Source organism: Luteolibacter flavescens, from assembly GCF_025950085.1.
GTDB classification, from domain to species: domain Bacteria; phylum Verrucomicrobiota; class Verrucomicrobiia; order Verrucomicrobiales; family Akkermansiaceae; genus Haloferula; species Haloferula flavescens.
In genome coordinates this window covers 57,672-113,873 of sequence record NZ_JAPDDS010000010.1, presented here as the reverse complement: position 1 = coordinate 113,873, position 56,202 = coordinate 57,672, and the positions used below count along the sequence as shown (strand labels likewise).

Genomic DNA, 56,202 nt, shown 5'->3' with positions numbered 1-56,202 from the left:
CGGTTGCCCTGCAGCGTACCGCCGACCTCGCGGCACTGACGCAGCGCGAGTTGACGACCACCCGCCTGCTCCAGAGTGCCCTCGCCGAGGCCATGTCATACCCGGTGCTGGAGGAGGGGACGACTTCCATCGCGATCGACGAGATGGCCGAGCACGGGATGGAGATCGTCACGACGGTCGAGCTTCTCCCCGAGATGGAAAACGAAGACGGCCAGCTTTTGCAGGAGATGTACCGCATCGAGGTGGTCGCGCATTGGTACGAGAATGGCGTGCCGCAGGAGCAGTCCGCCGAGACCTGGCGCTACTCGCGCCTCTATCAGCCATGAAGAAGAACCCTTTCCATCATCCGGTTCGTCGTCGCGATGGCTTCACCTTGCTGGAGTTGGTCATCGCCATGGGACTGTTGGCGATGCTGGTCGGCATGATTTTCGGCTCGGCGAATGCGAACCTCCAGCTCGGCAATGCGGTCGTGCAGACCCAAGCCGAGGAGAGTGAAAAGAATGCCTTCTTCGACCTGATGTCGCGCCGTCTCAGCTCGCTGCCGGGGAATACCCGGATGGAGCTGATCTCGAAGGATATCGGCTCCCATTACACGTCCGACCTCACGCTTCAGAATGTCCCGCTCGCCTTCACTTGGGGCGGGGCGGATAAAGTGGCAAAGGCGGTCCAGCTTTCCACAGTCCTCAAGCGGGACGGCTATCTCGACATCGTGATGCGCTACTACGAGGAGGAGATCCTCGAGGACAGCGACAATGCGCAAGGCAATGTGAAGGCGGAGCCCTTCGCCGAGGTTGTACTGCTTCAGGGAGTGCGCACCTTCGAGTGGCGCGTCCTCGACGGCCGCACCATGGATTGGAACTATGACTGGGATCTCATCGGACGTCTGCCCCTGCAGATGGAGCTGACGATCGCCTTCGGCAACCAGGGTGCGGCGATGCGACAGATATTCTGGCTGACCCCGAAGCAAGATCCCGAGGTGATGATGCGCCAGCTACAGCAGCAGGGCGCTGGCGGTGGCATGGGTCTCGGTCAAGGCGGCGGCATTCAAGTGGGTGGCCCCGATGGTGAAGGTCCTGGTGGCGGCGGTGGTGGTCCCGGAGGTGGGGGCGGTCCACGCGGCGGCGGTGGACCTCGCGGCGGTGGTGGAGGATTTGGCGGCGGTGGTGGCGGTAACGGTCAGGGAGGTGGCCGATGAAGACTTTCTCTCAAAACAAGAATGCGCGTGGCTCCGCTCTCGTGGCGGTCATCTGGCTCATCGCGATTCTCGCCATGGCGACCGTGGCGACCCTGCGCGTGGTCTCCTTTGATGTGGAACTCGGCACCTCGCAGATCCATGGCTTCCGCGCGCGGCAGCTTGCCGAGATGGGCATCGCCGTGGCGTCGAATCCCGCGGTGAAGCGCACCGATCCGCTGCTGCGACAGTACTCGGACGAGGCAGGGGAGGGCTTCGAGGCCCGCATCATCTCCGAAGGTGAAAAGTTCAATATCAACGCCATCCTGCTTCGCGGTGACGAGCAGCTTCTCAAGTCGATTTTCAGCGACTGGGGCCTCACGCTCGACGAGAGCCAGATGCTGGTGGACGGCCTGATGGACTGGGTGGACGAGAATGACGATCCGGGCCTGAACGGTGCCGAGTCCGACTGGTATCTCGCGCAGGGCCGCCTCAACCAGCCCTTCAACCGTCCCTTCTACACGCTCGATGAAATGCGCCTCGTCCGCGGCATGGACTACGTCGAGGCGATCAAGCCGGATTGGCGGAATTGGTTCACCATCTGGAGTTCCGGTGCTCTCGATCTGAACGAGGCATCCGCCGAACTCATCGCCGCCGCCGCCGAGGTCTCACCGGAGGATGCAAACGTGATCCCCGAGACCGTCCGCGGGCTGGATAATATCCGCGATACCGACGATGACGCGCCCTTCCAATCCGTGGAGCAAGCGCTTGCGCTTCTTGGCGTGGACAGCAGCCTGCGCCCTGAAATTTCCGCCCGCATGACCGTGAATGACACGACCACCCGCCTGGAGAGCATCGGCAATGTCGCCGGTGCGAGGCGGAAAATAACGGTCATCGTGCGCAACCGAACCGGAAGACCGGCGGTTTTGGAACGAACCGAGGAGGTACTGCCTTGAGCAAACAACAGGAAACTTCACTGCTGGTCCCGGGTCCGCGGGGCTGGGAAATCTGGAAACAATCGACCACCGGGGGCTTTTCCCTGCAATCGGCCGATGGTCCCGCGCGTGCCTCCGAGCTGACCAGCCTGCCCGGCGGGAATCTCGCGATGCTCTTCCCCGTGCGTGGCTTCCATGCGCTGCCCTTCAAGGCATCCAGCACGGACGACTCGCTTTTCGACGATCTCGCCGCGATGCACGCGGAGCGCCTCGGCGTGCGTGCGGATCCCATGGCGGGACAGCTTTCCGACACCTTCGTCGTCACGAAGGAGGAAGAGGCAGCCACGCTGCTCGGCGTGGTGCTGAAGTCTCCCGGTGATGGCGACTTGCCGCCGCGCAGCCCGAAGGAATTCGACCTCTCGCCGCGTGCCTATCTGGTCCGTGGAGAATCGATCGCCGTCTGGATGGAGTTCGGCCGCTGGGTCTTCGCATTCTACTACAATGGCAAGCTGCTCTACTCGCAGGCCATGTCCAGCGGGGGCGCCGAGCCGGATGCGAGTTGCCTGCGTGAAATCCATCTCGCGCTCGGCCAGTTGGCCATCCAGGGGCTGCAGCTCAAGCCGGAGGTCGTGCATGTCTGGTCGCCCGAGGGCGCCACGGGTACGGCAGGTGCCTTGACCGGTGGTTTCAACGTGCCGGTGAAGGTGTCGCCGCGTCCGGATCCGGTCCTGCCGGAGCCACGCAGCAAGCTGCTCCCGGCAGACGTCCGTGCCGCGCGCCGTGCCGCGCAGGTGCAGCAGCAGAAGATGCTTGCTGTCGCCGCCGTGGTCGTCGCCTACCTCGGTCTCGGCGGATGGTTCGGCTACGGCCTGTGGCAGGATCAGAGCCAGATCAAGAAGCTGAACCGCCAGGCCGAGGGCATCGCCTCGGAGGCGGACCGCCTTGCCTATGAAGAGCACCTCGTAAGGTGGTCCGAACTCGATCTCGTGGTCGATGGGAACAAGGCCCCGGTGGAGCTGATGTCCCGTGTCGCGAAGGCGATCCCGCTGAACCAGGGCGTTCGCCTGAAGGTCGCGGAGATCAATGCCAACGAGATCAAGCTCGTGGGCGAAGCCCAGCAGGCCGGTCCCGCCAGCCAGTTCGGCGTGAACCTCGTCCGTAACATGTCCGAATTCAAGTGGGACAACCCTCCGCCCTCCAGCGGATCGAAGGGCTGGACCTTCCAATTCAACGGCGTCCGCCCGGACAGCAACGTTAGCCAGTGATTTACCGACAATATTTCCGCCCGGCGGCATTTCCCTCCCGTTCCCACGATTCATGAGCGATCGCGAAAAGAAATTGGTGCTGTTTTTTGGCCTGGCCGTGTTCGTGCTGGTCAATTTCTTCGGCATCTCCTGGTTCCAGAGCCAAAAGCAAAAGGTGGCGCGTCAACTGACTGATGCGAAGGGCAAGGTAACCCTTGCAGAGGCCACGGCTGCCAGCTTTGACACTGTCTATGGCGAGATGGAGTGGATGGCCAAGATGATCGAAAAGAGCCCTGCTCCGAAGAATGGTCAGCTCGTTGCCACGGAATTGGAGCAATACGCTTCCAACCAGGCCACGACGCACCAACTCGAGATCAAGCGCCGCGCGATCAAGCCGAATGACGAAACCGGCATCCACTTCCACCGCGCTAAGGTGGAGTTCAATGTCTCCGGTCGTGAGGAGTCGCTCTACCGTTGGCTGGACCGGCTGCAGATGCCCGACCAGTTCAAGGCCGTTACTTCCATGCGCCTCTCTCCGGATGCGAAGGACGATACCATGATCGACGCTACAGTGGAGGTAGAGCAGTGGTACGTGCCACTGGTGGATGGTGGCTCCGACGCCTCCGCCGAGCCGGATGAAGAGCCTGAAGCCGAGCCGGCCCCCAATGAAATCCCGGGACTGCCTCCTGTCCCAACCCCGACTCCCGCCCCCGCACCAGAAGCCACGAACCTGCCAGGAACCGAATGAAAACGATCGCATTCCTCACGCTCCTCGTCTCGGGAACCGCCGCCTTTGCCGCGGGCCCGCCGGTAAAGAAGCCGGTGTCGAGCTACATGCACCTTTCCCAGAATTCTCCTTTCACCACGAAGCCGGTCATCGAGCCACCAATACGGGTGGACACGACCTTTGACGATTGGTCGCTCGGTGGGGTCTCGGAAGTCGAAGGTGGCTACATGGTGACCTTGGTCCACAAGAAGAACCAGGGTGAAACCCAGGTCATCCGCCCGCGCGGCACTGTCCACAAGCTTAAGGACGAGATGAAGTGGATCGAGCCGGGCGCGACGGACAACTTCAAGGTGGACCGCGTCACCTACGGCAAGACGAGCTGGAAGGACACCACAGTGCAGGTCTCCATCGGCGGCAAGACCGGGACGATGAAGTTTGACGACAAGCAACTGACGCCGACCGCTTCCGCCGCTCCGGCTCCCGGTCGCCCCGGAATGCCAGGCCAGCCGCAGCAGGGGATCCCCGGTCAGCCACCACAGCCCGGTGCCGTCCATCAGCAGCCCGGCCAGCAAACCCAGCAGGATGGCCAGCGTGGCAGCCAGCGGCGCCCGCGCGTCCTCCCTCCCACTCAGAATAACCCGCAGCCGCAGGGCCAAGGTCGTAATCGCTAAGCTTTTCCCAATGTTGCCCAAACCGCATTTCCTCCTCACCGGCCTGATCGCGTCCGGGACCGCGTTTGCCCAAGTGCCCCAGCCACCACCGGCGGGCGCTCCTGTCCAGCCGGGTGCAGTGCCGCCCGGTGTGCAGCCAAATGACCCTGCCACACTCGCCCAGCGGGTGAAGCAGGAAGGCTATCTGGAGCCGAAGATCAACGGCGAGCGCCTGGCCGAGCTCTACACCGAGCTGACGGGTCGTCGCGTGACGGTGAGCAATGCCGCGATCGCCGCGGAATTCCGCTTCGTGCAACAGGGGCCGATCACCTTCGGAGAAGCGGCTGAGTTGCTGATGAAGGCCGCTCTGCTGGAAGGCTTCGTGTTCATTCCTTCAGGTGAAAATCACGACTTGCTGATCTACGCGCAAACCATGCCGACGCCTCCTGGCGAAGCCTTGCTTACCATCACAGACCCGGCCGATCTTCCGAACGGAGAGCTGGTCGTCACGTACGTGATGGCGCTCAAGCACATCAAGCCGGATGAAGTCGTGCGTGCCTTCACCGCCGTGGTGAAGCAGTTCGGCAACTATGGCTCGGTCGCCGCGGTGCCGAATGCCGCCAGCGTGATCATCACGGAGAAGTCCTCGCTGATCCGCCGCCTGATCGAGCTCCAAGAGGTGATCGACGTGCCGACGAGCAATGTCGGTACCAAGTTCATCAAGGTCCAGTATGCGGACGTGCAGGAGCTTTCCGAGATCCTTAACGAGATCCTCAATACCCAGCAGCAAGGACAGAGCACTGCGGGTGTCCAGCGCGTCCAGAATGCCGCTCCCGTGCCGCAGGTGCCGGGTGGCGCCCCTGCTGGCGCACAGGGCATCGCCGGTGCCGATGGCGGCGGTGCAGGGCAGGATGTACCGATCCAGATCGTCCCCAGCCCGCGCACGAACCAGATCTTCGCGATGGGCCGTCCGGTCGATATCGTTTTCGTGGAAAGCCTCGTCGCAGGCTTCGACACGCCGACCGACACGCGCAACTACCTCCGCCGCAAGCTGAAGTTCCTGGCCGTGGCCGACTTCCTCCCGGTGGCGGAGCAGGCGTTGCAGCGCGCCTTCGGCGGCTCGTCGCAGAGCGGCGGTGCCACGGGTGGCACGGCTGGCGGCGGTGGTCGCTCCGGTGCGAATTTCGGCTCGGGCGGCGGCGGATCCTCCCGCACGAACCAAGCTTCCTCGCGCAGTGGCAGCAGCGGTAGCAGCCGTTCCGGCGGCAGCTTCGGCAGCAACCAGAGCAGCGGTGGCTTCGGTGGTGGTTCCAGCGGCGGCTTCGGCGGCGGTGGCAGCAGCTTCGGCGGCTCCAGCGGCAGCGGTAGCACCCTGGTGAACAATGCGCCCAGCGCCCAGCTCGTGGGACGCACGCTCCTCGTGGCGGACAATATCACGAACTCGCTCGTGGTGCAGGGCCCTCCGGCCAGCCTTGAGGTCGTGAACCAGCTTCTCGACGAGATCGACGTGAAGGCGGATCAGGTCATGATTTCCTGTGTCTTCGGCCAGCTCTCGCTGAATGACCGCATGGAGTATGGCCTCGACTTCCTCCGCGAGGTGGAGGTCCGCGGCGACAATGCGATCGGCGGACGCGGCGGCAGCGGTGCCGGTCCTCTCCTTCCTCTGGACGGCAGCGCCTTCGATCCCGGCAGTCTCGCCGCGACCGCCGGCCTGGGCCTCTACGGCAAGATCGGGCCGTACATGAATCTCTATCTGGACGCGCTTCAGGGGACGACGAAGTTCAATATCGTGGCCCGCCCGACCGTCTTCATGGCGAACAACCAGACCGGCTTGATCCGCAGCGGTCAGCAGATCGCGGTGCCGACGAACAGCTTCAACAGCGGAACCACCGGCCAGAGCACGAACATCGACTACCGCGACGTGGTGCTCGACCTGCAAGTCACGCCGCTGGTGAACTCGCCCGACGAAGTCACCCTCCAGATCGCCGTGCTGAATGACGAGGTCGTCGGCAGCCAGACGATCGAAGGCGTGGGCCAGGTGCCCACGATTTCCACCCGGTTGCTGGAAACCACGGTGACCGTGCCGAACAACGAGACCATCGTGCTCGGCGGCCTGATCACCACCCGGAACAACCAGAGCCGCTCCGGCATCCCGCTGCTCAGCCAGATCCCGTATATCGGCGGCATCTTCGGTTCGACCGAGAACCAGACCGACCGCGAGGAGCTGCTGATCTTCATCCAGCCGACGATCATCAATGACAAGGCCTCCCTCTACGCCGGTCAGGCCGACGTGGATTCACGCTACAAGTTCGACAACGAGAACCGCGAGTTCATCGATGGACCCGGCTTGCTGCCAACCAGGGATGCGCTCGACAAGCCAGCGAACTCTGGCAAGGCGCGCAACGCCGCACCGGCTCCGGTTGCCACGGAAGCTCCTGCTCCCCGCCGCGCGACTTCCCGTCCGAAAGGCTTCGTAAAAGGACGCTGAAATCCGGCATAGAATCGACTTCAGGGGGCCGCGGAGATGCATTCTGCGGCCCCTTTTATTCCGGTACTTGCCAAAATCCGGGAACGGGTCTCAGTTTGTCGCGCTGAACTCCGGAGACGCCCGGAAAACATCAAAAACCTCGCAATTTCGCTCCATGTCTGAGATTACCGAAGCGGACCTCGCCCCCAACGTGAAGGCCCTGTATCTGAAGGCTCGCAGTGCCGTTCAGACCCAAAATTACGGATACGCCATCAAGCTGCTCCAGAGCGTCCTGAAGGACGCTCCGACCTTCCTGGACGGGCGCAAGGCGCTCCGCAACTGTGCTTCTCTCCACACCGGCGGACCGAAGAAGTCCTCCAAGGTCTTCGGTTTCAAGACCGGTGGCGTGGGCACGATGAAGATCGCCGGCCAGGTGAAGAAGGACCCGGTGGCCGCTCTCGTGATGATCGAGGACGAGCTGGAGAAGGACCCCTACAATCTGGACGTGAATGACCAGCTTTTCGAGGCCTTCAGCGCCATGGGCCTGCCTGACCACGCGGCATTCGCACTGGAGACAATCCGCAAGGGTCATCCGGAAGAGCTGAAGCCGATGCACAAGCTCGCCGAATTCTACATCCATCGCGAGGATCCCGCGAAGGCTGCCGAAGTCTATCGCGACATCCTCAAGCACCACCCGACCGACTCCGTCGCGATCAAGGGTGAGAAGGACTGCACTGCCCGCGCCTCGATGCAAAAAGGTGGCTGGAGCGAGAATGCCAACATGGCGGACCTCCAGCGCAACAAGGGCGAAGCCGCCGAGCTCGATGCCGCCGGCAGAAGCGGCCTGACGCGCGACCAGCTCGAGGACCGTCGCGATCGTCTCATCCTCAAGTATAACGAGGACCCGAACCAGCTTCCCGTGGTCAAGGACCTCGCCGGTATTTTCGAGCAACTCGAGGACTGGGCGAATTCCCACACCTTCTACTCGTGGGGCTACAGCCTCAGCAATGGCGACGTCGCCCTGCAGACGAAGTCCGGCCAGATGAAGGACAAGATGGAGGAGCAGCAGCTCAAGGATCTGGAAGCGCGCGCCGCTTCCAATCCCGACGATCCGGAAGTCCAGGCCATGCTCGCCGAGCGCAAGGTCCTCCGCATCGCGGAAGCGCTCGAGGAAGCCAAGAAGCGCGTGGATGTCAACCCGACCGACCCGACGCTGCGCTACCAGCTCGGTCAGGCCTACTACGATGCCGGCGACTACAGCAACGCCATCCCGCACCTCCAGCAGGCCAAGCGCAACCCGCACATCCAGTCGAAGGTGCTCCTGCTCCTCGGCCGGACCTTCAAGGCGAAGGGCATGCTCGACATGTCGCTCCGCCAGCTCACCGATGCCCTCGGCGACCTCATCGCCATGGACAACGTGAAGAAGGAGATCCTCTTCGAGAAGGGTCTCGTGCACGAGGAGATGGGCGACAAGCCCGGCGCTCTCGAAGCCTTCAAGCAGATCTACGAAGTGGACTACGGCTACCGCGATGTCGCCCATCGCGTGGAGTCTTCCTACGGCGGTTGATCCGATTTTCAAGAAAGGCGCGGGGGGGAAACCTCCGCGCCTTTTTCGTGTCCGGATGATACCGGGCCGGTCACTCGGCCTCGTACCGGAAGGGGTCCTGCAACTTCGTGTCGGTGGTGACCGCGGTGTCCGTGAGTGTTCTCAGGAAGGCGACCAGGGCGGCCTTTTGCGCAGTGGTGAGATTCAGTCGCCGGGGCTGGCCGGCTCCGGGAGCACCGGGCGGATTGCGGAGCTGGGGCGAGAGATTCGGGTGGTTCACCACGCCCGTGCTGTAGAAGTCCACGACCTGCTCGAGCGTGGCGAAGCGCCCGTCGTGCATGTAGGGCGCGGTCAGCTCGATATTCCGCAGCGACGGAACCTTGAAGAGGCCCTCGTCCTGCGGAAGCCCGCTCACCCTGCCGACGCCCTTGTCGATGTAGGGATTCTCCAGACCGTTGTTGAAGATGGCATTGCCGGGCACGAAGTTGTCGCTGCCGTGGCAGGCGGTGCAATTGCCCGCGCCATTGAAGATCTGGCGACCCTGGTTCTCCTGCGCGGTGAAGTTCGTGAAGCCGCTGGCGACACCGGCGTCATACTTCGATTGGCCGGAGATGATCGAGCGGACGAACTGTGCGAGCGCCTTCGAGATGCGGTCGCTGTTGACCGTGGCACTGCCGAAGGCATCGATGAATAGCTCGCCGTAGAAGGGCTCCGCGGAAAGCCGCGTGACCAGCAGGTCGAGCGTCATGCCCATCTCGATGCTGTTCTGGATCGGCTGGAGCACCTGCTCCTCCAAGGTGGCCGCCCGCTCGTCCCAGAAGTAGTTTTCTCGCAGGTAATACTTCGCGTTTGTCAGGCCCATCGAGTTGCGGTCGGTCAGCCCGCCGTCGAAGCCGACGCTGAATCGCCGCGGGTCCGAGAAGCCGTGCGCGGCCTGATGGCATGAGGCGCACGAGATGGTTTGGTTTGCCGACAGGCGCTTGTCGTAGAAGAGCACGCGCCCGAGCGTCGCGCCGGCATTGGTGGTGGGATTGCTCACCGGGGTATTGTCCTGCCCGCGTATCGCGGGGGTGAGCAGGTGAGGGGGCAGGGCGGGGGTGGCGTGATTGAGAAAGGTCGCGGGGAGCAGGAGGGCGGAGTCCGAGTCCGAGGCGAACGCGCCTGCTTCGTCCGTATTCAGGCGGAAGAAGCGCTTCGTCCCCTCGATGGGCATCGGGATGCGCAGCGTGCCATTGAAGACGCGGCGGGTGTCGCCATTCGTCCAAGTGCCGAGGGTGTCTGAGGTCTGGACGCGCCACGTGTGGTTGCCGGAGTCGTGCACTTCCAGGACGATTTGGTCGCCTTCATGGAGGATGCGGGTGGTGGCGGACTCGGCAGGGAGTTGGGCGGAGACTTCAGCCGATGCCGGGAGGATGGTGGCCGCGAAAAGGAGGAGCTTTTTCACAGTGTCACCGAAGCTCCGGACCCGCCGCGACGGCGAGGAACTTTACCTTCCCTTCACATCCGGCGGTGGACTTTTACCTCCGCCTAACGGGGAGACCTACCGTCACTTCGACAGGCGCTTCTCCAGGGCGAGGTCGGGAGCGGCACCGCGTTCGAGTGCATTGCGGTAGAATTCCAGCCCCTGCTTCTTCTTGCCCTGCTTGGCGTAGAGGAAGGCGAGGTTGAAATACGGGTCCGCCATCGCGCCGTCGAAGTCGATCGCCGCCTTGAATTCCTTCTCGGCCTCGCTTTCCTCCCCGAGGTCGAAGCAGAGCTTGCCCAGCACCACGCGGCCTTCCGCATGAGTGGGCGCGAGTTCCACGCTGCGGCGCAGCGCCTCGCGGGCCTCGCCATACTCGCCCGTCTGCATGAGCGAGTAGCCGAGCATGCGGTGGGCGTAGGGATTGTTGCTGTCGATGACCGCCGCGTTGCGGAAAACCTTCGCGGCATCCTGTGGCTCGTCGAGGCGCAGGTGGACCACGCCCAGCTTGCACATGGTGCCGGTGTCGCCGGGATTCTGGTCGAGCACCATCTCGAAGAGTTCACGGCTCGACTGGAAGCGACCCGCCACGAAGGCACGGGTGGAGGCGTCGATGTAGGGACGATTGCCACCTTCAAGTTCCGCGATGCTGACATCCACTTCGGACTGAGGACGGCTCCCCGGAGAGAAGAATTCTCCATCGACGCGGCGATCTTTCACGATGTCCAGCTCCTGCGGGGTCAGCTCCATTTCGGTAGCGGCCATAAGCCCCACGGCATCTTTGACCTTCTCGTCGGACTCCGCTATTTTTGCAACGGCATCAAGCAGGATCTCGGTCGCCTGGCGGCGGCGCTCCTGGACGCGGAGTTGCTTTTGAAGGATGGCGCGAAGCATCTCCGCCTCGGCTGGATCGGCATCCTTTGCGGCAAGCGCTGCCGTCTCGGAGCGCAAGCGACGCTCCAGTTCGGCAATGCGATTGTCCTGCGCGGCTTTCTCGCGCTTGAAGGCATTGATATTGTCCTTCGCCAGCGCGAGGTCGCGCATGGCCTCGATCAGTTCGTCCTGGGTGGCATTGTGATCGCGGTTGAGGCGATCAACCCTTTCATTCGACTCGCGCAATTGCCGGGCGAGTTCCATGTTCTGGTCGATGACCTGCTGGATGCGGTCGCCGTCCTCGCTGGCGAGCAGCGCCTTCATCTGGTCGCGCTCGCGGAGCAGGCCGTCGCGCTCGTCGCGCAGCACTTCGAAATCCTTCTTCAAGGAAGCGATGTCGCTTTCGAGTCCGGCGATCTTCTGGTTCGCGCGGGCGAGTTCGTCGTTCTTTCCACGAAGCTCCTCCTGCATCGCACGGAGTTGCTTCTGCTGGCCGGCGATGACGTCGCTCTGGATCTTGCGCTCCTGTTCCAGATTCCGCTCCAGGTCGGCGGCCTTCTGGGCGAGGCGTCCGCGCTCGGCATTCAGCGCCTCGGCCTGCGCACGGGCGTCGCGTGTCTCGCTCTGGCTTTGGGAAAGGGCTTGGGCAAGCGCGGCACGTTCCCGCTCGGTCTGCTGGAGCTTACCATTCAGGTTCCGCATTTCCTCCTGCATCGGCTGCTCGGCGAAGCGGGAGCGCAGCTTGGCGAGTTCGTCATTCGCACGCTTCAGCTCGGCCTGTGCGAGGTCGCGTTGCTTCGCTATGTCGCGGCCACGGGCTGCCTCACGTTCGGCGGAGTCGGTTGACGGATTCTGACTTTGGCTCTGGCCCTTGCTCGCGTTGGCGAGGTCCGACTGGAGTTCCTGCACCCGGCTTTCAAGTTCGGCGATACGGCGGGTCTCCAGCGTCTCGATCTCGCGGATCGGCTGGATCGGGGCGACCGGCAGGCCGCTGTCGAGGGGGCGGGGTGGCTCGCCCTCGATGACGCCGGTTCGCGATCCACCCTCAAGCTCGGCGATGGCCTGATTCTTCACCCGGTTTTCCTCCATCGCCAGCGGGGCGACGCGGTCGATGTCCTCTTGGGTGCGGGAGCGGCGGCCTTTCACCATGTCCGGCTTCCAGAGAGGGTAGTAGGAGGAGACGCTCTCGAAAAGCTGGCGGGCGCGAAGCAGCTTTTCCAGCGCCTCCGCGTGCTTCTTCTCGGCCTGCAGCTTCTCCGAGTCGCGGTAGAGCAACCAGCCTTGGAAATAGACGTCGGAGGGGTCGAAATTCGACGGCGCGTCCTTCGCCGGAGTCATGGGGCCCGGCTGCTCCTGGGCAGTGACGGAGAGACCGGCCATGCACAGGGCGCAGGCCAACAGTCCAGCGCGACCGGGGAAACGGAAAAGGCTCCGACTCATAGGACGCGCAAGCTAGGAAGCCCCGTGCTGCGCAGCAAGGGGGAAATCCGTTTCGTTAGACGGTTTCCGCGCCCTGCAATCCCTTGGTAGTCACATGGTCATCCCCCGGTCGCGCGCCTTGCCCGATGGCATGGCTCTCAGTCCTTTCCAAGCGTCTGCCGCACGGTCTCCGCGAGCGGGGTGGTGGGGCGGCCGAGGAGGGTGCCGAGTTCGCCCGAGTCATCGAAAAGCGCGCCCCTCGACGCCGCGGCATCGCTGTCGGCGAGGAGGCTCGCAAAGGCCTCCGGTAGCCCGGCTCCGATGAGTAGCGTGCGGTAGGCCTCCTCCGTCAGGTCGCGATAGGGGATGTCCTTCCCGCTCTGGCGCGAGACCTCCGCGGCGAGGTCCGCGAGGGTGTAGGCGCTGTCTCCGGCGAGCTCGTAGATGCTGCCGGGTTCGACCGGGCGGGTCAGCACGATGGCGGCGGCCTCGGCGTAGTCGGTGCGGGCTGCGGAGGAAATGCGGCCCTCGTCGGCGCCACCGACCAGCGCTCCGTGCGCGAGTGCGGTCGGGATGGAGGCGGCGTAGTTTTCCGTGTACCAGCCATTCCGCAGGATGGCGAAGGGGAGACCGGAGGCGGTCAGGTAGGCCTCGGTCTGTCGGTGTTCTTCCGCGAGGCCGAGCTGCGAGCGATCGGCGTGGAGCACGCTGGTGTAGGCGAGGAATTTCACCCCGGCTGATTTGGCGGCGTCGATCACGTGGGCGTGCTGGTTTGTCCGGTTGCCGACTTCGTTCGACGAAATCAGGAGGAGCTTTTCGATGCCGGACAGGGCGGTCGCGAGGGAAGCCGGATCCGAATAGTCGGCTTGGCGGACGGTCACTCCACGTGCCGCGATGTCGGCGGCCTTTGCCGGGTCGCGGACGATGGCGACGAGGTTGCTGGCGGGCACGCGAGCGAGAAGATGGTCGATGACGAGGCGGCCGAGCTGGCCGGTGGCTCCGGTGATGGCGATCATGATGGTCGGGATTCGGGGTTGATTCGGGATTGAAATGGCATCGCGGGGATGCTTGGTTCCTATTCGATACCGAGTTCCGGAAACGCTGCAAGAGGGGTGATTTTCGGAACCCGGTTACACCGCGGTAACCATCATGAGCCTTCCATTTCCACCCGTGGCCCCGGGATCGGGCCTTGCCGAAAAGTGCCCGGTCCGCGACGTGCTCGATCGCATCGGTGACCGCTGGAGTCTCCTCGTCCTGCTGGTGCTCGCGCCGAAGACGCTGCGCTTCACGGAGGTGAAACGGGCCATCGGCGACATCTCGCAGCGGATGCTTTCCCAGACCCTGCGGACGCTTGAGAAGGATGGCTACGTCACCCGGACGGTCTATCCGACCGTTCCGCCGAAGGTGGAATACTGCCTCACCGAGTTGGGCGGATCGTTGCTCGCGAGGATCGCCCCGCTGGTCGAGTGGGCGAATGCCAACCATGACCAGGTGAGAGCTGCTCGTGATGCCTATGTTCCGCCGTCATCTGCAACGCCGCTTTAAACGGTCTATCGAAGTAGCTTTCCGGGCACCTCGATGACCCGGTCGCCGGGCGCGACGAACATGCGGTCGTCGTCCTGCCGGTCGATGATGGCTCCGCCGGTGAAGCTGCCGAAGGAGGGGAGCACGAGGACATTCCGTCGCAGAAGGAAGCAGGGCAGTCGGAGGGAGGTGCGCCTGCCATCGGCGATCCGCGCGACGGGGTGCCAGTGGGCGGCGACCACCGGACGGTCGTCGGGCGCGTCGGCCGGATCATGGACGAGGTGGATGCCCGCGTGCTCGGCGAAGGGGAGGACGGTGAGGCAATCTGGCAGCCGCGGGAGCTTGCGGTCGTGGTTTCCAATCACCAGTTCAACCGGGATTCCGATTGTGAATAACCATGTTTCCAGCAAACGTTCGATCTCCTTCGTGAGCCCGGCGGGTGAATGAAATAGGTCGCCATTGATCACCACACGGGTGGCTCGGACTTGTTCACAAAGTATTCGCAATCGGTTGAGATCAGCATCGCTGTCGCCCTCCGGAATGGCGAGTCCTTTTGCTTGAAACGCGGTGGCTTTGCCAAGGTGGATGTCGGCTGCTACGAGGGTGTGATCGGGAAGCAGGACGGCCTTCTCGGGAAGGAGTGCAAGCGTTTGATCGAGGATGCTCAGGATCATTTGTCAGCCGCTTGTTCGAGGTCTTGAAGCATTTGTTCCAATCGTGTGGCGGCATCGCCTGCGGGCATCGTGGCGAAGAACTGCTCAGCCCAGAGCGGGAATGCCATGGGTGTTAGATTTTTTGTTTCAATCAATTGTACTTCCCGCTTTTGAATGTCGATTAGGGAGTCATGAAGTCGGCTGAATTCCAGTTGCTTCTCCAGAATTTCCCGCTGGGACTGGAGAAGGAGCAGGTTCTCGGGATCGTAGCGTTCCAGCACTTCGAAGAGCAGGCGCGAACTTGATTGAAGCTCCCGTTGTCCGCGCTGTTGGCGACCGGGCAATTGCTGCAGAATCAGGCCTGCTACCCTCGCCACCTGATGGAACTGACGGCGGGCCAGCTCGGCGGTATTCAAGCAAGCCAGCACGTCTTCAAGAAGGTTCTCAACCGTTAGATTCAAGCGGATGATATCCTCGCTCAAGTGAAGCCCGCGTTTGGCGGTGAGGCAGAATCCGTAGTCGTTCTGCGACACTGTAATCGTTTGATTCAAACGAAGTCGATAAGCCATGAGCGCCCCCAAGCCTTCGTGAACAAGTCGCCCGGCAAGGGGGTAAACAAACAGATGTTCACCATCGCGTGACCGGGTGTGTTCGACGAGGAGCGTGCGGTCATCGGGCAGTTCGGACCACCGGCGCTGGATCTCCAGGATGGGGGCGACGGCCTTCATTTCCGGCGAGGCCGGGCCCTCCCCGCGGAGGCGGGCGGCCATGGCATGGGCCAGTTCGTTTGAAAGGGGCATCTTGTTTCCGCCCCACATGGCGACTGCTCCCTTGGCGTCGCGCTTGGCGACCCGGACGGTGGCGATGCGCTGGTGGAAACGAACCAGCTCCAGTTTCTTCCCGGCAAAGATGAAAAGCTGACCCTGTTTCAAGCGGCTGATGAATCCTTCCTCGACCGTCCCCAAGGTTTGTCCATTCGCGAAGCGGACGCTGACATGGGAGTCGGCGGAGATGGTGCCGATCGACATCCGGTGCTGCTGGATCAAACGTTTGTCATCGACGATGTAGCGGCCGTTTTCGAGACGGGCCTTCCGGTAGCGCGGGTAGGCGGCGAGGGCGCGACCGCCGCTCGAGATGAAGCCGAGGCACCAGTCCCACTCGGTGTCGGTCAGGTCGCGGAAGGCGTGGGTGGACAGGATCTCCCGGAGCATTTCCCCCGGCTCGAATGGCTCGCCGATGGCGCAGGTGACGAGGTGCTGGACGAGCACGTCGAGCGGCTTGACGAGGGGGCGGCGGGCCTCGATGTGCCGGGCGTGGGCGGCGTCACGGGCGGCGGCAAATTCCACCAGCTCCATCGCGTGGGTCGGCACACCGAGGACGCGGGACACCTTTCCGGGTTGGTGGCCGGACCGGCCGGCGCGCTGGAGCAGGCGGGCGATGCCCTTTGGCGAGCCGACCTGCAGCACCTGGTCGACCGGCGAGAAATCCACGCCGAGGTCGAGGGAGGATGTGCAGACCACGCAGCGCAGGCGGCCCTCGCGGAGACCCTGCTCGACCTTCTCCCGCTCCTCGCGGTCCACCGAGCCATGGTGCATGGCGATGACCTCCGCCCAATCCGGCCGGAGCGAAAGCAGCTCCTGGAACCAGAGCTCGGTCTGCGAGCGGGTATTCGTGAAGAGCAGAGTGGAGTTCGCCTTCTCCACCTCGCGGACGACCTGAGCGGCGAGCCGGGTGCCGAGGTGGCCGGACCACGGGAAGCGGTCGATCTCCCGGGGGATGAGGGTGTCGATAACGATCTCCTTTTTCAGGTCCGCGGAAACGGTGACCGCTCCCTCCGCGGCGGACCCGAGGAGGACGTCGCGAGCTTCATCCAGATTCCCCAGGGTGGCGGAGAGGCCCCAGATGCGGATCTCCGGAAACCATTCGCGCAGGCGGGCGAGGCAGAGCTCGGTCTGGACGCCGCGCTTGTTGCCCAGCATCTCGTGCCACTCGTCCACGATCACGGCGCGCAGCCCGGCGAGCTTTTCCCGGGTGTCGTCGTGGGTAAGCATCAGCGACAGGCTCTCCGGCGTGGTGACGAGGCCGAAGGGGAGCTTCTTCCGGAGGCGGGCCTTCACGGAGGACGAGGTGTCGCCGGTGCGGGCTTCCACCTGGAGCTTCGGCGCGAGGACTTCTAGCGGCTCGCGGAGTGCCCGCAGGGTATCCTGCGCAAGGGCGCGGAGCGGGGTGAGCCAGACGACCGAGCATCCCTCGGGCTGCTCCTTCAGCGCTCCGGCGACCGGGCCCATCCAGACCGCGAGGGTCTTGCCCTGACCGGTCGGGGCGTGGAGCAGGCCGGACTTCCCGGCGGCGTAGGCTTTCCAGGTCTCCTTTTGAAAGGGGAATGGCTTCCAGCCGCGTTGCTTGAAAAAGGGCTGGAGGGGATCGGCGGGCATGGGCGGAAAAAAGGCACGCATCCGTGACGATGCGTGCCAGAGGAATCAGCACCGGGAATTCGTCCCCGCAAGTGACTGTTAGCTGCCCAGTTCATTTATCGAAGCGGCAGCCATGCCTGCCGCAACGATGGCGAGGACCATGCCGATCAACATCAGGCCGATGGAGACGAGGATCACGATGCCGACGAATTTCCAGAATCCGCGCTGGGCCTCCATCGCCTGCTCCAGATCCGTGGCGGACTGGCTGGACATCAGGTTCAGGATGGCGGTGCCGTATTTCCAGAGCTTCACCGAGGGGAAGACATACATCAGCGACATGGCGATGTAGATCAGTCCCATGATCGACTGGATCCAGCCGAACCCCGCGGCACGGGAGTTGCTCATGCCGCCGATGGCTCCTCCGGCCATCATCATGAGGCCGCCGAGCACCATGAAGCCGGCACAGATGAAGCCGATGATGGAGCAGAGCCGCACCCAGGGCTTGGTGCCCGCGAGGGCCTGGATGATGGCGGGGGAGGTTTGACCGGTGGAGGAGGGATACGGATTTCCGTGTGCACCGGTTTGATAGGGGTTGTCCATGGTGCCGCCTATCAACTCCAGCCTGTCTGGAAAGCCAAGCCGAGTTTGTGTTAGTTCCTGCTCTCCCGCACGACCACCGGGATGGGCTCCATCGCCTTGCCCGGGGCGAGGACTCGGTGGGGGAAGGGGATCTCGATGCCCTCGCGGTCGAAGGCTTCCTTGATCCGCAGCGGCAGCTCGTTCTTCACCTTCATGACGTCCGCCTTGATGGTCCAGGCTCCGATCATGAAGTTCAGCGATGACTCGCCGAAGCCATTGAAGACGATCACGGTCTCCGGCTCGTCGAGCACTGCCGGGTGGGCGTCCGCCACCCCGGCGAGCACGCGCATCACGTGGTCGATGGCCTCGGTGTAGGCGACGCCGATGGTGAGGTCCACGCGCCGGATGGGGTAGCGGGTCACGGTGGTGACGGTGTTTTTCACCAGCATCTCATTTGGGATGCGGACCGAGCGGTTGTCGAATGTCCGCAGGGTGAGCGCCATCAGGCCGATCTCCTCGACTGTGCCGCTGACGGCACCGACCTCGATGATGTCGCCTTTTTCAAAAGGCCGCTCGCCGACGATGAAGAGGCCGGAAATGAGATTCGACAGCGAGGTCTGCGAGGCGAAGCCAATGGCCACGCCGGCGATGCCCGCGGCACCGAGTACGGCCGCCAGATTGAAGCCGAACTCCTGGAGCACGGCCACCAGCACCATGACGTAGCCGCTGTAGCGGACGATGCGGGCGAGCAGGTCGCTGCCCTGCTGGCCGAGCCGGTGCCGCAGCACCCGGCTGACGATGCGCGAGACCAGCAGCACGAGCGGCAGTCCGGTCGCGAGGACGATCAGCACCTTGATGATCTTCTGGTAGATCGGATTGCCCCAGAATTCGGAGGTCAGGTCGGCCAGCATCATCAGTCGTTCGGGTGAGTGACTCCGAGGAAGGTGGAGAAGGCCTCCTTTAACATGCTGCGACGCACCCGGCCCTGCCGCGGCGGGGCCAGCTCCACGGCGCGCGTGGCCTCGCCGACCGGCTTGCTGGCGAAGACGACGCCGCTCAGCGAGTCGCTCTTCTCCCCGGTGCGGATTCGCGCGTGATTCGACCACAGCCGACCCTCGTGCTCGAAGACCGAGAGGTGGCCGGTTTCATAAAACAAGCGCTCGAAAGGGTGGGAATGCGTGCCGGTATTCGCGATTTCGATCGTCGAGATGATGGACATCTCCTGCCAATCTTCCGGCACGAATTGCCTCCGCGCCCGGGTCTTCACCGAGTAGCAGAGCGTGCCGGAGATCGGCGTGCCGTGCCAGGTATTCGACGGCTGCTCGCTGGGCCATGCGCTGAGGCGCTCGTACTGGCCCTCGCTGTGCGCGGTCAGCTCGATGAAGGCGGGGATGCCGACGTAGAAGGTCGCCTTTGCGCGCGGCGAGAGATTCAGCGGCGAGCGCGGGCGGATGATGACCGGGCGATCCGGGAAAACAGGGCGGAAGCGCAGCTTCACGTCCTTCGCCCCGCGGTCCCAGCGCTGCCACGGCAGGTCCTCCGGCGGCGTGTCCGCATCGCTCATGAGGCAGTCGCACTCGGACCCGTAGAGCGGGGCCACGCGCCACTCCTCCAGGATGCTGTGCACCACCAGCGTGAGATTGCCAAAGCTGGCGCACAACCACTCGCGATCCTGCAGCGTTCGTTCGTGCCAGCGTTCCGAGGCGGCCATGGCATGACGATGGGAAGCCGTTTGCCCCGCGGCAATGCAGAATCGCGGGTGCTATGCGTCAGGGCGAGGTGCGGACCACCCGCCAGAAGCGCCGCGGCCCGGCGGCGAAGTTCACGGTGCGCAGCGTGGTGCCGCGGTTGGTGCGGGCGGTGACGGTTTCGACAGGCTGCCAGTCGTCGAGCTTCGTGCCGGACTCGATGCGGTAGCTCTGGCCGGGATTGCTCTGCCACTCCAGCGCGGCGGTGGTTCCCGTTAGGGTGAAGTTCACCAGGCTGAAGTCGCCGTCATTGATGTGGATCACGCCGATGGCATCGAGGTCGAAGCCGCCGCTGCCGATGACCGGCGTGGGATCGTAGATCGGGCGACCGCTGCTGTCCTTCGTCTTGCCGTCTCCAATGATGTCGATGATCCGGACGAAGGCCACGCGCTGCTTGTTCAGCAGGGGCGAGTCGGGGAGCGATGCGAGATCGAAGGGCGTGCCATAGCCGCCACGGTACTTTCCGGCGAGGCCGTCGATGTTCGTCGGGTCCATCGTCGTGTCGAATGGGCCGACCTTACTCGGAGTAAGCGAGGCACTCGGGAAGCGGAAGAAATTCACGCCATCGCTGGAGACCTCGACGAAGGCGAGCTCGAGAAAAGTGTCGCTGAAAGAATTTTCGAAAACCGCGAAATCCGCACCTGCACCATCCCGCACGGAGTGGGGGAAATACATCGTGATCTGGCCGCCATTGCCGAGGCAGACGATATCATAGACGTCCGTGGTGGCCTTGCCGGTGGCTTTCTCCGGCGTCCTCCACATGTTGTCCACGTCCACGCCGTAGGTCACCTCGGAGTGGCCGCTGGCCCATGCGACGATGCGCGAGTCATCCTTCGAGACAGCCGGGCTGCCCGGTCCGGCGACTCCGGCGTAGGGACCCGCGTGAAGGGTGGCAGGGATGAGGAAGGCGAGCAGGCGGAGCTTCATAGTTCGCGGCGGATGCCGATGAGCACCTGTCGCCCGGCGGCGGGATACCAGATCCCGCTGTACTTCACCGTGGCGTAGCGCTCGTCGAAGAGATTGTTGATGCGGCAGTAGAGGGAGAGTCCGGGCTTCGGTTCGTAGCGGACGAGGAAATTTGCGACGCCGTAGGACGGGAGCTTCTCGCGGGTGTTCTGGAAGTCATTCCCCTCGAAGGCATCGCCGACGTATTGATACTCCGCCTGCAGGCTGAGCCAGTCCTTTGGGCGGCAGCCAAGCGTGGCGGTGAGTTCGCGGTTTGGCACCAGATAGACCTCCTTGCCCTCGTAGGTGCCGCTGCGGAATTCGGACTGGAGCGCGGTGAAATGCAGTGCCGCATCCCAGATGCCAGCCTGGTAGCCCAGCGTGGTCTCCAGGCCGAGACGTCGGGTGTCGGCCAGGTTCACATTGAGATTTTGCAGGTAGTCGTAGGCGATCTCGCCCTCCAGCCATTGGGCGAAGCCGTTCACGCGCAGGGTCCATGCGCCGGGCGTCCACTCGGCCCCGAGCTCCACGTTGTCGCCGGTCTCCGCACGGAGGCGGTCATTGAAGGGGACGGTGAGCGGATACCCCTGATAGGAGGCGATCTCGTCAGTAGAGGGCAATCGATATAGGCGATCGTAGCGCAGCCACGCGGAAACATCCCGTGCGCCCTCCCAGCGGACCCCGGCCTGGAATGCGGAGTTCGACTCGTCGGTTTCGCGCGCGAAATTCAGCGCCGGATTCGCGGGGAAGCGGTAGCTCCGGGCGTCCGCGCCGACCGACGAATGCTCCCAGCGGGCTGAAGTACTAAGGTGCCAGTACTTCCACGGCTCCCACTCCGCGCCGGCGAAGATGCCCGCGATGTCCCGCTCCAGCGATGCGTCCGTCGTGCGGTTCCGCCGCTGGATCTCGGCGAATTGCGAGAGCTCCAGCGTGTCCCGCCGCAGCGAGATCCCGGCCTCCGCCGACCACGAGTCGCCGGTGATGCCGAAGCGCGGCGAGAGCGTGTAGGTATTGAGAAGATTGTCCGTGTGATAGCCCGGGCCGAAATTCCACGCGAGGTCACGCTGGTAGATCGAAAGCGGCACCTCAATGGTCGGCCCGCCCGCCTTGCCAAAGGTCAGCGTGCCATCCGCGGTCCAGCGCGTCTGCTCGCTGAAATAGAGGTGCGCCTGACCGGACTGGGCGTAGATCGATTGGCGCGGGTCGAGCAGGTAGCGCTGCTTTGTCAGCGGGCCGGGGAAGCCGCCGCGCTCATCCGCCCAGGAGACGCCGAGATCGGCATCGATCCAGTCGGCGAGTTGCTTGTCCCAGCGGAGAGCCGCAGTCTCCAGTTCGCTGAAGGCATTGTCCCGCCAGCCGTCGGTGAAATTCCGCTCGGCATCGAAGGTGATGCCGTGCCCGTCGATCAGGCTGCGGTGGCTGATGCGGGCGAGCGTGTAGCCGTCGCTGCCACCGGCTCCCTCAAGTACGGTGGATTCCGTACTTCCTCCGCGGGTGACAAGATTGATCACGCCGCCCACGGCATTGTCGCCGAAGCGGGCGCTCTGGCTACCGCGCAGGATCTCCACTCGCTCCAGCCGGGCCACGGGTGCCTCCAGCCACGAGACGCCCGCCATGTCCGGTCGATTCACCGGGCGGCCGTCGATGAGGACGAGCACGCGCGACGAGGCATTCTCGCCGAAGCCGCGCAGGTGCACGGTGCTGTCCGAGGCGTTTCCGGACGTATTCGTGAGCCGGATGCCGCCCTGCGTGGCCAGCAGGTCGGCCACGGAGCGAACTCCGGATTTCGCGATCTTCTCCCGGTCGATGACGGTGGCGCTGCCGGCGAAGTGCTCCGGCAGCACCGAGTGCCGGTCCGCCTCCACGACCAGCGGCTGCAGCTCATCCTCCTCCTCTTCCCCCGGCGCGGTGGCCGGGGAAAGCGGAAGGATCATCGCCGCGAGCGCGGGGATGGAGGTGAGTCGCATGGCGCGGGTCCGGTGCGGAGCGGGGTTGCGCCGGTCTTAGCGACGGCGGCGGCGTGCCAGCAGGGCCAGACCGGCGAGCGATGCCAGCGCGGCGGACGGCTCCGGCACGGCCAGGAAGTCATCCATGGCGAAGTAGACCGGAGTATTGATGCCGTAGTCGCCCACGTCGGACGAGTCGAAGGAGAACTTCAGCTCGTCCACGATGCCCAGCGAGGAGAAGTCCACGAACTGCCAGGTGTCCACGATGTAGTCCTGTGCCGAGGATTCGAAGCGGAAGTCAGCGAGGTAGAAATCCACCGTGCCCGTCGAACCGCCATTCAGGTAGCCGTGGATGGTGAGCTTGAAGTAATCCGCATCCGTGCCGCTGGCTCCGCCGAATTTCTTCGCGAAGCCGTCGCCCTGGCTCATCGAGAGATATGAGTAGGTCGTATTCGTGAAATACGCGCCGAGGCCGGTGAGGTTGGTGTCCGTGGCGAAGGAGATCGACGGCCCGGGCTCGCCCACCGTCGAGCTGCCGTAGGCGAGCGTGAAGTTGCCGCTGCCGCTGCGGTCGCCGCCGGTGTAGGAGCTGTATTGGTTCCCCCAGCCGGGCGTCGTCGTATTGCCCTGATTGGAATAGCCGAAGCCCGACCAGGAGCCCCAGGCGGGGACGTAGCCGTTCACAAAGGTGGCACCGCCGGTGGTGAAGCTGCCGCTTCCGTCCGAGCCGTTCCAGTAGCCATTCGTCCCAGCATCCAGGTCATCGAAGGTGATGACGGCGGCTTGGGTGGAAAGGGTGGCTGCCAAGGTGATTCCCACCGCCAGCAGGGGGCGGGGGACCGTCGCGAGCGCCCGCGTGAGGAGCGCCTTCTGTGGTTGATGCATGTCGTATGGTGATCCGTGAACCCGAGATCCGCGGGTTCTTTCAGACGTGTTCCGTCAGGCTGGCGATCTGGCTTTCCCGGGCTGCGGTGCAGCTCGGGATTTACAGTGGCGGTACCGCTCCGGAGTCGCACCGGATTCCCCATCGATTTCCTGCCCGTGCCACGGGCTTCCCGACTGGAGCCACGGCTATCCCGCGGCGGGCGGAGGGTGGCTTTTCGGACGGGGATGCCAAGGGCGAAGTTTTCCGGCGGTCGCCTTATCCTTGTTCCGCCGTTCCCTCGAAGGGGCGCAGCCACTTCACCGAGTCGATCAGCGGCTCGCTGAGCAGCTTGCGCTTGCTGCCGTCCGCAGCGATGAGGTGCAGGTTTTTCCCGTCGCTCCAGGCAATCCGCCCATCGGCGGAGACATCGTAAGCGAGGGCGTGGCGGGCCAGGACGGTCTCGGTGCCGTCCGGCGTGCGCTTCACCAGCTCCCAGTCGGCCGGGGCGAGGGCGCCGTCCGGGGCATTCGCCTGGCCAGCCTTCTGCACGTCGATCATGCGGCCGGCGATCCACATGCGCACGGGCTCCGGTCCCTGCTGCTTCGGCCCTCCGGCGGTGGTGAGCGGCTTCTTGCTGACGATGCTGGAGAATATCTGGAAGAAATCGACCAGCGCCCGGAGGATGCGGAAGGGGAAGAGCAGCGTGTCCTTCAGCGTGACCCACACGGAGGGGCGGGGGCCTTCCGGACCCTCGTATTTACGGCGGATGTAGTAGATATTCCCGGCTTCGTCGGCCTGGGGAGCGAGATAGTCGTGGGTGGGGCTTTCAAGGACGGTCTCAAGTTCGCCGCCCGTGAGATCGATGCGATGAATGCCGAAGGGGCCGAAGCCGCGGATGTAGCCCTGCGGATCCCGCGAGAGCCCGGCGGAATGGTAGAGGATCGCCTCGCGCCCGGGCACCCAGGAGGGCGCGGCATCGATGGAGTCGCCCTCGGTCACCGGCTTGGCATGGCGACCGTCCGGCTCCAGCACCGCGATGTGCGAGACCTCGTCATCGCCGAAGCGGCACGCGATGCGCCCGTCCCCGGAGTGGCGGTCGAATTCCGAGACATGGAAGCGCTCGCGGTGAAAGACCCGCCGCTCGTAGCCCTCCACGAAATCGAAATCCAGCACCGCGCCGACCACACCGGTCCACAGCGCGTAGACCATCGAGTCCGGGCGATCTCCTCCCGCCACGGCCACGACCCGCGGGCGCACCGAGACCGAGCGCGGCACGCCCCGTCCGCCCCACAGCGAGGAGCGGGAGAACATGCCACCGCCTGCCTCCTGGTCGCCGCGCAGCCACGAATTCTTTTCGGCGGACTGCTGCTCGCGGCGCTCGATGTCGGCGGCGAATTGACAGTCGTGACGCTTCGACGTGCCGTCGTTAGCGGCCAGGATCAGGCGGCCATCGGCAAGCAGGGCGATGCGATCATTCATGTTGGAGATGGTCTAACATACCGACATCCGGGGGAAACGTGGAAATTGTGGCCTCTTTGCAAGGCGCGACCGGGCTGTGGGGCGTGGGGCTAGCCGAGGTGTCGGGAGTGTTGAAATGGACTGATAATCAAAAGGTGGAGTGCCGGGGCTTGATTGATCCTCTATCTCCGCTTTCCTCCCCGCATGGATCTGGACGCCCTGAAGGCCGCGCTAGCCGCTTCCCCCGACAATCTCCCCCTGCTGATGCTGGTGGCAAAGGCCCACGAGGATCACTTCGAGCTGGCCGAGGCGCTGGCTCTTTTCGAGCGGGTGGTGAAGCTCCAGCCGGACCATGCAGATGCGCTGCTCGGCATCGCCCGCCTGCTCGATCTCTCCGGGGAGAGTTCGCAGGCGATGGTGCGCCTGGAGGCGCTCTGCGAGATGAAGCCGAAGTATGCGCCGGCCTGGCTGCTGCGGGCACGCATCGCTCTGGATGAAGGCGAGGCCGTCACGGCTCGTGGATTCTATGACGTGGCCGTGGATCTCGATCGCTCGGTGGCGGATGATGAACTGCTGCAGGCCATCCTGAAGGCGGGCGGCGGGCAGAAGCGCACGGCGATGACCTCCGCGGGGCCGGTGGAGATCGACGACGATGACGACTCGCCTTTCTCCGGCATGGACGCGGTGACGGCCCGCGACTTGGATCTGGAATTCCGGGTGCGGGCGGACATCAAGTTCGCCGACGTCGGCGGGATGGAAAAGGTGAAGGAGGACATCCGGATGAAGATCATCCATCCGCTGAAGAATCCCGAGCTCTTCGCCGCCTACGGCAAGAAGCCCGGCGGCGGCGTGCTGCTCTACGGCCCGCCGGGCTGCGGCAAGACCCTGCTGGCGCGTGCGACCGCGGGGGAGATCAATGCCTCCTTCTTCTCCATCGGGCTCCACCACGTGCTCGACATGTACATCGGCGAGAGCGAGCAGAAGCTGCACAAGATCTTCGAACTCGCCCGCAAGGCCGCGCCCTCGGTGCTCTTCTTCGATGAGATCGACGCGCTCGCCGCGGACCGCCGCGACATGCGGCAGTCGGCAGGGCGGGGGATCATCAATCAATTCCTGGAAGAGCTGGACGGCTCGCGCGCGTCGAATGACGGCGTGCTGATCCTCGGCGCGACGAATGCGCCGTGGCATGTGGACGGTGCCTTCATGCGCCCCGGCCGCTTTGACCGGCTCGTCTTCGTACCGCCGCCGGATGAGACGGCGCGGCGCGAGATCGCGGGTATCCACGGTCGCGGCAAGCCGCTGGTGGACTTCGATCCCGCGGCGATCGCGAAGAAAACGGACGGCTTTTCCGGTGCGGACTTGCGCGCCGTCTTTGACCTCGCGACGGAGGCCGCGCTTTCCGAAGCGATGCGCAAGGGTGCCGTGGTCCCTGTGTCCGGGAAGATGCTGCTGAATGCCAGCAAGGAGGTGAAGCCCTCGACCCGCAAGTGGTTCGAGAGCGCGAAGAACTACGCCCTCTATGCAAACCAGAGCGGCTTTTACGATGACGTGCTCGTTTATCTGGGCCTGAAGAAATGAGCGATCTCCTCCTGCGCGCCCGCCTGCTGCGGGATAGCCGGCGCTACCCCGAGGCCATCGCGGCCCTACACCAGCATCTGGCACTGGATCCGGATAGCTTCCTCGCGCACTACGAGCTGGCGGTGACGCGGCTTATTGAGGGCGAGAGCTATCGCAAGGCGCTGGAAGATGTGGACCGCGCCGTCGCGCTGTCACCGGAGAATCCCTCCGCGCACGCGATCCGCTCGGCCATCCTGCTGTCGCTGGATCGTGACAGCGACGCGCTGGCGGCTGCGGACAAGGCGATCGGCATGGACCCAGAGTTCGCCTTTGCCTGGGTGTGCCGTGGCAAGGCGCTGCTGGCGAAGCGCCAGCTCCCCGAGTCGGAGGCGGCGGCACGACGTGCGCTGGAACTTGACGCGGATTTCTCCGATGCGTCGAACCTGCTCTCCACGGTGCTGCGTCTCCAGAAGCGCTTCGGTGAGGCCGAGGTGGAGATCGACCGCCACCTCGAGCGCGACCCGGAAAATGCCTGGACCTTCGCCACGGCCGGTTGGACAGCGCTGAACCGTAGCCAGCGGGAGAAGGCGGAGAATCTCTTCCGCGAAGCCCTGCGGCTGGACCCCGGCATGGAGCATGCACGGCTGGGGCTGCGCGAGGCCTACAAGGCGCGCTCGCCCTTCTATCGACTCTTCCTGAAGTGGGTCTTTTTCCTGAACCGTCACTCGGAGAAGAACCGGTGGCTCATCATCATCGGCATCATCGTCGCCTTCCGCTTTGGTCGGGAGCTGCTGAGTATGATCCATCCGCTGGCAGCAGTGCCGCTGGTCGTCGCGTACCTGCTCCTTACCTTCGGCAGCTGGCTCGCGAGCGGGCTCGGGCATTTCCTCCTGCTGAAGGATTCCCTCGCGAGGCTTTCGCTGAATCGCCAGGAGAAGCTGGACGGACTCGCGGTCGGCGGGCTGTTCTTCGGCGGCCTGTTGTTGCTCGTGCTGGGGCTTACCGTGCTACCCGCCGGTATCGCCTTCGTCGGCGGGGCCATGATTGGTGCGTCCATCCCGGGCTCGCTGATTTTTGACAATCCCTCGGTGAAGGGGCGCATCGTCTTCGGCCTGACCACCCTCACGATCCTCGGCTGCGGTGCCTTGATTTGCCTCCATGATTTCCGTCGCGCCGTGCACGAGCCGCTGATGAATGACGCCACGGGCAAGATGCTGACCGTCGCCCTAGTCGCCCTCGCCGCCACCACGTGGATCGGCGGCATCCCGGCGCTAAGGAGGGGGAAGGTGAGGTGATGTAACGGAGCACGAGGATCGGCAAAGCCGGGAGCGCGTGCCACCGGCTCGCTTGGCAGGTAGGCGAAGCAACCCTGCATGCACCCATCACCGGATGCCCCCCTGGGAGCGCCGGTCATTAGACCGGCCCGAGTGGTCCCTGACTGCTGATGGAGATCCCTGCACCCCCGCGAGCGGCCGCTTTTTGGAAAGGCAGGTGGCACGACAACGAAACAAACGAAATTGACGAAAGAAAGGCAGGCCGGAGTGGGAGAGTGGCTGATCCGGTAACTCGACCATCTGTCTGAGCTATGATCTTCAGATAGACAAAATACGGCATAGGGAGCCGGGTGTAAAACAAGAGCAATCCCACCCTTCGCAGGCATATCTCAAATTTCGTCCTTTTCGCCTATTTCGTTGTCACCACTTCTACTTTCCCAAAGTCGCAGCCTACCCCGGGTCACCTAGTCTCCATCCGCGAGCAGGGACCACTCGGGCCGGTCTGATGACCGGCGCTCCTAGGCGTGAGTTCCCGGTGAGGAGCGGCTTTCACCCGTGCTTCGCTCGACCGTCCTGTATGTTCAGAAATGCCACCCCAAAACCCCTGATCCGCCGCGGGTGGCTTCCGAGAATGGGCCCTTACAAAGCTCGTCGGAGGAAGTCACCCGCGGCGGATCGCCGGAAGCACCCCTTTGTGCTTCCTTCGCCAACGCTCCGGGAGAATGCGGGCGGGGGTGGCCTCCCCCGCCCGCAGCGGATGCCTTCAGGCCGGGACCGTCCAGGACCTCAGAGTCCGTCGCTTAGCTTATGGCCGTCGGCTTCCGCTCCCGGTTCAATGCTCGAACCACTGAATGGGTCTTTGAACCCGCATCGCAAGATTGAGCCATGAACCACCATACCATTACTACCCATGTCGGCATCGACGTGTCAAAGGCACGCCTCGACGTCCACATCCCCGGACAGCCCCACCTGCAGGTCGCCAATTCCACCGGCGGGCTGGAGGATCTCTTCGCCGCTATCGCCGGCGTGGCGTCGCCCCATCTCGTCTGCGAATCCACCGCAGGCTATCAGAAGCTCCTCGCCGGCGCGTGTCTCCGGCGCGGCGTGCCGGTCTCGGTCGTCCAGCCGGCGCGGGTGCGCTATTTCGCCCTCGCCGCGGGCATGCTTGCCAAGACCGACCGCATCGATGCCCGGCTCCTGTCCACCTACGGAGCCACTCTCACGCCTCCGGTAATGGTGGAACCCGATTCCGAGGCCGTCGCCCTGCGCCAGATGATGGAAGCCCGCCGGGTGATGGTCGACCTCGTCACCGACACCAACAACCGCCTCGAGCACGCCGAAGGATTCCTGCGCCAGATGTTGCTCAAGCTGCTGCGCTCGACCCAACGCCTGCTCGACCAGGCCGACGCCCGCATTGCCAGCCATGTGGCCTCATCCGCCCGGCTGGCAGGCAAGGCGGCGCGGCTGTGCGAACTGAAGGGTGTGGGGCCGGTGGTCGCCCACACCCTGCTTGCTTTCCTTCCCGAGCTGGGGACGCTGCCGGACAAGACGGTGGGCTGCCTCGCGGGCGTGGTCCCGCATCCCAAGGACAGCGGCAACAGTTGCGGCAGGCGACGGATCCGCGGCGGGCGCAAGGAAGTGCGCCATGTCCTCTACATGGGTGCGCTTTCGGCGGCGCGATCCAACCCCGTGCTGAAGGCATTCTACGACCGGCTCGTCGCGGCGGGCAAACCCGCGAAAGTGGCGATCGTGGCGGTGATGCGGAGAATGATCAGCGTGCTGAACAAACTGCTGGCGAACCCTGATTTCGTCCTTGCCTGAAAACACCACTGCTAAGCGAGCCGGTGGCACGCGCTCCCAAGGGGAACGAAAAACGCCCGCCTCCGGATGAGCGGAGACGGGCGTGGGTGAGAGGGAGGGCGCGGGTGCCGCGGTTGTCAGCGGGAGACCTTTTGTGTGCCCGGCCTAGCTAGCAGGCTTATTCACCGAGGCCGAAGCGGACGAAGCGCTTCACCACGAGGGTGTCGCCGACTTCCTTGCCCTTGGCTTCCACCAGCTTCTTGATGCTGGTTTCGGGGTCCTTCACGAAGGCCTGCTCGAGGAGCACGGCTTCGGAGAAGAACTTGCCGATCTTGCCTTCGACGATCTTCTCGATCATCGCTTCCGGCTTCCCTTCGGCGGCGAGCTGGGCGCGATAGACGTTCTTCTCCGCTTCCACGATGTCGGCGGTGATCTCGTCGCGGGACAGGCCCTTCGGTGCGGCGGCGGCGATGTGGAGGGTGATGTCCTTCACGAGGTCGCGGAATTCTTCCTTGGAAGCGGTGTCGCCGTTGGTGGCGGACACTTCGAGGAGCACGCCGACCTTGCCGCCCATGTGGATGTACTGGGCGATGGCACCGCCGTCCTGCAGGTCGAAGCGCTCGAACTTGCGGAGGCGCATGTTTTCGCCGAGCTCAAGGGTCTTGGCCTTCACGAAGTCTTCGACGGAGATGTCGCCGATCTGCACTGCGAGGGCTTCCTCGAGGGTCTTCGCGCTGGAGGCGGCGAGAGTGTCAGCGATCTGGCCGACGAAGGCGACGTAGTTGTCGTTGCGGGACACGAAGTCGGTCTCGCAGTTCACTTCGATCAGGATGCCGCTCTTGCCGTCGTCCGACAGGCGGGCAGCGATGATGCCTTCGGAGGCTTCGCGGTCGGCCTTGGCGGCGGCCTTCATCATCCCGCGCTCGCGGAGATAGGTCACGGCGGCGTCGATGTCGCCGTTGGTTTCGGTGAGGGCCTTCTTACACTCCATCATTCCGACGTTGGTCTTCTTGCGGAGTTCGTTGACGAGAGATGCGGTGATCATGGGAAAAAAGGAAACGTGATGGGAATCTTGAATGAAAAAGCGGATCGGCGTTTGAAGGCCCGATCCGCGGAAGGGAACCGGCTGCGGCACTGGTCCGCAGCCGGGAAAGAGTGACGGATCAGCCCTTCTTGGCGACGACGATGGCGTCAACCAGGTTCTGGAGGATGATGCGGATCGAGCGGACGGCGTCGTCGTTGCCGGGGACCGGGTAGTTCACCACGGACGGGTCGGCATTCGTGTCAACGATCGCGACGATCGGGATCTCCAGGCGGCGTGCCTCGGCGACGGCGATGGACTCGCGGGCGGAGTCAACGATGACGATGGCGTCCGGCTTGCCTTCCAGACCGCGGATGCCGCGGAGGTTGCGCAGGAGCTTCTCGCGCTCGCGACCGAGGGCGGAGAGTTCCTTCTTGGACATCGACTTGAACTCCGGCTGCTTCTCGATGTTTTCGAGCCACTTGAGGCGTTCGATCGACTTCTTGACCGTGGTCATGTTCGTGAGCATGCCGCCGAGCCAGCGGTGGTTCACGTAGTATTGGCCGGTGGCCTCGGCGGCTTCGCGGACGGCGTCCTGAGCCTGGCGCTTGCAGCCGACGAAGAGGATCTTCTTGCCCTTGCCGGCAAGGCCCGAGAGGAAATCGGAGGCCTTGTCCAGGCACTTCACGGTTTGCTCCAGGTTGATGATGTAAATGCCGCCCTTGTCCTTCATGAGGTAGGGCTTCATTTTCGGGTTCCACTTCTTGGTCTGGTGGCCGTAGTGGACGCCTGCGTCCACCATCTCGCTGATGAGTTCGTTGATCATTGTGACTGTGTTGTCCCGCCTTGATTCAGGCCGGGCGATTTTTGGAAGACCCACCGCGTGTTCGGTCCCTTCGGTCTCCCGTTGATTGGGCGGCGGCGCTGGAAGGGGCGGACGAGATAGGGAGGCGCGGGCACCTTGGCAAGGGAAAAGCCGGGGATTTTCCCGGTGGATGGCCCTTGGATTTCAAGCACGCACGGCGGAAATGCCTATGCGAGCGGAAGGGGGCGGAGCGGATGGATCGCGGAAGCCCCCGTTTGCCTTTTCGGCGATTTCCGGGAGTTTCTTGTCCTGAAAGGCGGGTGCCATCCGTCGTTCCTGTGAAATCACGAAACTCCCGAACCTGTAACCACCTGATACCATGAGCATTTACGTCGATGGATTCGTCCTCCCGCTGCCAAAGGACAAGGTAGAGGCCTACAAGAAACTCTCCGAGACCGCCGCGGTGGTCTGGATGGAGCATGGCGCGCTGGACTACCGCGAGTGCCTGGGCGACGACCTGGACACGGAGCATTGCACGTCCTTCAAGGCGCTGGCGGGCTGCGGCCCGGATGAAACGGTCGTTTTTGCATGGATCACGTATCCTTCCCGCGAGCAGCGCGACACGATCAATGAGGCGGTGATGAAAGACCCGCGTCTCGGCTGCATGGAGGACCCGTCGGCGATGCCCTTCGACTGCAAGCGCATGGCCTACGGCGGCTTCACCACGCTGGTGCACGCATCGAAGCAGGCATAATAACCCACCCATCCAACCCGGCACTCCCATGAATCACGACACGAACAACGGACATCTGCTGCTTTTCCGCGGCACGAACTGGCACCAGAATCTCGCCCCGGAGGAGATCCAGCGCATCATGGCGGACTGGACCGCGTGGTTCGACGGCCTCCAGCAGAAGGGCATGATCATTGCGGCCAGCCCGCTGGAGCGCGACGGCCACGTCGTCACCGGCGACGCGCACACGGACGGGCCTTTCACCGAGTCGAAGGAGTCCATCGGCGGCTTCTTCATGGTGAGGACGGCGACGATGGATGAGGCGCTGGCGATCGCCCGCCTGTGCCCGGCGCTGCCGTATGGCATGAAGGTGGAGGTGCGTCCCGTGGCCCCGGCCTGCCCGGCGGCGCGGATGGTGGAGGAGGCGAGAGCCCACGCGATGGCCTGATGGATATGAACGGGGAAGCCGCACCCTCCTCGCCGGAGATCCCCCGGCTGGCGGAGCATCTTTTCCGCCAGGAGGCGGGGAAGATGATCTCCGCGCTCACCGGGATCTTCGGCATCCACCGGCTGCAGCTCGCGGAGGATGTGGTGCAGGAGTCGCTGATCCGCGCCCTGCAGACGTGGCCCTACTATGGGGTGCCGGCGAACCCCGCGGCGTGGCTGATGCAGACGGCGAAGAACCGCGCGCTGGACCTGCTCCGGCGGGAGAAGTCCTTCCACGAAAAACAGGACGAGATCGCCGCCACGCTGGAGCGCATGCCCGAGGATGGCCCGCAATTCGACGATGAGATCCGCGATCACCGGCTGCGGCTGATCTTCACCTGCTGCCACCCGCAGATCCCGCATGACGACCGCACCTTGCTCGCGCTGAAGACGCTGTGCGGCTTTGGCATCCCGGAGATCGCCAGCGCCTTCCTCGCCAGCGAGGCGGCGGTGGCGAAGCGCCTCACGCGCGCGAAGCAGAAGATCCAGGACCAGCAGATCCCGTATGAGATCCCGGCAGGCAACGAGCTGGCGGAGCGGATGGATGCGGTGCTGCAGGTGATCTACCTGCTTTTTAACGAGGGCTACAAGGCGTCCAGCGGCGATGCGCTGGTGCGGGCGGATCTCTGCGAGGAGGCCATCCGCCTCGCGGGCCACTTGGCCGAGCACCCGCGCACGGATGCCCCGCGGGTGCATGCGCTGGCGGCGCTGATGCTCTTCAATGCCTCGCGGCTGCCAGCTCGGGAGAGTCCGGAGGGCGAGCTGCTCACGCTGGAGCGGCAGGACCGCACGCGGTGGGACCGGCAGAAGATTGCCCGTGGAATGCTGCACCTCGCGCATGCGACGCGTGGCGACTCCCTTTCAGAATACCATCTCCAGGCGGGGATCGCCGCTTGCCATGCGACCGCCCCGGACGACGCGTCCACGGATTGGCCGCGCATCCTCGCTCACTACGATCACTGGGTGGCCCAGAGCCGATCGCCGCTGGTGGCATTGAACCGCGCGGTGGCGCTGGCGAAGGTGCAGGGACCGGAGGCCGCGCTGGAGGCGATCGCCGCCATCCCGGACCGCCGCCTGCTGGAGAGCTATCACCTGTATCACGCGGTGCTGGGGGATCTGGCGCTGCGGCTGGGCCGGGAGCACGAGGCGGCTGACCATTTCCGCCAGGCGATCCGTCAGACGCCGGTGGAGACCGAGCGGGCTTTCCTCACGGAGAAGCTGAATGGCTGCGTGGGGGCGGGGGAGTCCGTGACCCGATAAGCGGCGGGCTCGCTGCAATTCACGCTTTTCCCCGCCAGCGGTCCGTCTCACGGTCCCGGCGTGCCCGCCGTCACGAATATCTCCTGCTACCGCTTCGCTCGCATGGACGGGCTCAAGGCCCTGCGCGAGCGCCTGATCGCCTTTTGCAAGGAGCGCTCGCTGAAAGGCACCATCCTGCTCGCGCCGGAAGGCATCAATTTCTTCATCGCAGGGGAGAGGGAATCGGTGGACGAGCTTGTCGCGGAATTGCGCGCGTTGCCGGGACTGGCAGACCTCGCGCCGAAATACAGCTTCAGCGACGACCAGCCCTTCTCGCGGATGCTGGTGCGGCTGAAGAAGGAGATCATCGCCTTCGGTGTCGAGAGCATCGACCCCTCGGCCTACACCTCGCCGCGGGTGGAGGCGAAGCAACTCAAGCAATGGCTGGACGAGGGCAAGCCGGTGATCCTCTACGACACGCGGAACGACTACGAGGTGAAGCTCGGCACCTTCCGCAACGCGATCCCCGCGGGCATCGACCACTTCCGGAATTTCCCCGAGGCGGTGGCAAAGCTCCCGCCGGAAATGAAGGACGCGCCGGTGGTCACATTCTGCACCGGCGGTATCCGCTGCGAGAAGGCCGCGCCCTTCATGGAGCAGGCGGGCTTCCGCGAGGTGTATCAACTCGAGGGCGGCATCCTGAAGTACTTCGAGGAAGTCGGCGGCGATCACTATGATGGCGAGTGCTTCGTCTTCGACCAGCGCGTGGGGGTGGACCCGGCGCTGAGCGAGACTGGCTCTGCGGTGTGCTTCGCCTGCCAGACGCCGCTCACGGCGGAGGAGCAGGAGGACCCGCGCCATGTGCCGAATGTCTCGTGCCCGCATTGCTACAAGTCCGGCGCGGACCAGATGGCGGAGCGCATCGTAGCCCGGCAGGAGGCGCTCGCACGCGTGACGAGCCCGCTGCCGGGGAGCCTGCCGTATGAGAACCGCCGCCCGCTGCGGATACCCGGCGAGCAGGACGGGAAGACGATCCTGGAGGCGCTGGAGAGCCTGTTTTCCTACGCGGACTTTGACTGGAGAGGGCTGCTGGGAAATGGCGGCGTGCTCGATCCGCAGGGTCGCCCGGCATCGCCGGACCAGACGGTGCGCGCGGGTGAGGAGTGGATCCGCGTCTTCCCCGGTACCATCGAGCCGGACGTGAATGCCGGCATCACGGTGCTGCACGAGGACGAGGCGGTCATTGTCCTGCTCAAGCCCGCGCCGCTGCCGATGCACTCGTGCGGGCGCTTCCACCGCAATACGCTGACCCACTTCCTCCACGAGGCGTGGCACCCGGAAAAGCCGCGCCCGGCGCATCGCCTGGATGCAAACACGAGCGGCGTGGTGGTGTGCGCGAGGACCCGCCATTTCGCGAAGCTGCTCCAGCCGCAGTTTTCGCGCGGCGAGGTGGAAAAGGTCTATCTGGCCCGCGTCCACGGGCATCCGGCGGAGGATGCATTCACGGTGGATGCCGCGATTTCCGATGAAGCCTGCGAACTGGGCGCGCGCGAGATCACCGGGGAGGGGCGGGATTCGAAGACGGACTTCCGCGTGGTGAGCCGCGATGCGGACGGCACCGCGCTGCTGGAGGTGCGGCCGCTGACAGGTCGCACGAATCAGATCCGCATCCACCTGTGGCATGCCGGGCATCCCATCGTGGGCGACCCGGTCTATCTGCCGCAGGGGCAGCGTGGCGACACGCAGACGCTTGCGGTGGGCGATCCGCCGATGGCGCTGCACGCATGGCAGATCGCCTTCACGCATCCGCTCACCGGGGTGCTCTCGCGATTCGAGGCACCGGCACCGGAATGGGCGGGTGCCGGCGTGACTCTGTAAAAATGCTGTAAAAGCAGCACTAGGGGCTTGTGTTCCGTGAGTCTAAATGCTGTTTTTTCAGCATGCGTGGCGGGAGATCATTGATGTCCGGTGGATCGGTGGCGGGATGTCTGTTTGTGGCCGGGTGTGCTTGCTGGGTCCTCAGCGACTTTAGCAGGCCGGTGATGCTGGTGAATGCCGAGCCCGTGCTCATGGAGCGGACGGCTGGTCTGCGCGCGGTGCCGGTCCAGGATCTGGCCTTCGAGGTCGCGGATCAGGGAGATGGCTTCACGGTGACGATCTCCTCGGCAAGATGGACCATCGAAGGCTGCGGCCGGAGCAGTCGCGATGGCGAGATCGTGCTCCACTCGATCTGCGGCGCGAAGAACCCGCAGGGAGGCAGGATGGTGATCCACGAGAGCGGTGCGCGCGCCGGCCATCGCCTGCTGGTGCAGGACTCGCTCGGGGAGCAACACCTCATCCCGTGATCCGGCCGGGCAGTTCGCCGAGGCTCGCAAGGATCAGGTCCGCCCCGCAGTTTTCCAATGATCTGCCGCGAAGCCGCAGTGATGAGACATCGCCGGTGAAGAGCGCGGCCCGGAAGCCGCAGCGCTTCGCTGGGTCGATGTCGTTGCGCACGTCATTGCCGACGTAGAGCGCTTCATGAGGCTGGATGCCTTTCTCTAACAGACGATCCCGCATCACCTCGAAAAGCCAGGTGTCCGGCTTCGCGCGTCGCTCCGTGTAGGAGAGGACGGTGAGCCCGGGATCGAAGCCAAGCTCCGTCACGGATGCGCCGAGGCAGCCCTCCAGCAGGGGGATCGTGTAGAACTGCGCATTCGATATAACGCCCAGCACGAGGCCCATTGCGGAGAGTCGTCGCAAGGTTTCCGCCGCACCGGGCATCCCGCTCACCGGGTTCGCCGCCTGCTCGTGGTCCATGGCCAGTCGTTCGATCTCTTGTGGTGATAGCTGCGGATGCAGTGCGGCGTGGATCTCGCGGATGTCCACCTCTGGAAAGGGATGCGGCGATGCGGCATGTGCTTCCTCAATCAGTGCCCGCAACTTCGGATCAGGATGAATTTCTCCCGCCGCCGATTTCAGCAAGGTGCCGTAGATGTCGAAGATGACCGCGCGCAGCTTTGGCTTCATGAGAGCAGGAAGTGGAAGGACTCGGGCGACAGGTATTCCGCCAGCACCCTGTGCCTCGGCACTTCATCGGGCACCGCGGCTGGCGCGGCGAGCAATTCGCGGTAGAGCTCCTGCAAGCGTAGGCCGTAGCAGTCGGCGGAGTAGGGGAGCAGGTCGGCGGGCGTGGCGGTGGGCACGGTGAGTTCCAACGTGCACCGCAGCCACTCGCGGGCGGGCTCGATGCCAGAGTAGGTCTTCACGAGGACATGGTCGATGCCATCGCCGGACGTGACGCGGCGGATCACATGGCGTTGCAGGTCCTCCGGCAGATTGCCGAAGTCGAGATGACCGTCGTGAAGCATCGCCGTGTAGGAATGCTCCACATCCTCGTCTGACATGAAATGGCCGTAGCTGTCTAACAGACCCATCAAGGCGTGACTCAGGCGATCGCGCAAGGTCCCGGCACCGATCCATTCGAGGGGGATGAGCAGCTTCTCGTAGAGCCTTCCCGCCGTGATCCCGGCTTTACGGAAGTCGCCCGTCACGGCAGACAGGTCGCGGCCTAACAGCGGCTTGCCGATCATGGCGGGCTCCAGAAATCCGAGCCCGAATCCCTCCGCGACGGAGGTGGTGATGCAGTGCGTGGCGTGCCCCAGCCAGCTCCCGAAGGTGGAGTCCGCTCCCGGCGCGGGCGACTCGCGGTCCACGACATCTAGCATCACGGGAAGCCGCGATTCATCGGCGAAGGTGCGCCATTCTTCATGCACTGCCGTCCATCGTCCGGCATCCGGTGCGCGGCTCACGGCGTAGCGGGTGCCCGGCGGCGACAGCGCGGCGAGCAGGAAGAGTTCGCCGAGATTTTTCCGCCGGATGCCGCGCACGGGATAGAGCACCAGTGCTCTGTCCGGCTTTGCTGATGGCGGGGTCATCGCGGCGGGTGCTGTGACGGGATTCGCCAGCAGCACGGACCTCTCTTTGGGCAGCCCGGCGGCGTGGAAGCGCTCGCGGTCGCGCGAGTTCAGGAATGCGAGCCGGATGCGTGGCGAGTGCGGGTAGAGCAGCGGTGCATCCGCGACGAGCGGGTAGTTCATCGGGCGGCCATCTTCGGCCAGATCGTGGAGTTGCAGCACCATCGCTTCACCTGTCCGGGCGAGCCGAGCGACGACGTCGGCGATCACCGTGTTGCGGCCCAGAGAGTGATTGTGGAAATGCCACACCACGGGCCCCGGCCCGAGTTCGTCGATGACGGCTGCCTGCATCTGACAGACGATTTCCCCGGCATCGGGGCCACCTCCTTCGGTGCAGTAGCCGAGCCCGTCGATCACCCTGACCGGCAGTCCCGCGCCGCTTTCATCCGGCTCGCCGCTCAGGATCACATGCGGGATGCCGAGCTGGCCGAGGCAAGCCGAGGCCGTATGGATGACCCGCGTCACCCCGCCATGGCGCAGGTGATAGTGGACGATGGCGACCGCGAACCGCGCGCTCATCGGTCGAGCGGACCGAGGGGTTTCACGAAGTGGAAGCCCCAGATCTCGAAGCCGAGGCGGTGGTAAAGCCGGTGCGACGCGTGATTCGACGTGTAGCTGTCCAGCACCGCCAGATTGCAGTCCTTCTCCCGGGCCAGCGCTTCCAGATGTTGCACGAGCAGCGTGCCCACGCCGGCGGAGCGGATCTCGGGATCGACCACGATATTGTCCACCTCCAGGTAGCGCCCGCACCAGACCTTCGTGGCGATCCATGCGCTCGCGAGACCGGCCAGCTTGCCATCGAGGAATGCCCCGTAGGCGTGGTAGTGCGGGTGCTCGGCGAGGATGGTCATGAAGCGCTGCTCCAGCACCTCGACCGGCACGCTGGGATTCAGCACGGCCAGCAGGCGCACGGCCTCGGGGTAGTCTCCGGCGACGAGTTCGCGAATCTCCGGCGGGTTCACGCGGACTTCCTAGCGCGCTCCGCCGCGGCTGGGAAGCGTTCGCGATACTCCGGCAGCGAAATCATCGGCGGGCGTTCCCCTGGCGCGGCCACGGGCTGGGGATGGCGGGCGAAAAAAGCGTCGAGGATCTCGCCGGACATCCGCCCGAGCTGGGCCAGCGAGCGGTTCCGGTGGATGCGTTCGTCGAGGTCCGTCTGTCCGATCACCCCGGCACCGTGGAGCCGCTGGCAGTCTAACAAGTGGGCGATCTCGATGCCGTAGGTGGTGGGCATCGCGAACTGCTCCAGCACTTCCCGCCGCGCCGCGTATTCCCCGGCCAGCGGCTGGTGCAGCCCGGCCAGCTCCGGGTGGAATCGCTGCAGGAGCGGACGCACCAGGATCTCCGTGACACGCCCTCCACCGCGGGGATCGACACCCTCCGCGGCGAGCAGGGGACGCTCGTAGTAGCCCTTCACGTAGCCGAGTTCCGCATGGCGGATCAGCGGGCCCACCGTGCCATACACGAAGCGCGGATGGATGTTCCCGATGTCCCCGTCCACGAAGCACAGGATATCCCCGGTGAGCTGATAGACCGCTTTCCAGAGATTCTCGCCCTTGCCCATGCGGGACCCGTGGAAGGGCAGGATGTCCGAGGCGAGCACCACCTCCGCACCGGCCTCTTTCGCCAGCGTCCGGGTGCGATCGGTCGATCCCGAGTCAATCACGACCAGCTCGTCCAGCAGCCGGTGCTCGTCAAAGAGTGCCGTCTTCAAGACCGACACCACCCGCGCGATCGTGCCCTCCTCATTGAGCGTCGGGATGCACAGCGACACCCGCAACCCCGCGGCCTCCTTCGCCGCAACGAGGGCGGCCAGATCAGCGAAGTCACGGTGATGGAAAGCGCGGGGCATGCTCAGGGAGCTTTGGGCAGGATGACTTCTATTTCCAGCTTTCCCCACTGTCCTGAGGAAAGTCTGATCCATTCGGAATACAGGTAGGGCTTGCCGGTGCCCCGCGGTGAACCGGGTAGATCACGCTTGTATGTTGGCATGAAAGACGCCGGGCGATCCTTCCATAAAACTTTTTCTATGCTCCTGCTGTTTTCAAGGGCGAGGTTCAGTTGGGGATCTTTCGCAGCAGGGGATGGAGCTGCTGCAGTCGAGAGAATCCAGGAGCGGATCTTTGAAAGCTCGCCTGAAAAATCCCGCCTGACTTCATTTTGGCGGACGAGATCTCTGGTCAGCCATCCTGCTCCGGCCACTACGATGATTGCGATAAGGATCCTCGTCCACTTGGTCCAGAATTGGAATTTTCGAAGCCTGAGTGCAGATATCGAAAGGATCGACTCGGCGATGAGATAAACGCATGGAGAGACGACGAAGGCGAGAAACGGTAAGCTGGCGAGGTCCACCCACTTGTTCCCTGCTTCGAAGGGATGTCCATGCCAGCAAGCCCACGTGATCTTCGCGATAGTCGCCGTGGCGAGCAGGATCAGAAGTAATGAGGCCACACGAAGGGCGATCTGCGAGCCTTTGAGGACGAACAATCCGACGAAGAACGAGAGTATCCCACCCAACCGGTCACCGTAGCCTTGAATGCCAGCGAACAGGTCGAACACCGCTCCTCCAGCCATAAGCAGCCCAAGCAACCTCACCGGACTCGAGTAGAGAGCCGCGCGCGTTTCCTCTTCGATTTCCGAGCGTTGTTCCGATGCGTCCTTTTTTGCCCGTTCGACGTCGGAGAGCAGTTGGCGGGTTTGCCGCGGGGCAAGTGGAACCCGCTTCCTGTAGCGTCCCCCCGTCGAATCTTCAGCGTCGGGTTTCATCCGACCCTGTCTGCGAAGTCACGGTGGTGGAAAGCGCGGGGCATGATCAGGGAGCTTTGGGCAGGATGACTTCCATTTCCAGCTTTCCCCATTCCCCGGATGGCAGTCTGAGCCATTCGGAGTGATCGACATGTTTTCCTGTCGGCATGGTTGCTCCTCCCGGTTGGTGATAGATCACCGTCGTGCTGTTAGGTGAGCTTTTCCAAGAAACGCTTCGGATACGCGGGATCTCGCCGAATCTTTGTTCCGGTGACATCACGAAGGCCGATGAACCTGTCCTGCCGAAGTAGGTGGTGACATGCGCCTTGGCCGCTGAAATCTCCTTCTCCAGCGCATTTCGAACTTCACTCCGGAGAATCATGCTCTTCGCGAAGAGCCCCAATTGTATCATCAGCGATATTCCGACGATACAGGAGCACCACTTGACCGCCTTGGTCCAGAAGGTGACTTTCCTGAGGCGGAGCGCGCAGATCGCCACCATCGATTTCGCCGCGAAATACATGGTAGGAGATACTACCATGGTCCAGAATTTGAGATCGTGGTAGCTCTTCCATTCGTTGCCGACCTCGAGGGGCTCGTTGAATACGATGCTCCAGATGACATGCAGCGTTCCAATCACGGACGCAGGAACGGCAAAGAAAGCTGCAATTCGGAGAGCGGTTTGAGATCCCCTCAAAACAGCCATTCCCAGGAAGAGGAGAAGCACTCCTCCCAGGTCAAAACTGTTGCCTGATATCGCTCCGGCGATCTGGAGGCCGAGGCTGGCGATTAACATCCACCCCAATAGCTTCGTGGGAAAGGAGTTCGTTGCCGCGAACTTCTCCTCTTCAAAGCGATCAAGGTCCTTTTGATAGTTTTGCTTCTGCTCCTCCGACAACGGGGAGGGCATCGGTGAACGAGGTCTCCGGGGCAATGCGACTGGAGCTGGAGACTCGGCGCTCATCCCGCTAAATCATATCCCGCGTCACCCGGTATCTCGCCGCGCAGCGCGGGCACTGGACGGTGATGACGTCGGCGTCTTCGAAAAGGTCGTCCTTCCGGTCCCGCCACGAGCCGAGCACGGGGAGGATTTGGCCGAGCGTGCAGCCGCAGTGGAAGCGGATGGGCCGCGTTTCCAGCAGGCTCGTCTCTTCGGTCTCCTCGATCCGTGCGATCTGGTCGGCGTCGAGCTGGGCGAGCCATTCCTCGTCGCACTCCGGCTGGGCGGTCACGAGGGTGAAGACCTCGTCATCGTGGCGGAACATGCGGGCAGGGCGCTGCTCGGACTGCTCGTAGTAGCGCTCCACCCAGTGGCAGGGATCGCGGTCGTCCACTTCCAGCGTCGAGAGCCGCGGCTCCGGGAGGTGGCGGGAGATGGTCTGGGAGTAGAAGAAATTCCGGTCCGGCTCGCGCACGTCCTCCGTGAAGAGGCGACCGACCACCGCTGCCTCGGTCGAGCCGGCGGTGACGAAGATATTTGCCCGCGGCGCACGCAGGTTCACGGTCCAGGCGACCGTCTCCGCCCAAGGGCGCGCCACGGCGTGCAGGGTGACGCCGACGAGGAAGTCCTTCAGCATCTGGTCCAGCTCCCCGGGGTAGCGGATGCCATGCTGCATGAGGTGCAGGTAGTAGTCCGTGTAGATGGGGGTGAATTGCGCACGCAGGATCAATGCGTTGCGATGACGGACGAAGATGGATTCGACCCTGACGAACTCTTCCACGCTGACCTGCTCAGGCTCTGACACGTCGGCAGGGTAGGGGCAGGGCTGGCCGGAGTCCAAACCTGAAATTCCGGGTCTTGCCAGAACTCCCGAGAAATGGAATTGAGATAGGGCGCAGCTTGGCACAAGCTTAGCAGCGTCAACGCGTGTCCGGATTCCCCCCAGCCCAGATCATCCCGCCTCAGGTGCTGCTAGGTGCCTACGCCCAGGGTGTCTTTCCGATGGCGGATGCGGGGGAGTTGACGTGGTTCTCGCCGCTCATGCGCGGGATCATCCCGCTGGACGAGCGCTTCCACGTGCCGCACGGGATGAGGCGGGCGATGAAAAAGCGCCCCTTCGAGGTGAGGTGGGATACGGACTTCCGCGGCACCATGCAGGGCTGCGCGGAGCGGGAGCGGACGTGGATCGATGCCACCATCCTGGAGAGCTACTGCCTGCTCCACCGGCTGGGCTACGCGCACTCGGTGGAGACGCACGATGAGGAGGGTCTCCAAGGCGGCCTCTACGGCGTGGCGCTCGGGCGGGTGTTTTTCGGTGAGAGCATGTTCTCGCGGAAGACGGATGCCTCGAAGTTCGCGCTCGTCGGGCTGGTGGAGGAATTGCGCGCCCGCGGGTTCATCCTGCTGGATACCCAGTGGCTCACCGAGCATTTGAAACGCTTCGGCGGCATGGAAATCCCGCGCGACGAGTATCAGCGGCGGCTGCGGGTGGCGCTGGGCCCCATGGAGGACGGGTTTCACCCGCCGGTGCTGGGGCCGGATGCCTGATTTTCATCCGCTTGCGGCGGTCAGATGGGCCTGTGGATGCGGTTTCCTGATGAAATTTGGAAGGGCTGCGAAGGTGTGAAACCACCGCCGGGTTCCGGGGTTTCCACGCTTGGGTTGAATTTTCCCGCGCAGGCGGGTAATTCCTCGACCTCCCGCAAACTCCACCGGAAATTAACGTCATGTCGCAAGCGATCATCGATCCTGAGGAAGTCCGCCGGTTCGCCGCGGAGCTCAAGCGCTTCAACAACGACGTGAAGGAGCGGACCTCGTCGCTGATGTCCCGTTTCTCCGCGCTGGGCGATACGTGGCAGGACCAAGAGCAGGAGAAATTCTCCGCGGAATTCCTCCAGATGATGAAGACGATGAAGCGCTTCATCGAGCTCTCCGACCAGCACGGCCCCTACCTGCTTCGGAAGGCGGAGCGCATCCAGCAGTACCTCGACCAACGCTGAGCCATGGATAGCCAGGCACGGGTGGGATCGATCGAAGCCCTGGAGGGATTCCGGGCCGCGCTGATCCGCTATACCGAGCGGGCGCGCCGCGCGCTGGACGATGTGTCCGGCGAGGTGAAACGCACCCGCGGCTGGCTGGAGGTCGAGCAGCGGCAGAAGTGGGAGCAGGAATTCCGCCGTCGCACCCGGCTGCTGGAGCAGGCGGAGCAGGAGCTTTACAGCGCCCGCATTTCCTCGCTGCAGAATGACAAATCCGCCCAGCAGATGGCCGTCAGCAAGGCCCGCCGTGCGCTAGCCGAGGCAGAGGAAAAGCTTGCCGTGCTGAAGCGCTGGCGGCAGGCCTACGACGCGCGCATCGAGGTGCTGGCGAAGCAACTCGAGAGCCTGCACGAGACGCTCTCCCGCCAGATGCCGAAGGGTGTTGTGTCGCTGACGAATTCCATCCGCCTCCTGCAGGACTACGCCGAGGTCCACGCGCCACGACCGGTGACAGGCGCTGGCGAATCTTCATCTCCCACTCCCGAGACCCCCGATCCATCATGAGCCTGGGTGCCAGCAAGTCCCTCCTCAACGAATCGAACCGCGAGCTCTTCATGCGCTGGGAGGAGACCCGTGCCTCGTGGCGCGACGCGAAGGCGCTAGATTTCGAAAAGGAGTACCTCGCCGGGCTGCCGCAGGCCGTGGCCACCGCCACCCGGGTAATCGAGGAACTCGATGCCATGCTTTCCAAACTCCATGCCGACTGTGACTGATCCCCTGCATCCCGAGCGCATCCGCGAGCTACTGCTGCGGCTGCAAGCCTCCGTCTCGTCCATCTCCGGACGCGAGGCCGCGCTCACCCGCACCCATGCCGCGGGCGTGCTGGCTGCGAAGCGACACTCGACCGCGCGCCGTGAGGCCGGCGAGGCGGCCCATGGCGCGCGCCAACGCGACCTGCAGGCGCAGTCCGAGGCGGAGCATGACAACATGGTGCGGAAGTACGACGCACGCCGTAGCTGGATGAACCGCGCCGCGCAGGCCGCCCAGAGCGGACTCTCCCGCCGGGTGCGTGCCGAGAAGGACCGCCAGGTGGGCATGCGGCAGGCGCAGACGATGCGCAGCAAGGAGGAGGCGAAGGAGCTGTGGGAACGCTCCCGCCAGGACCACCGCGAATTCGCCCAGGGCATCGCCGCCGATTTCGAGGAGACCGCCGCCGCCGCGCGCGGTGCGGTGAAGGTGGTGCGGAGTTTCCAGCCGCTGTTCAGCCTGATGCTGCGCAAGGGCAAGTTTGTCAAAGGCGAGGCCGCGGATACCTCGAAGGACCGCGAGACCCTCAGGAAGGAAAGCCAGCAGCGGCTCGCGGAGGCGACGGAACAGCTCGGCTCGCTGCGGCGGAATCCGCTCGCCGGTTTCTTCCGCTTCGTTCCGCTGACCGCGCTGCTGGTCGTCATCGGCGGTGCTTTCGGTTATATGATCTACAGCGCGCCGGATCGCGCGGCGAAGCTCGCGGAGCTGAAGCCGATGCTGCTGGTCGCCCTGCTCGCACCGATAGGTCTTCACTTGCTCTCCGCGTTGCTGCTCCTGCCGTCGGTACGCCGCATGTCGATCACGCTCCAGTCATCGCGGAATCTCGGTGCCGCCGCCGCTGCGGTGTCCGAGGCGAAGGTGACTGCGCTCGGCGAGAGCCTGAAGCGCGAGGTGGCCCAGCAGAGTGAGGGCCTCAGCGAGACGCTGCGCGGCAGCGAGGAGATCGGCCAGGAGGTCATGCAAAGCGGACGCCGCAAGATCGAGGCGCAGGTCGCCCGCTTGCCCGCCAAGGCCGAGGCGCTGCACCAGCGGAATCTCGGCTACGTGACCGCATGGACCGAGCACACCGCCGCGGAACTCGATGCGGAATACGCCGCCGAGGTGGCCGCCCGCGATGCCGAGTATGCTGCCGGAGTCGCCGCGGCGGATGCCGCCAGGCAGCAGGGGCTGGATGCGCTGCTCGTCGAGTGGGTGGAGCAGGTGAAGCCCGTCCACTCCGAGTTGCTGGGACTCGCAGCGCAGGCCGAGGCCCGTTTTCCCGGCTGGGATGAATCGTGGATCGGCACGTGGGCCCCGCCGGAGACGGCCGAGCGCGCGCTGCCCTTTGGCAAGCTCCACGTGCTGATGAAGCAGCTCGCGGGCGGCATGCCGGAGAGCGCTATCTTCACGCTCGATGGCCCCGCCGAATTCGACATCCCGCTCGCGCTCGGCTTCCCCGACCGCGGCTCGGTCATGCTGGAAGGCGATGCCACGGCGGCAGCGGCGACGATCAATGAAATCGTGCTGCGCGTGCTGACCACCCATCCTGCGGGACGCGCGATCTTCACTCTCATCGACCCGGTCGGACTCGGGAAGGACTTCGCGGGGCTGATGCATCTCGGCGACTACGAGGAGACGCTCATCCACGGCCGCATCTGGACGCAGACGACGCAGATCGAGGAGCGCCTCGCGGAGATCAACGAGCACATCGAGAAGGTCATCCAGATGTACCTCCGCAACGAGTATGCCACGCTCGACGAATACAACGAGCAGGCGGGCACGGTGGCGGAGAAGCAGCGCTTCGTGGTGGTCTCGGGTTTCCCCGCGGCCTTCAGCGACACCGCATCGAAGCGCCTGCTGAGCATCGCCACCAGCGGCGCACGCTGCGGCGTGTATCTGCTGGTGCATCGTGATCCGCGCCAGCAGGTCGATCCCGCCCTCGCCGATGCGCTGGAGAAGGCCTGCCTGCGCCTCGTCCCGCACAATGATCACTACCGCCTCGTCAGCATGCCAGCCGGGGCTGACCAGACCGTGCTCTCTGCGCCACCGAAGGGCGATCTGGAGACGGCGCTCGTGCACCGGCTCGGCCAGGCGAGTGTGGACTCGAATCGCGTCGAGGTGCCCTTTTCCCACATCTCCCCGCCGGAGAGCGAGTGGTGGACCAGCAGCACGGGCGACGAGTTGCGGGTGCCAATCGGCCGCAGCGGCGCGAAGAAATTCCAGATGCTCGCGCTTGGAAAGGGCACCCGTCAGCACGCGCTCATCGCGGGCAAGACGGGTTCGGGCAAGTCCACGCTCTTCCACGTGATGATCACGAATCTCGCGCTGCATTGCAGTCCGGACGAGGTGGAATTCTACCTCGTGGACTTCAAGAAGGGCGTCGAGTTCAAGTGCTACGGATCGCGCCGCCTGCCGCACGCGCGTGTGGTGGCCATCGAGAGCGATCGTGAATTCGGCCTCAGCGTCCTCCAGCGCGTGGATGATGAGCTGCGCCGCCGCGGTGAGCTTTTCCGGAAGGCCGGGGTGCAGGACGTGGCGGGCTATCGCAAGGCCAGCGGGCAGCCTTTGCCGCGGACACTGCTGATGATCGATGAGTTCCAGGAGATCTTCACCGAGGATGACTCCGTGGCCCAGTCGGCGTCGCTTTTGTTAGACCGCATCGTCCGTCAGGGCCGAGCCTTCGGCATCCACGTGATTCTCGGCTCGCAGACGCTCGGCGGTGCCTACACGCTGGCCCGCGCTACCATCGGCCAGATGGTCGTCCGCATCGCGCTTCAGTGCAACGAGGCCGACGCGTATCTCATCATGGACGATGACAACCCTGCGCCGCGCCTGCTGACCCGGCCGGGCGAGGGGATCTACAATGACAACGCCGGTGCCCTGGCGGCGAACAGTCCATTCCAGACCGTGTGGCTCGCCGAGGACGACCGCAATGCGATGCTCGACCGTGTGACCGCGCTCGCGGCGGAGCGGGGGAGAAAGCCCGCCGCCCCGGTGGTCTTCGAGGGAAATGCTCCCGCGGATCTCGATGCGAATCTCGAACTCGCCGGTCTTCTGGCCGAGCGCCCGCAATCGCGCCCTGCCGAGATCAAGGCATGGCTCGGAGAGCCGAATGCGATCAAGGGTCCGACCGAGGCGGTCTTCGGTCGCCGCAGTGGCAGCCACATGCTCTTGGTCGGCCAGTCGGACGAGCGGGTGGCCACCTTGCTCGAGGTGGCGTCGTTCTCCCTCGCCGCAGGCCTGCCTGCGGATGGCGGGCGATTCGTGATCCTCGATGGCAGCAATGCCTCGAAGCGTCTCGCCGCCAGCCTGCCCCAGGACGTGAAGGTCGTCGGCCCGGCAGGAGTCGCGGATGCAATCGGGGAACTCGCCGCCGAACTCGCGAAACGCAGCGCGGGTGAGAGCGATGGCCCGGAGATCTTCGTCGTCATCCACGGCATGCAGAAGTTCAAGAAGCTGCGCCAAGAGGATGACTTCCTCTTCTCGATGGACGACGGCCCGTCCGGTCCGAATCCCTCGAAGGTCCTCGCCGACATCGCGAGCGAAGGCGGCCCCCTGGGCATCCACATCATCGCCGGCGTCGATACCTGGAACAATGTCAGCCGCTGGCTGCCGCGGAAGGTGATGGCGGAATTCGAAATGCGGGTGCTCTTCCAGATGAGCGCGAACGATTCGGCGAACCTCATCGATTCCCCCGCGGCCGGAAGCCTCGGCCTGCATCGCGCGCTGCTCTACAATGAAGCGCACGGCACCACCGAAACCTTCCGCCCCTACGCGGATCCGGAAGGTGATTGGTGGGCGAAGGCCGCGGAGCAGTTGAAGGCGGGCGCGCTCGAAGCGACGGGCTGATGAAGTCTTGTTAGAACGGCAGGCTCATGCCGGCCGATGCAGCGCCCCGGCGGACTCCATTCGTCGGGGCGCTGCTTTTTGTGATGAGGTTTAGAGAGCATCCTAGCTAATTTCCTAGGTGCAATTAACGTTTCTTATTCCGTGTGCGCCGTTAGTCGTTCGGGTGACTCATGAACCTGCGGCCACTTTTCCCTGCCTCCGTTGCGTGCGGGGCGGCATCGGCTGCGGGGCGTTTTCCTGAAAGAAACCCTCTGATCCGATGAACCGATTGCCCCTTATCCTCCTGTCCCTGATCTCGACGAGCCGCGGCGAAATCGCAGTGGTCGATCCACGGGTCCTGTCGTTGCAGAATCCGGAAGCAATTGACGAACTGCCGCGCCTTTCATGGCGCATCCAATCGGAGGAGACGGATACGATGCAGTCGGCCTACCGCATTCTGGTGGCGTCGTCATCCGACCTGTTGGCGAAGGACCAGGGCGACCTGTGGGACACGGGCAAGGTGGCCTCGGCGGACACGCTGCACCTGAGCTATGCGGGCAAGGCGATGGCGTCAGGTGCGAGCGCGCACTGGAAGGTGATGGCGTGGGACGGCTCCGACAAGCCCTCGGCATGGAGCGAGCCGGCGCGATGGGGCACGGGTCTTTTGGCGCAGAGTGATTGGAAGGGGGAGTGGATCGGCCTCGATGACGTGGCTCCGGCGGACCTGCCGTGGCGCGAGACACCGCCGCCGGTCGAGGCGTTCGCGGAGGCGAGCTGGATCCGCGCTGGGAAGACGGATGCCGCGGGCAAGTCGTGGTTCCGCGGGAAGTTCCAGCTTCCGAAGGACCGCGTCGTCCGGCAAGCCACGGTCTTCTTCACCGCCGACGACGATTTCACGCTCGCGGTGAATGGCAGCGCGACGCTTTCCGGAAAGTCATGGCGAAGCGTCGGCGTGAAGCCGGTGGCTGCGGTCCTTCTTCCCGGCGAAAACATCCTGACCGCCGAGGTGAACAACGGGGAGTCCGCCACGGGGCTGATCGGCGCGATCGTCGTGGAGTTTGCGGACGGTGGCGTGCAGACCTTCACCACCGGCAGCAACTGGGAGGCATCGCGCGATGGCAAGCGCTTCGCCGCGGCGGATGATCTCGGGAAGAATGGCGTCGCGCCATGGGGGCCGCTGAAGCCGGAAGTACACGTGAAGTCGTATCTCCCGGCCACGCAGTTGCGGAAGGACTTCACGGTCTCGCGCAAGCCGCAGCGGGCGATGCTCTACACCACGGCGCTCGGCCACGTGGAACCGCGGCTGAATGGCATGCCGGTGGACGACTCGGTCTTCGCCCCCGGATGGACGGACTACCGGAAGCGCCTCTACTACCGCGCCTACGACGTGACCGACCGCATCAATGAAGGGGCGAACACGCTCGGCGCGCTTCTCGGCGACGGATGGTTCCGCGGGAACATCAGCATACTCGGGCAAAACCGCCATGGCTCGAAGACCCGGCTGAAGGCGCAGCTCCAGCTCACCTACGATGACGGTAGTACCGAGCTGGTGACGAGCGACGGCTCATGGAAGGCGAGCACCGGGCCCATCCTGGAGGCGGACATGTTCGCCGGGGAGACCTACGATGCACGGCTGGAGCAGGAGGGCTGGGATGCCCCGGGCTTCAGTGATGCCGCGTGGAAGCCGGTCGTGACTGGTGCAGAATACGAGCCCGCAGTGCTGGAGGCCTACCCGATGCCGCCGGTGCGCCGGACCGGCGAGCTGGAAGCGGTGAAGATCACCAGCCCGCACGCAGGAACGCAGATCATCGACTTCGGCCAGAACTTCTCCGGCTGGGTCCGCCTGAAGACGAAGGCTCCGGCCGGCACCACCATCCGCCTGCGCTTTGGCGAGATGCTCCAGCCGAATGGCAAGCTCTACACCGAGAACCTGCGCTCGGCCCGCGCGATCGACCACTACATCTGCAAGGGCGACGGCGAGGAAATCTGGGAGCCGCGCTTCACTTTTCACGGCTTCCGCTATGCGGAAATCAGCGGCCTGCCGCAGCCCGCGGATCGCTCCACGCTCACCGGCATCGTCCTTCACTCGGATCTGGAGACCACGGGCTCCTTCTCGTGCTCGGACCCGCTGATCAATGCGATCTACAAGAACACGATGTGGGGCCAGCGGTCGAACTACCTGGAGGTGCCGACCGATTGTCCGCAGCGCGACGAGCGCATGGGCTGGAGCGGGGATACGCAGGTCTTTGCCCAGACGGCGTCCTACAACATGAACGTGGACTCCTTCCTGACGAAGTGGATGCAGGACATGGTGGACGCGCAGAATCCATCCGGCGGCTTCCCCGGAATGGCACCGGTGTATCACGACATGTGGAGCCCGGGCTGGGCCGATGCCGGCGTGATCGTGCCATGGACGCTCTACCGAATGTATGGCGACACCCGTTCCGCGGAGGAGCACTTCGAGGCGATCCGCAAGCACCTCGCGCTCTACCGCGCGAAGGCCCCGCAGGATCTCGGCCCGAACGAAGGCTTCGGCGACTGGCTGGCCGTGGGCGGCGACACGCCGAAGGACCTGCTGGGCACCGCCTACCATGCCCATAGTAACAAGCTCGCGTCCGAGCTGGCGGCCGCGCTTGGAAAGACCGACGAGGCGGCTGCTTACGCCAAGCGCTTCGAGGAAATCCGCAAGGCCTTCCAGAACGCCTATGTGAAGCCGGACGGCAAGATCGGCAACGACACCCAGACCGGCTACCTGGCGGCGATCCGCTTCGACCTGCTCACCACGGAGCAGCGGGGCAAGGCGGCCCGCCAGCTCGCCGCGGCGATCGATGCGAAGGGCGGACACCTTGCCACCGGATTCCTCGGCGTGAACCTGCTGCTGCCGGTGCTCAGCGAGATCGGCCGCGACGACCTGGCCTATGCGCTCATCCGCAAGAAGACCTACCCCTCATGGGGCTACTCCATCGAGCAGGGGGCGACCACCATCTGGGAGCGCTGGAACAGCTACACGCTGGAGAACGGCTTCGGCGACGTCTCGATGAATTCCTTCAACCACTACGCCTACGGTGCCTGCGTCGAGTGGCTATACCAGACCGTGCTCGGCATCACGCCGCTGGAGCCGGGCTTTGGGAAGGTCTCGGTGGCTCCCGTCCCGGGCGGTGGCCTGGATCATGCGAAGGGTCACTACGATTCCATCCGGGGTCGCATCGAATCCTCCTGGAAGGTGGCAGGTGGCATGATTCAGATGGAAGTGACGATCCCGCCGAACACGACCGCCGAGATCAGCGTGCCAACCACGAGCGCGGACAAGGTCGCCCAGACGGGTGCAAAGTTCCTTCGTCAGGAAAAAGGCCGCGCGATCTTCGCGGCAGGATCAGGCAGCTACACCTTCAAGGCCCCGCTGAGGTAGGCCTCCAGAGGGGCAAAAGAAATCCGCCGGATACACGAGGGTATCCGGCGGAGGGTCGAAAGAGGATGTCAGGCAACTTTCAGAAGCCGATCATCGAGACCAGCTCGGCGTCGTCGTATTTGCCGAGGTGATCGGATGCTTCGAGGAAGACCTCGTTTTCAAAATCGTCCTGAAGTCCGGCCAGCGAGGTGTCCGGAGCGGTCACTTGGACGATGGAGTTTTCGTGGGCCGAGCCGGTCCCGGGCTGGGACTGGAGGGTAACCACGACTGCCACGAGCGCGGCAGCCCCGGCGAGGGAAGTGCCGATCGCGGCGGGAATCCAGATCCGGCTCCACCATGGCTTTTCCTGGCCTTTGAGGCGTGCGGCGCGGACGACATTGTCGGCGAAATTCGGGCTCGGCCGGGCGCTGCGGCTTTCCCGCAGGAGGTCCCAGACGGGATCCTTTTCGAGATCTTTCGCGAAGTCGCTGGAGGAGTGTGAGTCGCGCTTCATGGTGACAGGAGGTAGTTTCCGGTGAATGGAACCGGCATGCGAGGGAAAAGTTGCTGACTGATTTTCAGACGCCCCGCTTGTCCCCCCAGAGCCGGACGTGGAGTCGGTCGCAGAAGCGCCAGCCGTGCTCCATGCACGGGCCGGTGAGGGCGAGTCCATGGCGGTCGAGCTCGGCGGCGCTGCGGCCTTCCGGCATCACCAACACCTTGCCCGCCGGAATGTCGTGCTCCGCGGTAAATTCCAAGATCTCCGCCACGTCTTCCGGGCCCCGGGCGACGAACTTGAACCACGCCTTCGGCTCGGCGGCAAAGAGCGCCAACACTGCCGGGGCGACCCGGGTCCGGGCTTCCATTCCGGAATTTGCCAGCTTCGGCGAGACGTTGAACTGGTTCACGGCGGCCCGGAATTCCGGCGTCGGCATTCTGGTGCCGTTCGTTTCCACCTCGAAAACGTAGCCCGGATCGATGGCCCGGAGGCCTGAAATAACCTCCAGCCACGCCTCCTGCTGGAGAAGCGGTTCGCCGCCGGTGAGGATGACGCGGCGGCAGGGAAAGGCGGAAAGGCGGGCGACGATCTCCGCGACCGGGACCTCGATGGTCACGTCAGCCTTGCGGTGCTTCCGGTAGGCGGGGTCGGCGTCCTTGTCGTGTTTCCACGGAGTGCCCTCGAAGTTCCAGGTATGGTCCGTGTCGCACCACCGGCAGTGGAGATTACACAGCGCGGCCCGGATGAAGACGGCGGGCAAGCCTGCGGAGACACCCTCACCCTGCAGGGTGAAGAAGATCTCGGGGCCGTCGTTCAGGCGGGAAAGCAGCATGGAAGCAATCGAGGAAGTGGGACGGAAAGCGGGGAGGCTAGAGACCACCCGCGGCCGGGTTTCGACCTTGGGCTCCCGATTTTCAATCCCCAACTCCTGCGAATGCGCCCTTACTCGAAGAACTTCTTCAGCGCCTTTTGCTCGTCGGGATCCAAGGCGTCCTTCCACACACGGTCACCACCGTCGCCGGTCGCACCGGTATCACCGCCGGAGCGGGGACCCACCGCGGACTTGTCCACGTCGTGCTCGCCGTCTTGTAGCTGGAGCAGGTCGCCGGGCAGGGAGCGGGAGAGATCCTTCGATTCGAGGCCGGTCATGTCGCCGGTGTCGAGTTTCTGGCCTTCGGCACCCAGCATGCCGGGAGCATGGCCGGGGCCGCGGTCCACGCCGCCCTTGCCTGCGCCTTCGCCGGGTTTGTCGCCGGGCTGCTTTCCTTCCTTGTCGCCGCCTTGGCCATCTTCGCCGTCGAGGAGATCATCGAGCCACTCGTCGCCCTGGCCACCGCCGGAGCCGCCGCCTTGGCAATCCTTGCAGGCTTGGCCGGCCTTCTTCATGGCATCGCGGAGCTGCTGGAGTTGTTCCGGCGGGATCTGGCCGAGATTCTTCGGGTCGAGCTGCTTGAGCTGTTCAAGTAGCTTCTCATTCGGCTTCAGCGCACCGTTCTGGAGGCCCTGCAAGGCTTGGTCGAATTGGTTGAGCAGGCGCTCCTTTTCCGCCGCGGGCATGCCCCCGGCATTCTTCTCAAGGTTGCCGAGGGCCTTGTCGGCACGGGCCAACTCGCGCTCCAGCTTGTCCACCTGGGTGGAATGCTCCTTCTTCAGGCTGTCCGTGGCCTCCAGCGAGGAATGGCTGAACCACTCTTCTTCCTCCTGCTTGCGAAGCTCCTCGAGCTTCTTCTTCATCTCCTCGATGTAGGTCTCGTCGATCATTTCCTCCTGATCGAGGCGCTCCAGATCGGACTCGAGCTTGGCCCAAGCTAGTGGCTCGTCCTTGCCGACCTCGGCATTGGCGCGGGCGGAAAGCGGGATGAAAAGTCCGGCGGTGAGAAATGCGAGCGCGGCGACCGGCGGAACGAGAACGCGCTGCCAATGCCAATCCACGCCGGCGTCCACCTTTGGCGGCAGTTCCGGCCACGGGGCCACGCCCGCCTTGGCCGCGGACAGGGCATTCCGCAAGCGCATGGATGCCTCGATGCGGACCAGCGATTGCTCCGGTTTTTCGAAATGGCGGCGAGCCACCAGCCAGGCGATGCCACCCAGCAGCAGCACGGTGCCGAGCGCGGAAACGCCGAGCACCCACGCGGGCGAGTCCGGCATTTCCCGGCGGACCAGCAGCAGCACGCAGGCACCTACCAGACCCACGGTCACCAGCGGGGTGGAGAGCGTCTGGATCCACCAGGCGAGGTTGATCTTGCGGGCCACGTCCTTGGCGTGGCGGGTCCAGGCATCGCGGAGCTTTTCCGAGGGAGTTTGCATGATCCGTTGCCAGATTAACGCCACGGAGCCGGATCGCGATGTGAAAAATAGATGATTTTCCATCCGCCTCATCGCAACTTGCGAACCGGGCCACCCGCGGGTTTGATAGATCACGATGACCCAACTGCCCGCCAAGCCGGACTCCGACAGCTTCCCGAAGAAGATCGTGGAGGCCATCACCGGTGCGATCGCCCGCATTCCCTCCACGGAAATGACGGAAAGTCCGATGCCAGCGGAGGCGGCGCGGAATGTCGCGCGCCAGGCTTCCCTGAAGGCAGCGGCGGCGGCGGGCACCTTGGGTCTCCCGGCCGGTCCTCTCGGCTGGCTGACCATCCTGCCGGAAATGATGAAGGTCTGGCAGATCCAGACCCAGATGGTGGCAGACCTCGCGGGCGTCTATGGCCAGACTGCCAGCCTCTCCCGCGAGCAAATGACCTACTGCCTCTTCCGTCACGGGGCGGCGATGGCCGTGCGCGATCTGGTGGTGCGGATGGGGGAGCGCTATCTGGTGAAGCAGGTCTCGCTTCAGGCGCTCCAGGTGATCGCCAAGAAGATCGGCGTGAAAATCACTCAGCAGGCGCTCGGCAAGGCCCTGTCCCGCTGGGTGCCTGTGGTGGGTGCCGTCGGCGTGGCGGGCTATGCCTACTATGACACCGCGCAGGTCGCGAAGACCGCCATCGAGCTTTTCGAGCGGGGAATCGAGCCGCCTGAAAACGAAACGAGGCGGCTCGGCACCGGGACCGAACCGCCTCTGTTGTAAATCTGCGCTGTGAAGTTCAGGGCACCGTGGCGTCTTCCGCCGGGCGGCGCAGGACCACCTTCTGAAGGAAGCCGGAGCGACCACCGTCACTGCTCGTGAAGAAGTCGGCCTCGCTTCGCAGCACGATGAGCTGGACCTGCTCTTTCGGATTCACGGCGAGCAGGTTGTTTTCCTGCATCTTCCACTTGCCGTTGTTGTCATAGGCAAGCTCGTAGATCACCTGGCCGTCCGCCTGAGGTGGGACGATGAAGGAGTCGCGGGTCTTCATTTCCTTCGACGCCTTGCCATTGCAGCGCATCGCGATCTTCACCGGGCTGTAGTTCAGGATGCGGAGCTGGCCGAGCGGGAGCTTGGTCGGATCATCGTCGATGACGAAGGTCTGGTAGGTCCCTTCGCTGGCCGGTGCGATGAGCACGGTCGCGCGGCGTGAACCGGCAGGCAGCTTGGCGAGTGCGACCAAGGTCGGCTCCTTCTCGCGGCGGGCCTTCAGCTCCGGCGGGATGGCGGCGGGATTCTTGGATTCACCGGTAGCCTTGGCTGCTTCACTGGGATCCTGGTGGATTTCCATCACTTCCGCACCCGAGTAGCTGATGGGCTTCGAGTAGCGGAAGGCGAGGGCGGTAACCGGTTCGCCCTTGCCCGCGGACTTCAGGGTCAAGCCCGGGATGTCCTCGCCCCAGGAGACCAGGTCCACCTTGAGGGAGACTTGGGCAGTGGCGCTGGAAGCGAACGCAACGGCGGTGAGGACGAGCGTGAGAAGCTTAGATTTCATTTGGTGAGAGCCAACGGAAGGAGACGATTTCGTAGCGGCGGCCGAACCTCTGGTTCACCTCGGAGGTGAGGCTCGCCGTGCGGACAGTCGGAGCATCGATTGGATCGAGATATTCCGGCAAGCGCTGAACGATCGCTTCGCACCAGGCCTTCGCAACCGGATTTCCGGTCGTGGGGTCGAGCGACTCGCCGTAGGCGCGGATGCGGAAGGTATCCGAGCGTGCGGTGAGCGATGGCCCGAGGACCTGCAGGAGGTCGGCCTGGGTGATCCATCCGGGGATGCCGGTGGAGCGGAAGCCCTGCTCGCTCTTGTAGCGCTGGTCGCTCAGCATCTGGCGGTCGGCGATGATGCTGGCCATCGAGCCGGGATTCAGGTCGAAGGAAGTCGGAGGCCATGTCCCGTCGGCAGTGCCGGAGCTGGATCCACCGGTATTCGGAAGCGTGGTGGCCCGGTCCCCGACGATATCGGCGCGCGGCGAGCTGCCTTCGGACTGCAGGTTCACCCGATCTTCGACGATGTCGAGGTCGGTGAAGATGGACTTGGTGCCGTCCGGGCTGATGTTCGCTCCCGCGATGTCTAGGGCGCTCTGGAGCGCTCCGCTGCGGCTGAGGTCGCGGTTCGTCATGAAGGGCACCAGGGCGCGATTCACGAAGTGGGACATGGAGACGAAGGGACCGCGCATCCGCACCTGGCGGGTGATTTCC

At 64.3% G+C, this 56,202-nt stretch carries 50 protein-coding genes and 1 pseudogene (2 of these 51 running past the window's edge); 25 read left to right on the top strand and 26 right to left on the bottom strand.

Annotation, left to right across the window (positions count from 1 at the left end; translation table 11 throughout):
• The 8 genes from OKA04_RS17120 to OKA04_RS17085 form a co-directional block, all read left to right on the top strand.
• Positions 1-326 carry the 3' portion of a type II secretion system protein gene (locus OKA04_RS17120; protein WP_264502418.1) on the top strand. The gene continues 112 nt to the left of window position 1, outside the view, so the window shows 326 of its 438 coding nt (coding positions 113-438); its start codon lies off the left edge, out of view; its stop codon occupies positions 324-326.
• A complete protein-coding gene (locus OKA04_RS17115) occupies positions 323-1,195 on the top strand; it encodes a PulJ/GspJ family protein (protein ID WP_264502417.1) in 873 nt (290 codons plus the stop codon). The genes OKA04_RS17120 and OKA04_RS17115 overlap by 4 nt, the downstream gene beginning before the upstream one ends.
• Positions 1,192-2,127 (top strand): type II secretion system minor pseudopilin, encoded by a 936-nt coding sequence (locus OKA04_RS17110; RefSeq protein ID WP_264502416.1) that lies wholly within the window; start codon positions 1,192-1,194, stop codon positions 2,125-2,127. The genes OKA04_RS17115 and OKA04_RS17110 overlap by 4 nt, the downstream gene beginning before the upstream one ends.
• The gene (locus OKA04_RS17105; protein WP_264502415.1) at positions 2,124-3,371 is read left to right on the top strand and encodes a hypothetical protein; all 1,248 of its coding nucleotides are present in this window, start codon (positions 2,124-2,126) and stop codon (positions 3,369-3,371) included. The genes OKA04_RS17110 and OKA04_RS17105 overlap by 4 nt, the downstream gene beginning before the upstream one ends.
• A 52-nt stretch (positions 3,372-3,423) precedes the next feature.
• A complete protein-coding gene (locus OKA04_RS17100; protein WP_264502414.1) occupies positions 3,424-4,098 on the top strand; it encodes a type II secretion system protein M in 675 nt (224 codons plus the stop codon).
• A complete protein-coding gene (locus OKA04_RS17095; RefSeq protein ID WP_264502413.1) occupies positions 4,095-4,748 on the top strand; it encodes a hypothetical protein in 654 nt (217 codons plus the stop codon). Before OKA04_RS17100 ends, OKA04_RS17095 begins: the two co-directional genes overlap by 4 nt.
• A 10-nt stretch (positions 4,749-4,758) precedes the next feature.
• On the top strand, positions 4,759-7,215 hold the full coding sequence (locus OKA04_RS17090) for a type II secretion system protein GspD (RefSeq protein WP_264502412.1): 2,457 nt from the start codon (positions 4,759-4,761) through the stop codon (positions 7,213-7,215).
• 154 nt (positions 7,216-7,369) lie between these two features.
• On the top strand, positions 7,370-8,761 hold the full coding sequence (locus OKA04_RS17085) for a tetratricopeptide repeat protein (protein ID WP_264502411.1): 1,392 nt from the start codon (positions 7,370-7,372) through the stop codon (positions 8,759-8,761).
• Between the two features lie 70 nt (positions 8,762-8,831).
• On the opposite strand, the gene OKA04_RS17080 is transcribed toward OKA04_RS17085, so the two are convergent.
• From OKA04_RS17080 to OKA04_RS17070, 3 genes are all read right to left on the bottom strand, one after another.
• Positions 8,832-10,184 carry a cytochrome-c peroxidase gene (locus tag OKA04_RS17080; protein WP_264502410.1) on the bottom strand — a complete coding sequence of 451 codons (1,353 nt, stop codon included), beginning with the start codon at positions 10,182-10,184 and terminating at the stop codon, positions 8,832-8,834.
• A gap of 102 nt (positions 10,185-10,286) precedes the next feature.
• Entirely contained in the window at positions 10,287-12,455 is a 2,169-nt protein-coding gene (locus OKA04_RS17075) for a tetratricopeptide repeat protein (protein ID WP_264502409.1), read from the bottom strand.
• 197 nt (positions 12,456-12,652) lie between these two features.
• Positions 12,653-13,510, bottom strand: a complete 858-nt coding sequence (locus OKA04_RS17070) for an SDR family oxidoreductase (RefSeq protein WP_264502408.1) — start codon at positions 13,508-13,510, stop codon at positions 12,653-12,655.
• 133 nt (positions 13,511-13,643) lie between these two features.
• On the opposite strand from OKA04_RS17070, the gene OKA04_RS17065 reads away from it, so the two are divergent.
• Positions 13,644-14,039, top strand: a complete 396-nt coding sequence (locus tag OKA04_RS17065) for a winged helix-turn-helix transcriptional regulator (protein WP_264502407.1) — start codon at positions 13,644-13,646, stop codon at positions 14,037-14,039.
• Between the two features lie 5 nt (positions 14,040-14,044).
• On the opposite strand, the gene pdeM is transcribed toward OKA04_RS17065, so the two are convergent.
• The 9 genes from pdeM to OKA04_RS17020 form a co-directional block, all read right to left on the bottom strand.
• Complete coding sequence (pdeM, locus tag OKA04_RS17060; RefSeq protein WP_264502406.1) at positions 14,045-14,692, bottom strand: ligase-associated DNA damage response endonuclease PdeM; 648 nt, start codon at positions 14,690-14,692, stop codon at positions 14,045-14,047.
• Positions 14,689-17,106: a ligase-associated DNA damage response DEXH box helicase gene (locus OKA04_RS17055; protein ID WP_264502405.1), complete on the bottom strand. Its 2,418-nt coding sequence runs from the start codon at positions 17,104-17,106 to the stop codon at positions 14,689-14,691. The genes pdeM and OKA04_RS17055 overlap by 4 nt, the downstream gene beginning before the upstream one ends.
• 78 nt (positions 17,107-17,184) lie before the next feature.
• Positions 17,185-17,685 carry a DUF5362 family protein gene (locus OKA04_RS17050; RefSeq protein WP_264502404.1) on the bottom strand — a complete coding sequence of 167 codons (501 nt, stop codon included), beginning with the start codon at positions 17,683-17,685 and terminating at the stop codon, positions 17,185-17,187.
• A gap of 50 nt (positions 17,686-17,735) precedes the next feature.
• The gene (locus OKA04_RS17045; RefSeq protein WP_264502403.1) at positions 17,736-18,578 is read right to left on the bottom strand and encodes a mechanosensitive ion channel family protein; all 843 of its coding nucleotides are present in this window, start codon (positions 18,576-18,578) and stop codon (positions 17,736-17,738) included.
• Positions 18,578-19,375: a DUF432 domain-containing protein gene (locus OKA04_RS17040; RefSeq protein WP_264502402.1), complete on the bottom strand. Its 798-nt coding sequence runs from the start codon at positions 19,373-19,375 to the stop codon at positions 18,578-18,580. The genes OKA04_RS17045 and OKA04_RS17040 overlap by 1 nt, the downstream gene beginning before the upstream one ends.
• Positions 19,376-19,433: 58 nt before the next feature.
• Positions 19,434-20,339 (bottom strand): hypothetical protein, encoded by a 906-nt coding sequence (locus tag OKA04_RS17035; RefSeq protein ID WP_264502401.1) that lies wholly within the window; start codon positions 20,337-20,339, stop codon positions 19,434-19,436.
• Positions 20,336-22,324 carry a TonB-dependent receptor gene (locus OKA04_RS17030; RefSeq protein ID WP_264502400.1) on the bottom strand — a complete coding sequence of 663 codons (1,989 nt, stop codon included), beginning with the start codon at positions 22,322-22,324 and terminating at the stop codon, positions 20,336-20,338. The genes OKA04_RS17035 and OKA04_RS17030 overlap by 4 nt, the downstream gene beginning before the upstream one ends.
• A 36-nt stretch (positions 22,325-22,360) precedes the next feature.
• Positions 22,361-23,188: a DUF4465 domain-containing protein gene (locus OKA04_RS17025; protein WP_264502399.1), complete on the bottom strand. Its 828-nt coding sequence runs from the start codon at positions 23,186-23,188 to the stop codon at positions 22,361-22,363.
• 256 nt (positions 23,189-23,444) lie between these two features.
• Entirely contained in the window at positions 23,445-24,647 is a 1,203-nt protein-coding gene (locus OKA04_RS17020; protein WP_264502398.1) for a TolB-like translocation protein, read from the bottom strand.
• A 183-nt stretch (positions 24,648-24,830) separates the two neighbouring features.
• On the opposite strand from OKA04_RS17020, the gene OKA04_RS17015 reads away from it, so the two are divergent.
• The 3 genes from OKA04_RS17015 (at position 24,831) to OKA04_RS17005 (ending at position 29,278) form a co-directional block, all read left to right on the top strand.
• Complete coding sequence (locus tag OKA04_RS17015; RefSeq protein ID WP_264502397.1) at positions 24,831-26,204, top strand: AAA family ATPase; 1,374 nt, start codon at positions 24,831-24,833, stop codon at positions 26,202-26,204.
• Complete coding sequence (locus OKA04_RS17010; protein ID WP_264502396.1) at positions 26,201-27,478, top strand: tetratricopeptide repeat protein; 1,278 nt, start codon at positions 26,201-26,203, stop codon at positions 27,476-27,478. Before OKA04_RS17015 ends, OKA04_RS17010 begins: the two co-directional genes overlap by 4 nt.
• 864 nt (positions 27,479-28,342) lie before the next feature.
• Positions 28,343-29,278, top strand: a complete 936-nt coding sequence (locus tag OKA04_RS17005; protein WP_264502395.1) for an IS110 family RNA-guided transposase — start codon at positions 28,343-28,345, stop codon at positions 29,276-29,278.
• A gap of 157 nt (positions 29,279-29,435) precedes the next feature.
• On the opposite strand, the gene tsf is transcribed toward OKA04_RS17005, so the two are convergent.
• Together tsf and rpsB are read right to left on the bottom strand one after the other, a co-directional pair.
• Positions 29,436-30,302, bottom strand: a complete 867-nt coding sequence (gene tsf, locus OKA04_RS17000) for a translation elongation factor Ts (protein WP_264502394.1) — start codon at positions 30,300-30,302, stop codon at positions 29,436-29,438.
• Positions 30,303-30,420: 118 nt separating this feature from the next.
• Positions 30,421-31,104, bottom strand: coding sequence for a 30S ribosomal protein S2 (rpsB, locus tag OKA04_RS16995; protein WP_264502393.1), 684 nt, complete (start codon positions 31,102-31,104; stop codon positions 30,421-30,423).
• A gap of 358 nt (positions 31,105-31,462) precedes the next feature.
• Here rpsB and OKA04_RS16990 point away from each other — a divergent pair, with 358 nt between their 5' ends.
• The 6 genes and pseudogenes from OKA04_RS16990 (at position 31,463) to OKA04_RS16970 (ending at position 35,883) form a co-directional block, all read left to right on the top strand.
• A complete protein-coding gene (locus tag OKA04_RS16990; RefSeq protein ID WP_264502392.1) occupies positions 31,463-31,837 on the top strand; it encodes a DUF1428 domain-containing protein in 375 nt (124 codons plus the stop codon).
• 28 nt (positions 31,838-31,865) lie between these two features.
• Positions 31,866-32,261, top strand: coding sequence for a YciI family protein (locus OKA04_RS16985; protein WP_264502391.1), 396 nt, complete (start codon positions 31,866-31,868; stop codon positions 32,259-32,261).
• 5 nt (positions 32,262-32,266) lie between these two features.
• Entirely contained in the window at positions 32,267-33,559 is a 1,293-nt protein-coding gene (locus OKA04_RS16980) for an RNA polymerase sigma factor (RefSeq protein ID WP_264502390.1), read from the top strand.
• 60 nt (positions 33,560-33,619) lie between these two features.
• A pseudogene (locus tag OKA04_RS24815) lies at positions 33,620-34,453 on the top strand (sulfurtransferase); the annotation flags it as partial.
• Positions 34,448-35,416: an RluA family pseudouridine synthase gene (locus tag OKA04_RS24810; protein ID WP_484522097.1), complete on the top strand. Its 969-nt coding sequence runs from the start codon at positions 34,448-34,450 to the stop codon at positions 35,414-35,416. The pseudogene OKA04_RS24815 and the gene OKA04_RS24810, both read left to right, overlap by 6 nt.
• Before the next feature lie 170 nt (positions 35,417-35,586).
• On the top strand, positions 35,587-35,883 hold the full coding sequence (locus tag OKA04_RS16970; RefSeq protein WP_264502388.1) for a hypothetical protein: 297 nt from the start codon (positions 35,587-35,589) through the stop codon (positions 35,881-35,883).
• Here the strand turns inward: OKA04_RS16970 and OKA04_RS16965 are convergent.
• From OKA04_RS16965 to OKA04_RS16935, 7 genes are read right to left on the bottom strand one after another with little or no spacing between them, the layout of a single operon-like run.
• Positions 35,873-36,547 carry an HAD family hydrolase gene (locus tag OKA04_RS16965; RefSeq protein ID WP_264502387.1) on the bottom strand — a complete coding sequence of 225 codons (675 nt, stop codon included), beginning with the start codon at positions 36,545-36,547 and terminating at the stop codon, positions 35,873-35,875. The two genes, OKA04_RS16970 and OKA04_RS16965, sit on opposite strands and share 11 nt — an antisense overlap.
• Complete coding sequence (locus tag OKA04_RS16960) at positions 36,544-38,013, bottom strand: glycosyltransferase family protein (RefSeq protein WP_264502386.1); 1,470 nt, start codon at positions 38,011-38,013, stop codon at positions 36,544-36,546. The genes OKA04_RS16965 and OKA04_RS16960 overlap by 4 nt, the downstream gene beginning before the upstream one ends.
• A complete protein-coding gene (locus OKA04_RS16955; protein WP_264502385.1) occupies positions 38,010-38,456 on the bottom strand; it encodes a GNAT family N-acetyltransferase in 447 nt (148 codons plus the stop codon). Before OKA04_RS16955 ends, OKA04_RS16960 begins: the two co-directional genes overlap by 4 nt.
• A complete protein-coding gene (locus tag OKA04_RS16950; RefSeq protein WP_264502384.1) occupies positions 38,453-39,346 on the bottom strand; it encodes a glucosyl-3-phosphoglycerate synthase in 894 nt (297 codons plus the stop codon). Before OKA04_RS16950 ends, OKA04_RS16955 begins: the two co-directional genes overlap by 4 nt.
• A gap of 2 nt (positions 39,347-39,348) precedes the next feature.
• Positions 39,349-40,260: a hypothetical protein gene (locus OKA04_RS16945; protein WP_264502383.1), complete on the bottom strand. Its 912-nt coding sequence runs from the start codon at positions 40,258-40,260 to the stop codon at positions 39,349-39,351.
• Positions 40,261-40,306: 46 nt separating this feature from the next.
• Complete coding sequence (locus OKA04_RS16940; RefSeq protein WP_264502382.1) at positions 40,307-41,149, bottom strand: hypothetical protein; 843 nt, start codon at positions 41,147-41,149, stop codon at positions 40,307-40,309.
• 58 nt (positions 41,150-41,207) lie between these two features.
• Complete coding sequence (locus tag OKA04_RS16935) at positions 41,208-41,984, bottom strand: Hsp33 family molecular chaperone HslO (RefSeq protein ID WP_264502381.1); 777 nt, start codon at positions 41,982-41,984, stop codon at positions 41,208-41,210.
• A gap of 122 nt (positions 41,985-42,106) precedes the next feature.
• Between OKA04_RS16935 and aat the strand changes: the two genes are divergently transcribed.
• The 6 genes from aat to OKA04_RS16905 all read left to right on the top strand — a co-directional run bounded on the left by aat (position 42,107) and on the right by OKA04_RS16905 (position 51,181).
• Positions 42,107-42,727 (top strand): leucyl/phenylalanyl-tRNA--protein transferase, encoded by a 621-nt coding sequence (gene aat / locus OKA04_RS16930; RefSeq protein WP_264502380.1) that lies wholly within the window; start codon positions 42,107-42,109, stop codon positions 42,725-42,727.
• Between the two features lie 179 nt (positions 42,728-42,906).
• A complete protein-coding gene (locus OKA04_RS16925; protein ID WP_264502379.1) occupies positions 42,907-43,179 on the top strand; it encodes a WXG100 family type VII secretion target in 273 nt (90 codons plus the stop codon).
• A 3-nt stretch (positions 43,180-43,182) separates the two neighbouring features.
• Positions 43,183-43,722, top strand: a complete 540-nt coding sequence (locus OKA04_RS16920) for a hypothetical protein (protein ID WP_264502378.1) — start codon at positions 43,183-43,185, stop codon at positions 43,720-43,722.
• Entirely contained in the window at positions 43,719-43,931 is a 213-nt protein-coding gene (locus OKA04_RS16915; protein WP_264502377.1) for a hypothetical protein, read from the top strand. Before OKA04_RS16920 ends, OKA04_RS16915 begins: the two co-directional genes overlap by 4 nt.
• Complete coding sequence (locus tag OKA04_RS16910; protein WP_264502376.1) at positions 43,915-47,793, top strand: FtsK/SpoIIIE domain-containing protein; 3,879 nt, start codon at positions 43,915-43,917, stop codon at positions 47,791-47,793. The genes OKA04_RS16915 and OKA04_RS16910 overlap by 17 nt, the downstream gene beginning before the upstream one ends.
• Before the next feature lie 259 nt (positions 47,794-48,052).
• A complete protein-coding gene (locus tag OKA04_RS16905; protein ID WP_264502375.1) occupies positions 48,053-51,181 on the top strand; it encodes a glycoside hydrolase family 78 protein in 3,129 nt (1,042 codons plus the stop codon).
• 79 nt (positions 51,182-51,260) lie between these two features.
• Here OKA04_RS16905 and OKA04_RS16900 read toward each other — a convergent pair whose 3' ends face one another.
• From OKA04_RS16900 to OKA04_RS16890, 3 genes are all read right to left on the bottom strand, one after another.
• A complete protein-coding gene (locus OKA04_RS16900) occupies positions 51,261-51,674 on the bottom strand; it encodes a hypothetical protein (RefSeq protein ID WP_264502374.1) in 414 nt (137 codons plus the stop codon).
• A 64-nt stretch (positions 51,675-51,738) separates the two neighbouring features.
• Positions 51,739-52,491 carry a 7-carboxy-7-deazaguanine synthase QueE gene (locus OKA04_RS16895; protein ID WP_264502373.1) on the bottom strand — a complete coding sequence of 251 codons (753 nt, stop codon included), beginning with the start codon at positions 52,489-52,491 and terminating at the stop codon, positions 51,739-51,741.
• Between the two features lie 110 nt (positions 52,492-52,601).
• Positions 52,602-53,966 carry a hypothetical protein gene (locus OKA04_RS16890; RefSeq protein ID WP_264502372.1) on the bottom strand — a complete coding sequence of 455 codons (1,365 nt, stop codon included), beginning with the start codon at positions 53,964-53,966 and terminating at the stop codon, positions 52,602-52,604.
• A 115-nt stretch (positions 53,967-54,081) separates the two neighbouring features.
• On the opposite strand from OKA04_RS16890, the gene OKA04_RS16885 reads away from it, so the two are divergent.
• Positions 54,082-54,726 (top strand): hypothetical protein, encoded by a 645-nt coding sequence (locus OKA04_RS16885; RefSeq protein WP_264502371.1) that lies wholly within the window; start codon positions 54,082-54,084, stop codon positions 54,724-54,726.
• Between the two features lie 16 nt (positions 54,727-54,742).
• Here OKA04_RS16885 and OKA04_RS16880 read toward each other — a convergent pair whose 3' ends face one another.
• Positions 54,743-55,498 (bottom strand): hypothetical protein, encoded by a 756-nt coding sequence (locus OKA04_RS16880; RefSeq protein ID WP_264502370.1) that lies wholly within the window; start codon positions 55,496-55,498, stop codon positions 54,743-54,745.
• A protein-coding gene (locus OKA04_RS16875) for a hypothetical protein (protein WP_264502369.1) crosses the window boundary here: on the bottom strand, positions 55,488-56,202 show its end. It continues 2,786 nt past the right edge of the window; the window shows 715 of its 3,501 coding nt (coding positions 2,787-3,501); the start codon falls outside the window, past its right edge — the gene reads right to left on this strand; its stop codon occupies positions 55,488-55,490. Before OKA04_RS16875 ends, OKA04_RS16880 begins: the two co-directional genes overlap by 11 nt.

What these genes read in the sequence shown, in the direction of transcription:
- OKA04_RS17025 (WP_264502399.1), bottom strand. Translation starts at nt 23,188, where the DNA reads ATGCATCAACCACAGAAGGCGCTCCTCACGCGGGCGCTCGCGACGGTC.
- OKA04_RS16990 (WP_264502392.1), top strand. Translation starts at nt 31,463, where the DNA reads ATGAGCATTTACGTCGATGGATTCGTCCTCCCGCTGCCAAAGGACAAG.
- OKA04_RS17090 (WP_264502412.1), top strand. Translation starts at nt 4,759, where the DNA reads ATGTTGCCCAAACCGCATTTCCTCCTCACCGGCCTGATCGCGTCCGGG.
- OKA04_RS17005 (WP_264502395.1), top strand. Translation starts at nt 28,343, where the DNA reads ATGAACCACCATACCATTACTACCCATGTCGGCATCGACGTGTCAAAG.
- OKA04_RS17095 (WP_264502413.1), top strand. Translation starts at nt 4,095, where the DNA reads ATGAAAACGATCGCATTCCTCACGCTCCTCGTCTCGGGAACCGCCGCC.
- OKA04_RS17065 (WP_264502407.1), top strand. Translation starts at nt 13,644, where the DNA reads ATGAGCCTTCCATTTCCACCCGTGGCCCCGGGATCGGGCCTTGCCGAA.
- pdeM (WP_264502406.1), bottom strand. Translation starts at nt 14,692, where the DNA reads ATGATCCTGAGCATCCTCGATCAAACGCTTGCACTCCTTCCCGAGAAG.
- OKA04_RS16880 (WP_264502370.1), bottom strand. Translation starts at nt 55,498, where the DNA reads ATGAAATCTAAGCTTCTCACGCTCGTCCTCACCGCCGTTGCGTTCGCT.
- OKA04_RS16920 (WP_264502378.1), top strand. Translation starts at nt 43,183, where the DNA reads ATGGATAGCCAGGCACGGGTGGGATCGATCGAAGCCCTGGAGGGATTC.
- OKA04_RS17045 (WP_264502403.1), bottom strand. Translation starts at nt 18,578, where the DNA reads ATGATGCTGGCCGACCTGACCTCCGAATTCTGGGGCAATCCGATCTAC.
- OKA04_RS16965 (WP_264502387.1), bottom strand. Translation starts at nt 36,547, where the DNA reads ATGAAGCCAAAGCTGCGCGCGGTCATCTTCGACATCTACGGCACCTTG.
- OKA04_RS17070 (WP_264502408.1), bottom strand. Translation starts at nt 13,510, where the DNA reads ATGATCGCCATCACCGGAGCCACCGGCCAGCTCGGCCGCCTCGTCATC.
- OKA04_RS16895 (WP_264502373.1), bottom strand. Translation starts at nt 52,491, where the DNA reads ATGCTGCTTTCCCGCCTGAACGACGGCCCCGAGATCTTCTTCACCCTG.
- OKA04_RS17115 (WP_264502417.1), top strand. Translation starts at nt 323, where the DNA reads ATGAAGAAGAACCCTTTCCATCATCCGGTTCGTCGTCGCGATGGCTTC.
- OKA04_RS16900 (WP_264502374.1), bottom strand. Translation starts at nt 51,674, where the DNA reads ATGAAGCGCGACTCACACTCCTCCAGCGACTTCGCGAAAGATCTCGAA.
- OKA04_RS16890 (WP_264502372.1), bottom strand. Translation starts at nt 53,966, where the DNA reads ATGCAAACTCCCTCGGAAAAGCTCCGCGATGCCTGGACCCGCCACGCC.
- OKA04_RS16980 (WP_264502390.1), top strand. Translation starts at nt 32,267, where the DNA reads ATGAACGGGGAAGCCGCACCCTCCTCGCCGGAGATCCCCCGGCTGGCG.
- OKA04_RS17110 (WP_264502416.1), top strand. Translation starts at nt 1,192, where the DNA reads ATGAAGACTTTCTCTCAAAACAAGAATGCGCGTGGCTCCGCTCTCGTG.
- OKA04_RS16950 (WP_264502384.1), bottom strand. Translation starts at nt 39,346, where the DNA reads ATGCCCCGCGCTTTCCATCACCGTGACTTCGCTGATCTGGCCGCCCTC.
- OKA04_RS16940 (WP_264502382.1), bottom strand. Translation starts at nt 41,149, where the DNA reads ATGCCCTCCCCGTTGTCGGAGGAGCAGAAGCAAAACTATCAAAAGGAC.
- OKA04_RS16885 (WP_264502371.1), top strand. Translation starts at nt 54,082, where the DNA reads ATGACCCAACTGCCCGCCAAGCCGGACTCCGACAGCTTCCCGAAGAAG.
- rpsB (WP_264502393.1), bottom strand. Translation starts at nt 31,104, where the DNA reads ATGATCAACGAACTCATCAGCGAGATGGTGGACGCAGGCGTCCACTAC.
- OKA04_RS16985 (WP_264502391.1), top strand. Translation starts at nt 31,866, where the DNA reads ATGAATCACGACACGAACAACGGACATCTGCTGCTTTTCCGCGGCACG.
- OKA04_RS16915 (WP_264502377.1), top strand. Translation starts at nt 43,719, where the DNA reads ATGAGCCTGGGTGCCAGCAAGTCCCTCCTCAACGAATCGAACCGCGAG.
- OKA04_RS16960 (WP_264502386.1), bottom strand. Translation starts at nt 38,013, where the DNA reads ATGAGCGCGCGGTTCGCGGTCGCCATCGTCCACTATCACCTGCGCCAT.
- OKA04_RS17100 (WP_264502414.1), top strand. Translation starts at nt 3,424, where the DNA reads ATGAGCGATCGCGAAAAGAAATTGGTGCTGTTTTTTGGCCTGGCCGTG.
- OKA04_RS17040 (WP_264502402.1), bottom strand. Translation starts at nt 19,375, where the DNA reads ATGGCCGCCTCGGAACGCTGGCACGAACGAACGCTGCAGGATCGCGAG.
- OKA04_RS17020 (WP_264502398.1), bottom strand. Translation starts at nt 24,647, where the DNA reads ATGAATGATCGCATCGCCCTGCTTGCCGATGGCCGCCTGATCCTGGCC.
- OKA04_RS16925 (WP_264502379.1), top strand. Translation starts at nt 42,907, where the DNA reads ATGTCGCAAGCGATCATCGATCCTGAGGAAGTCCGCCGGTTCGCCGCG.
- OKA04_RS17085 (WP_264502411.1), top strand. Translation starts at nt 7,370, where the DNA reads ATGTCTGAGATTACCGAAGCGGACCTCGCCCCCAACGTGAAGGCCCTG.
- OKA04_RS16910 (WP_264502376.1), top strand. Translation starts at nt 43,915, where the DNA reads ATGCCGACTGTGACTGATCCCCTGCATCCCGAGCGCATCCGCGAGCTA.
- OKA04_RS17050 (WP_264502404.1), bottom strand. Translation starts at nt 17,685, where the DNA reads ATGGACAACCCCTATCAAACCGGTGCACACGGAAATCCGTATCCCTCC.
- OKA04_RS16945 (WP_264502383.1), bottom strand. Translation starts at nt 40,260, where the DNA reads ATGAAACCCGACGCTGAAGATTCGACGGGGGGACGCTACAGGAAGCGG.
- OKA04_RS17035 (WP_264502401.1), bottom strand. Translation starts at nt 20,339, where the DNA reads ATGAAGCTCCGCCTGCTCGCCTTCCTCATCCCTGCCACCCTTCACGCG.
- OKA04_RS17030 (WP_264502400.1), bottom strand. Translation starts at nt 22,324, where the DNA reads ATGCGACTCACCTCCATCCCCGCGCTCGCGGCGATGATCCTTCCGCTT.
- OKA04_RS17010 (WP_264502396.1), top strand. Translation starts at nt 26,201, where the DNA reads ATGAGCGATCTCCTCCTGCGCGCCCGCCTGCTGCGGGATAGCCGGCGC.
- OKA04_RS17015 (WP_264502397.1), top strand. Translation starts at nt 24,831, where the DNA reads ATGGATCTGGACGCCCTGAAGGCCGCGCTAGCCGCTTCCCCCGACAAT.
- OKA04_RS24810 (WP_484522097.1), top strand. Translation starts at nt 34,448, where the DNA reads ATGGCGGAGCGCATCGTAGCCCGGCAGGAGGCGCTCGCACGCGTGACG.
- OKA04_RS17055 (WP_264502405.1), bottom strand. Translation starts at nt 17,106, where the DNA reads ATGCCCGCCGATCCCCTCCAGCCCTTTTTCAAGCAACGCGGCTGGAAG.
- tsf (WP_264502394.1), bottom strand. Translation starts at nt 30,302, where the DNA reads ATGATCACCGCATCTCTCGTCAACGAACTCCGCAAGAAGACCAACGTC.
- OKA04_RS16905 (WP_264502375.1), top strand. Translation starts at nt 48,053, where the DNA reads ATGAACCGATTGCCCCTTATCCTCCTGTCCCTGATCTCGACGAGCCGC.
- OKA04_RS17075 (WP_264502409.1), bottom strand. Translation starts at nt 12,455, where the DNA reads ATGGCCGGTCTCTCCGTCACTGCCCAGGAGCAGCCGGGCCCCATGACT.